The sequence below is a fragment of the Arsenophonus sp. aPb genome (assembly GCF_029873475.1).
Lineage (GTDB): Bacteria > Pseudomonadota > Gammaproteobacteria > Enterobacterales > Enterobacteriaceae > Arsenophonus.
The window spans coordinates 1-57,671 of sequence record NZ_CP123500.1 but is presented as its reverse complement, the minus strand read 5'-3'; the positions used below and the strand labels follow the sequence as shown (position 1 = coordinate 57,671).

The following is a 57,671-nucleotide window of genomic DNA, read 5'->3' as shown; positions in this document are numbered from 1 at the left end:
CAGATATTTTGGTTTTTGATCTGATTTTTATTTTTTTTTCACAACATAATGAATAATCTTGGTTTTCTTTTGTACATGTCACGCTAAATGTTCTATTTCCAATACCCTTTCTTTCATATAAGGTGTTTAATACATTTTTATTTATCATGGATTGCCTTTATTAAAAGATCAAAGCCTATAATAATTTACCGGCTTCGATAGTGGTTATAGTTTGAAATACTTAATTGTCATAATACTTCAAAGGCGTCTAGCAGGGGCGCTAACGTGGTGTCCTGTGCGTTATATTAGTCTTGTTGTTCACTTTGTTCACGTATCGGCGCAATTTGGTTTCATCAATCTCTTGTAATAATTTTTTGCGCCTTCCATGCCCTTAAGGGCATTAAAAATAAAACAGATGTACCTGACTGGCTTTGTTCAGTGTAGCCAGCCTGGTTAAGTTGTATAAGGGTTGTTTATAGCACAGAGACAAACCCAATTAACTTGATGAGTTGTTCGGTTGTCAGACCATTAAATTGAACCCCATATCCCTTGTAGCTTTCTCTTATAGTTCCATCTATACCATTCGATGTGTTAAAACCAGTCATCGTGTTCCAACATGGCGTCAGCTTTACCAAACGCCTTAGCATGCCTTTTACAATTTGCCGATGTTCATCATCCTGTTGTTTTTCTTGATGATAATCATTAGCTTTTTTTATTTCATTGATGGCCGTTATTAATATTTTTCGATTAATATCTTTTGCAATAGCTGTAGCACTACGCATGGGTGATACAGTACATTGTGACGATTTTGCATATCTATAGTAATAGTAGTCAATACTACCAGTGAGTATTATTCTGTTGTTTTCTAATCTGGCAAAGATAGCGTAATGACGATAGTTAGCGCTTGTTAGTTTCAAACGGTGAGCGCAATTTTGTTCTAGCTTATCAATGCGCCAGCCGTTTCCCAAGAAAATACATACACGTTCAAAAAGCGATGAATATTGAGATTTAAATGTTTTATTACTCATGTTTTTTCTTCCAAGTATGGATATTTAAGGGGCTTCCGCCCCGCTTTTGATGGTTATGCCTTGGCTTCTACGCGATACCAGCCTTTTGCTTTTCGGCGGCCATCTGTTCCATACATTTCGCGGATCTCGTCCATTGTATGTTCTTTACGGTTAAAACGACTTTTATGTTCTTCTGGACGATAGAACCATTGTTTCTTTTTTGCTGCCCACTTGCAGCCAATTTCTTTTAATTTTTCTTTATGTTCTAGGGTTTCGCCGCTGATCCATACCCAGTTACCGATGACTTCAAATATCGCTCCAGGCAAACCGGAAAGTATTGTTAGTACATTTTCAAGTTCTTCACCGTAATTGTAACGAGCATTGTTATCTGTACTTTGAAACTGATTAATTTTTTCAATGTTAGCCATCAGAAAATCAAAGGCGGTATTAACCGCTTTCATCAATTCAGTGCCTAAAGGATTACGATCTGGATGATATTTTAATGCGAGTTTTTTATAAGTGGTCTTGATATCTTTTTCAGTTAGTTCACCTGATAGATTAAATACATTTAATGCTTCTTGTATGTTCATTTTTTCTCCTGCCCGTTGGGGCTATGGTGGGTAATGGGGGATCCCTTACCTTCTAGATATTAGACTGACTATGGTCAGTAATAGCAAGTTTTTATTTTTGTTTTTTGCTATAAAAATTATCGCAAGGGTTACCCCTCAAGTTTATACTGTAGCGATGAAAAAAATACTTTCTCATCATGATAGTTTGTTTAAGAAGTTTCTTGGCGATATTACGATTGCAAAGGATTTCCTGGAAATCCATTTGCCTGAAAATATTCGCAAATTGTGTGATTTTAGTACGTTGGCAATGGAGTCCGGTAGTTTTATTGAACCAGACCTGCGTAGTCAGTGCTCTGATATGCTCTATTCTGTACAAACGACAACAGGAAAGGGGTATGTCTATTGCCTTCTCGCATCAGAGCCGCCCTGAAAAGCTGATGCCATTTCGCCTGATGCGTTATGCCGTCGCTGCGATGCATCGGCATCTTGAACAAGGTAATAAAATGTTGCCGGTCGTAATACCGCTACTGTTCTATCAAGGTAAAACTTCCCCCTATCCTTATAGTGCAGATTGGTTTGATTGCTTTGCTGATCCGGAACTGGCAAAATCTGTTTATACTCAGGCGTTCCCGCTAGTTGACGTTACAGCCATTCCTGACGAGGAAATCATAAAGCATCGACGTGTTGCGCTGATGGAGTTAGTGATGAAACATATCCGAGCACGTGATATGCTAGAATTTAGTCAGGAGATAGCAGGCTTATTAAATCAGTATGTAATACAGCCAGAGTTGTTTAAAGGATTAATGTATTATATTGTTGAGCGGGGGAATACTTCGGATGCAAAACAGTTTTTGCATCAGATTGCGGAAAAAGCGGATGATTATCGGGAGGTCGTAATGACTATTGCAGAACAGTTACGCCGTGAGGGTGAACAAAAAGGTATTCAAAAAGGCAAACTTGAAGGCATTCAAGAAGGGATGCAAAAAGGCAAACTTGAAGCACAACTTGAGATAGCAAAGCAGATGCTCGAAAGTGGTATGAACAGGCTGTCAGTGATGAAATTTACTGGGTTGTCAGAGTCTGAATTAAGAAACCTGTTTAAAGATTAAAGTATGATCGAATGCGAGAAATTAAGTCTAACATGCCACGGAACTGTTTCTTAGAAGAAATAGCGTATCCCCTGTTCATCAAAAAGTTATTTTCAATAATCAATTCCTATTCGCATGAAATAAACGCCTATCTGTACTGATTAGCATCGAGCCAATCACTCCAGAGCGTTGTTACCCATCGCTTGATTTTGTTGCAGGTACGACTTCGCCTACCCGTACGCGACGGACATACCCACTTTTTGGGGTGGGTATGTCCTGCTCAACAAAATTGGCAGCCGTGGATAACAACGCGGGTGTTGTCTACATGGATAGTGACTAGCAATTGTAAAACCCAGCTTGCAGCGTCCATACTAGACGCGCCGCATTAACCGCGCTGGCCGCTTTTTTGCCAGCGCTTTAAGGACGTCCCACCCTGTGGTGAGCATGAATACACAAAATGTCAAAACCGCCGCTCAAAAGCTTTCTGAAAGATGGGTTAAAAAAGAATCGACAGTGATTGAGCAACAGGCCGATGGCTGTTAGAACAACTAATGGCAATAACTAAAAATGAGGAGTAGCGGTAATTGCTTTTGTTTGTAAACAGTTTGAAGTATCTTTGTGTTTTGAGGTAACGATGGCGCGTGAAGATGCAAGAGTGTAATGGGTGATTAATTATCTTTGTTGATTTGATTACTTCTAGAATCAGCTAGGTTAATAACTGATGATTTTTTTATTTTTCCACTTTTTATTTTCTTATAGTGATTATAAACTTTTTGCGCGTAGTGATAACGATTTTCAATCGTCGAATTAGCATTACGCATCCCCGCATTATACATTCCAATTGCCAACCAGTGTTTGCCATAGGCCGCAAAGTTTCGATTTAATATCATTGCCCCTAGATGAATATTCAAACAGGGATTAATTAATAAATTATTTTCCGTTAATGTGGGATATTCTTTTTTTATTGATTTAAATGTTTTGGTATTAATCTGCATGATACCTAAATCGAATGAACCATCTTTATTTTTGTTTTTTGCTTTTGGATTGAATTTTGATTCTTGCCAGGCGATAGCCCTTAAATAATCAGGATCGATTTGATAATACTTGCCTGCGCTGTCAAAACAATCAGCGATTGCGGTTTTTGCAATAAGTGTGATGAATAAAAAATGTATTTTTTTCATTTTAGTTCATATTGAGTAGCAAATTAAAAGCGAATTTATCGCCTACAGCGATTTATTTATAATAAACAATTAGGCATATTGTCGCCCATAATTTGAAAATTTTTTTAACAGATATTACCTTAATTTTTTTCTAATTAGCCTCGCTAAATCGCTTTTTTCACTGCTAACTTACACACCACACGCAAAATAAATATTTTGTTTTAACTTAATGATATATAAGTTATTTATTTAAAATAACCTAATTTTTATCTCTGATGAATAGATTCTATATAGAATCTATATGGCTTATTAAAAGCATCATTATGATTTTAAAACAAATTCATTAAAAAGATTCTTATAAGATTCTTTATGAAATCTTTTTAGATTCTTTTTGTTTTTTTAATTAATTGATTTTATTAATAAATAAATTAACCTGTTTCATTTTTATTCCAATAGATGCTATGTAGATTCTATAATCTAATGTATAATAGTGTAAAAGTTGATTCATAATAAAGGGTTGAGGAATTCTGCATGGATAAAACAAAAAATAAATACCGCTTATCATTACCTATTCCCGATTCAGTTTTGCAACAAATTGACCAGTTAGTAGCGGAGAAACGCGCGGATGGTGAACCAAACTCCACTTCTAATCGTACTGTTATTGCCATGGAGATGTTAAAAATTGGTTGTCTTGTAATGCAGAAAAGAAGGGATAATAAGGACAATGCAGAACCGAAAATTACATTAGATGATAAGTTAGCGCTTATCGCTAAATCGGTTTTAAAAATCGAATTTATGGAAAATCTTTTGTTTTATGCAACCAAGAAGGATCAAGAAAAAGCCTCACAATATATGTCAGATGAAAATTATCAAAAGTTCCTGGAAGAGATAGAATATAAACTCAGTTATTTTTTTAAAGAAAAATAAAATTTCAGTTTTCATTCAGCGAGCTCTTTTGTTAATATGTACATGTACATTAGGAGGGGTTATGAAGAAGATAACTTATACACAGTTACGAGCAGGACTATCAGGCTTTCTAGAGGATATACGTAATGGCGAGAGCATTATTGTAACTCAAAAAGGGAAGACTGATATTATCATTCAAAATGGTGGTAATAATGCTAATTCAGTACATAAACAATTAAAAAATGATGAAATAAAGAATTCTGGAACATTTAAAAAAGCATTGATGCTAACTAAAAAGAACTATGCACATATTATCAAGGCACTGGAAGACAAATAGATGTGTATTCGATTTTTGACTACAGAAGAAGTAATTGAAATCCAACGTTCGACACTTCCATCTAGCGGTGGTATTTCTAATATTGATAGACTTGAAGGTGCTCTACATCGAGTGATTGCTTTGGTAGATTATGATGAATGTAATGATATATTTGAGTTAGCTGCAATGTATTTGATAGCTATTGCCAGAGCCCATGCTTTTTATGATGGGAATAAACGGACTGCATTTCAGGCTGTCAGTGTGTTTTTGATGTTGAATGAACATCAACTTAATCCTTCTTTTGAGCTTATAAAACTCACTATTTTCGCGGCAACGGGAGCAGCTGAATTTGAAAAAACCGCTTTTGCTTTGAAAATTCTATCTGATTATGGTGATGATTTACTACCTGAGACTATATCAAGCTATGAGCAATGAAATACAATTTAAAAGGTAGAATTATTTGGGACATCCGAATTAATTTTTATTTAATGATATATTGAAACTAATAGCGCTTTTTAAATTAGAATTGTCAATTTAATACATTTAGTTTGTATCTATTTAATCCCCATACTCCTTCTCTTTGGTTTTTTCAGTGGATTTATGATGTAAAATGTTGACTTCATCATTGCCTAATCGTTTCGTCTCCTTATCGGTTTCAGTCTCATCTTTTGCCAGGTTATATTCATCAGTAAGGGATAAATCTGCTGTTTCTATGGTTTTTTCATGATGGATTTCATCAGGAGAGAGGTTATTTTCATCGTTGCGTGCTAGCTCGTTTATTTCCAGGGATAATGCCTTGCTCTCAGCTACCAGCTCCTCTGTGGTTATTTTGTTGATTGTTTTGTCTTCACGGTTGTTATCTGGATGGCTATTAATTTCAATTACGATGGCTTGCTCAGGCTCTGTCTGCTGTAAAGCACTTTGTAATTGGTCGGTTTGATAGGTTTTTGGTTGGCTGTTTTCATCACCTTTCTGCAGGATGATATATTTGCCGTCATCGGCCCCTTGATAAGTGCCATTGTTAAAATCCAGCTTGCCACTGTAGATGCCAACCGGTAAATGATAGTTGCCGCGCTGAATGCCGTTTTCATTGACAACCGGTAATAAAATTTCAGCTGATTTTGTCATGGTATTCAGCCGGCCAGTCTCGGTTATCACCGGCGCTATTTTTTTTGCTAAGGCCGTTTGTGTGATGAGTTTGCTTTTCTGCCAGAGATTTTTTTTCACTAGCTGCCAGCTGGTCATCCTGGCGTTTAATCAATTCATGGGCGGTTAATCTTTCGCCACTGTGGCTTTCGATGTGGTTTATCCATTTTTCCGCATCATCCAGATATACCTGGACATGGGCCTTACTGCGGGAAAATTCGACATAGGTATTGTCCAGGGCGGCGAGTTTCGCTTTATTATCACTGGCACCATCATAAACAATTACATAAGGTACCGAAGCGCCTTGTGATGCGTAGGCGGTGACCGCATATGTGTAGTCAAGATGGCGGTCAGCCATTTCCTGTATCGGGTTGTATTTCAGTTCTTGTCCATTAAAGTCAATCAACAAGCTATCGCCGCTGATCTTTTTGATGATGCCGGTTTCATTATTGCTGGCCAAGCGTTCTTTATCCGTTAGGGTGAGTCTGATTTTTTCGCCCTGGCTAACGGTGATGTTATCCGGTTGAAAAAGGGTAACGCTATCAGGGTTAAGTTCCATGACCGACAGATAACGCTCCTGACGGTTATCCTGCTGTTCGAGTGCAAGGGTTCCAGACGGTGAAATATCGCCGATGGTATAATAGGTTTGATTAACTTTGGCAATATTACCGCTGTTTGCTTGCCAAAATGCCGTCATTTTCAAATCAGCAGGCTGGTGATTGACGCGTTGTAAGATTGGGATGGTCAGGCTTTGGGAGTCTTGTTGGTAAAGCGTTTGATGGATGGCTTGGTTAATGGCTTTTCTGTCACGGTTTAATGGCGTGACAATCAAGGTATTATCTCGAGCATCTTTGGTCCTGCTGGTGAAATCATTCACGATTGCCGTGATTTTTTCATCCGGCTTTTTTTCTTTCAGGTCGATAACGGAGTGGGTTGGCAGATCACTTTTTCTATTTCGACTAACGGTAGTGGGTGGAATGCTGGCTATCACTGCAAGGGATTGTTTGATATTGCCGGCTATCACCGCTTCAATCGCTGGTTTTAATGCTGGCGTTTGTCTGACAATCTCACGCATCACAATGGCGTCAGCGGCGCTACGTTCCAGGGTTAATTTAAATGGCACGCCACTTTCAAAAGATTTAAGTTGTTGGCGGTCACCAGCAAGGACAATACGGCCGCCTTGGGCGGTAATGTTATTTAATAAGGTGACATAGGTTTTGTTGCCGATCATTGAACTTTCATCAATGATAAATAGACTATTTTCAAAGTTTGTTAAGGGATTATTTTCATTAAGAAAGCTGGCAATAGTTTGTGAATTAATGCCGGCGGCTTTTAGTTCCGCAACGGCTTTATGGGTTGGTGCTAATCCGGTTAGCGTGATATCAGGGCGATTATGTTTAAGTGCATGAGCGACGGTTTTAAATTGGGTTGTTTTTCCCACGCCGGCATATCCCTGAATAGCGATAATTTGATCCGAGGAGCGTAAAATTTTTTCCGCCGCTTTTTGTTGTCCTGGTGTTAATCCTGCTGTTGCAATGGGCTGATTTGGCTTAATCAGCGACAGTTGGTTATTTTTGCCTGTTAAGATATGTTTTAAGATCATCACTTCTCGGTCAAAGCTGGTTTTTGCCAGAAAATTGCCCATCAGGGTATTAAGACTGCCATCAACGGCAATAAACTCACCCTGAGTGACGCGCTTTTCAAATTCAGTGACGATTTGTTCAAATGAACTATTGGGTAAGAGTTGGTAGGTTTTTGTGATGGCGGCAGCACCATTAAAAAAGACTTGTGAGCCCGTTACCTTATCAATCGCGGTATCGATGGCTTTTTTCAGGTCAGTATCGAGGGTAAATTGGGCTGAATTGCTCGGGTTGGCTAAATCTATATTGTCTTTACTGATAGCCTGCATTTTTACATCGTTTAAGGCAATTTTTTTGTCGATACTGGCTTTATCGTGTCCGGTAATGGCAAGTACGGTTTTGCCACTGCGTTTGATTTGATTAATGGTGGTATTATTTAGCTCCCGATCATTAGTGATGGCAATGACAGTTTTGGTGCGTGAAAAGCTGTTGCCTAACGATTCACAATAGTGGTAATCCAGTTTAGTTTCTGTTTTGTTGGTAAAGGAGACTCGGTTGCCGTTGCTATCTTCCATAGTGATGCTATCACGAAACAGAAAATTGCCAGGCTTTAGTTTGGTGATGGTAAAGGTTTTACCTCCTTGAATATTTTTACCGAAGTTGGTTAATGATTTCACTTTATCGCCAATGCGCAGCTCCAGCGCTTCTGTGCGATAGAGCTGGTAGTCTGGCGAGATTTTGTTAATGGCAAGTCGGCTATAGCGTTGATCAGAATTGAGTAGTAATAAGGTATTCGTTTCTTTATCAACCTCTTTAATAATAAAACTTTCTTTTTTTTCACCAGTGGTTTTTTCCAACAGGTTACCTACCCGATAGCTGTTACGGCTATGTCGGTTAGCGGCATCAAGAAAAATGGATTTTTTATTTAATACGGTCAGGGATTGTTGTGATAACAGCCCTCTATCGATTAAGGTTTGGCGGGTTTTGTTGGTGATTTCATTATTAAGTTTTTGGCTACCCGTCTGAATGATGGCCTGTTTGTTACTGGCATATAACCGACAATAATAATTTGCCGCCAGCTGTGGGCGGTAGCGTTTGTCAACTTGCTCAATAAAATAGAGTTGTTTGTGGTTATTCGCCTGCTGACAAGGGATTTCTGCTATATCTAAATTCTTGGCAATCGCTTTCGTGAGACCTATCTGTGCTCCGATTCCACTATCAAAAATAATCGCAGTGGCATTTTGTTGGTTAACCCTTTCAAGTAGTGGCTGTATATTAGCCAGCCTAATTTTTTCTGACTGATAAAGGCTAAATAGTGTTTTTTCAACCTTTGGTGGCGATTGTGCTATGTCCTTTAAAGTCATAATGGGAATGTTGCTTGTTATTTCATCGGCTAAATGTTTTTTGCACGTGATGTTGGGCACGATGATGATATGTTGGCGTCCATTTTCCTTCGCTAGGCTATCAATAGCCATTAACGCATTGAGGTGATGAGTGGTATCACCTTTTAAATTTACCAGATTAATATCCACGCCATTTTTCACTATATTGGTTATCAATGGGCTATTTTGAGCTGATGTTAATCCATTTGGTTTCTCTTTTAAGCTACTGATTAATTGAGCCACCGTGTTTTCTTGTTTTAACTGATTGGCGCTGGTTAAAACGGTGCTGTTTTTGTTTACCGGGATCAAGATGCCTTGTTTAATAAACTGGCTAATTTCGGTTCTTAATTTATTGATCATGCCCGGTTGGAAAGGTATTTGATTGATGATCTGAGTCAGCAGCTTATCGTATGTGAATTTACTATGGTGGATTTCTAGCTGAGTGATGGCTGCCTGAATGGCTTGTTGGAGCGTAATTTTTTGTTGTGGGTCGGGTTTTTCTGCTGTTAGTGATTGAATGAGCGTGTTTTTATCAAAACCACTTTGATGCAATTTGTGTTTCCATTCTTGCCGCACAGCTTCAATATTAGCGAAATCTTTTTTCTGTCGGGTGTCTAAGGTGGCGACGGTTTTTTGCTTGGCTGAAGCCATTTCGCCGACAGCATCAATGATTTCTTTGCGGCGGCTGGAAAAAGGTTCCGTTGGGACGCCTTTGATTTCCCATTGGCCATTTTTGCCGACAGTAATAAATTGATAACCTTGTTGTTGTAAATCTTCTTTTAAGAACTGACGATATAAGGCACCTAATGCCACCTGATTATTCCAGGTGACTTCAACAAATCCCTGTCCCATTTGCCGATCTGATGATAGGGTTTTCCATTCTCCTTGGTGATTTTGTGTGGCATTGGCAATTACGGCATGGGTATGGAGCTGGGGATCAAGGTTGCGGCTGGTGTCATGCAGAAAAAGCGCCGCGATTAGGTTGCCGGTATGTTCAAAACGGCTTATCCCTTGATGCATGGTACGAGTTGAAGTCATTAACTCTATCTCAGTTAACGCTTTTGTGACGGCATTTTTATGTGCTTCCAGCACCTTTTTATCTTCTGCCACTAATGCCAACACGGAAACGCTTTTAGGGGCGGAAAAAGTAAAGTCATAACCGGCTCGGTGGTTGTTTTTGCCTTTTGATAGGTGCGTTAGTGAGCTGCCGTTAGGTAATTTGCCATCAAGTAACGCTATAAAATCTGTCTTACTCACATTTCCCTGTAAGCCTAACGTTGTGGCGCCAGAGCCGAACCATTGCGTGTTATCGGTGCCGTTAAAATAGTAGTTGTCTTTCTCCTCATAATAGTTAGCAGCGCCAGCAGAATGAGTAATTTTCGATACGGTTAGCATATTATTGCGCCTCACATTTCTCTTTCAGGTTCGGTTTTTTTAGCCAGATTGTTGGTCAGGTCTTGATAGTCATTGGTGTGGGTTAACTTATTTTTCTGGTTTGCGTTTATTTGCCTGTTTTGCGTTTCATCCTCTAGTGGGATTTCCCATGGCAATGTGATCGCGGTTGCTGAAGGTAAGCTGTCGTTATTGGTTGTGGTGGTGTTTCTGTTTTGTGGCCGATGAAGGATCTTATTGGCGATGGCATCAGCTTTGTTTTGTTGCAGTTGCTGGCTAATTTTCTGTTCATCCCGATCAGCGAAAATGGCCGTGATATCTCGTTCTATTTTCCCAGCCGCGATGGTTTTATACTGTTGGTGTTTTAAGGTGAGTTTAACAATCGGCACATTGCCCAACAGCGAAACAAAACACTGTAAGTCATCCAGGTTTTGAATATCGGAGAAGCTGACAATTTTTTCGCGGGTCTCTTCTTTAGAGAAGTTGACGCCATCACGGATGGTATCAACGCCATAGCTATACTGGTCACGGAATTTGAGCAACCGGGTTTCACCCAGCTCTTTTTGTACCCATTCAGCGACACTGCCACTGGGGGCACGAAAGTAAAGCGTGGTATTTACCAAATCCCAAATAGCGCGTGCTTCCTGTAGGCCATAATTAGCCTCCAGTTGGGAGAAGTTTTGAATACCAATTAAGGTAACACCGCCAAATTTGCGGGCTTCAGAGAGATAATCGAGAATGACAGGTAATTTGTGCAGACTGGGGAGTTCATCCAATACTGTCCAGATGAGTCTTTGCCGACAGGGGGTTAATGCCAACACCGATTGCATGGTGATATTGAGCCAGGTACTGATTAACGGCCTTAATGCTGCGTGCAAGCGGCCGTCGCTGGAGATAAAAATCCAGCCATCGGCATCAATATTTTGCACCCACTGGCGAATCGAAAATGGCGGGTTATTCTCCTTTTCTAATCCTTGGCAGTATCGCAAGGCTTTTACATAAGCACTTAACACGGTGCGGATCGTCATGGCGGTTTTTTCAATACTGCCATCAACCAGGTTGGCAGCATCGGTATCCTGTAGAAACTCATGCAGATCAGCGAGGGAAATAGATAATAAATTTTGTAGTAATTTTTTGATTGAGCGATTGGGATCTGAGCGTAATTGTTCAGCGGTGGCGACAAATAGACTGCGGGCAGACATGACCCAGAAAGGGTCACCACTTTTTGCATCCGGTAATAACGGCAGGGCAAAGGTTTCAAAATCAGCGCGGCCTTGACATTCCAACCACAGATCCCAATTTGGACAACGGGCATCCATTGGGTTTAAGATAATATCTTTACCTTCTCGATAGAAAAGCGGAATAAAGTTGTTGCCTTTATCAAAGATAATCGCTTTTCTGGCCTGACTTCTAACCTGGGTTAACAGGTCATTAATAACGGTGCTTTTGCCTGTGCCGACAGTGCCATGTAAGCCAAAATTTTGTTGTTCGCTGTCTTTTACCAGATGCAGATCACCAATTTTAAGTGGTGAGAGTTTATTGTTTGCTTTTAATAGCTGGTTAACTTTGTTGACTGAACTGGCAAGGTATCGTCCGCCAATAATGTCATTTTTTCGTTGTTTGGCGCCTTTATTACCTAAAAACCAATAGACGGTAATAATGCCGACCACAAAGGTGATGGTGGCAATTCCCCAGCCCCAAAATGCGGTTTCTTTAAGTAGTTGTCCGGTTGCAATGAAATATTTATCTTGCATGACTTCGCTGGCAGTTCTTTTTAATTCGATGATTTCCCCGGTTCTGGGATGGGTCCAATGAAAGGTATAGGGATTATTCTGCGGTAGAAATTTAAAAGGGGTGATGAAATGTTTGATTAACCAATATGCGCTGCCATGGATAAGGTGTTCAAATGACATTTGAATACATAACCAAGTAATGAAAATGAGGACAGATAGCAGCAGGATCCAATAAACAATGAGGTTGTTGATTTGTAAAAACATACCGACCATGTATTTAAAAACCTGACCACCTTGAGTGACATTTCGTGTGTTTAATCTCATAAATTATCCTATTAAAAAACTTTTTATAGTGTTATTAATGGTGCTATAATTGGTGTGTTAAAAAATATTGAGGTAGGTGAAATGGTTTATCGAATATTGACTAATACTGTGGCTAGTATTACTGAACTTAAAAAAAATCCGATGGGTACGATGGCAAATGCTGAAGGTGAAGCTGTCGCAATTTTGAATCACAATGAACCTGCATTTTATTGTGTTCCTCCTGAATTATTTGCTTATTTTCAAGAACTTTTAGAAGACGCTGAGTTGAATGATATTGTTGATAAACGAAAACATAATGCAAAGTTTGTTAAGGTAGATATCAATGAATTATGAGTTGCAATTTGAAAAACGGGCCTTAAAAGAGTGGAAAAAATTACCACAACCGATCAAAGAGCAATTCAAGAAAAAACTAAATGAGCGATTACAAAATCCACATATTATTTCTGCGAAATTAAGTGGAAGTATTAACCGTTATAAAATTAAATTGAGATCTTCTGGTTATCGGCTTGTATATGAAGTTGATGATGAAAAGATAACTGTTTATGTTATTGCCGTTGGTAAAAGAGAGCGTTCAGAAGTTTATATTTTGGCAAAGGATAGAAATATTTTTAATTAATTTATTCTTTTTAGTTTTTCAATTATTGATAATGATTGAAAAATAATTTTATATCGTTATTAATATACTCTTAATAAAATAAATTTACCTTTGAATGATCTATATTGTTTTAGATGGTTCATTATGCCATATTATTTCTATTAGTGATTAATCATCATGTAACCTAGTTCCATAGGGATTTCCAGCTATATCAACACCGCCTTTCATAGGAAAACCTGTTGCTGGGTTATATTTTCTGTCTGATGTTTTATAGAATTTTTCATTGTTGATTTTGTATTGAGTATTTTTAATTAAATGTGAAATTTTGCTATAAAATTTTGTGATATTAGCTATAGAGGGTTTGAATTTAATGTTTTTGATTAGGGGTAATTTTTTGATATAGAAAACAGCCATTATTAATAAGATAAAACAAAGGGTAATCAGAGTAATAAAAAACTTATCTATGGTTAATTCATTATTTACTGGTGTTATATGGAAATAGTCTTGTAATAGTATTAATCCACTACCTGTACAAAAAATTCCAATTACAGTTCTTTTGATAGTTTTATGACAGATTTTCCAGTTATTAGCGGTAAAACAGAGAAAAGCACAGATAGTCATTATTGACATGAAGAGCATGGAGATGGTCTGTTTAAAAACAAATAAACATAATGAGTCCAGTGTCACAATCATGATGGTAAAGGTTAAAAATTTCATCAATTAATCCCGCTGATAAAAAAGCGCATCACAGGCGTTGGTAGTAACCAGTAAGAGAGAGATAACAGATAACGAGAGCCCTTTCCCCTTTTCAGCCGGCGTACACCAATGATGGCACCCGCTAAGGCGGGCGCGAATATCCAGCTGTTGATGAAAATGGCGCAGATAGCCAATGGGACATATAGGACCAGTTCATCTAGCGGAAGACCACAGACACGCCGTTGATTGGAGAGTGTGAGCGGAAACTGATAACGTTCAGGGTGGTTCATTTAAATAAGTCCGAAAACGACGTTAACAAAAACCGAAACCGCTGCAATACCGCCAAAGACGGCCAGATTTTTAGTTTTGATATAAGCGAATACTGCTGCCAGAATTTCTAATACGTATAAAATCCAGACAACGGTGGAGCCTTTACCAAAAGTGTCTTTAACGGTTTCCTGACCCGTTTTAAATAAGTCTTCAGCAAAAACATAGCTTGCGGGCAACAGTATTAAGCTACATAAAAAAGGCAGTGAAAATAAAGGATTATGTTTTTTAAAGGCTTTCACCACAGCTACCGCACCCATATTGAACGGGGTTTTTAGGGACGAAAGAAACTTGGACTTCATGCAGAATTCCTCTTATATTTTCTGATTAGGTATTAATTAGGTAATAATTGATATTTTATTTATTAAAGTGTTGCTGACCTCCTTATTTTATAAGGTGTTGTAGGTTTCCCTGATGTGTTCAGCATCCATTTAAGGTAAAATTGTATGAAAATCGCAAACAAAGATTATAAAAAATCAAAGTCAGACAATATATTATCAGAGATTGTAAAATATGTCTAATTCGAACATTAAAATGTCAGAAAATAATAGTTTAATTATTCAAATAGTCGCTGATAACATAACGAGGCTCATGAATGAGCGAAAAATTGATACCCATGAACTAAGTCAGTTAACAGGGTTGGGTACTGCTACTATCAATTCTTTGAAACGAGGGGTAGGAAATCCAACCCTCACGACATTAGAACTTTTAGCTAAAGTCTTTAATGTTACTGTTGGCGAGATGACAGAAAAAAGAGAAAAAGGTGCATTAGCCAGAGTATCTGTTGCACCCATGCCTTTGATTAAATTATCTGATGTTGATGAGTTCATAGAAAATGGTTTGTTTGCAGAAACTTTTATTGCGGAAGTGGATAGCCCTATTCATTCATCACTTTTTGCCATTAAAATTGATAATGATACTTTGTATCCACATATTCCATCTGGAACAGTATGTATAATTTCAAAGGATGAAAAGTTTAAGGATGGTGATATTGTTCTTGTTAAAATTAATAACCATAGTCCCTTTTTTCGAAAAATTTATATTGAAGAACAGTATCTAGCTTTCTCTCCAGTTACGTTAGAATCAACGCCGTCTGTTTATGAAAACTATGAATTATTGGGTGTGGTCATCAAAAAAATTAGAAGCTTTTAGTTATGGATAAGGATAGGTTATTTAAAAGGATTATTGCTTTTTTGAAAAAATCTTATAATCCTCGTTATCAATTAATCTTAATTGATAAGAAGAGTGTAGATAATGACTGTGTGTATATATTTAACTTATATGGTAGCCATGAATTATTTGAATTAACTTATAATGATATTGTAAATAATGAGTGCTTTTTAACATTAATACATCCCAAAAACTTACTTTTAATAGAAAAAGAGAATAGTAAATTAAAGATTGAAAATAAAAAATTATCTATTTATTCTGAAAAAGGAAGAAATGAATATGAAATAAAAAATAAATATAACAAATTTACTTATTCAGGAGATTACATTATCAAGAATATTGATAATTTTTTTGATCTAGATATTAAAGATGCTGTTTTAATAGCCTATAATACGGGTCTTAATAATGGTAGGAATCTTTCAAAAAAACTATATTCTGAAATTAATCTTTTAAAGACCAGAAACAGAGAGGAAAATAAAAATAATGTTATTAATTTAAAAAATTAAATTAACACTGTTTCTGATAAATACTGATTTTCTAAAAAAGTGTATTTTTTGTAGCCACAATAATTTTCAGTAATAGGTGTTTTAGTGCCCTTTTTCCATTGAAAGCAGACTGCTGGTGCAACTTCGAGTATGAAATTTTTATGGATTAATTTATAATCATTATGTGCATGACCACAAATTATCAGTTTTATTTTTTTCTCCTTATCGATAATTTCTAGCAATTTATTGCTATTTAACAGCATACAGTCATCAATAAGCGGTGTACCCAGTTTTAAACAATGATGATGCATAATTAATGCAATGTTATTTTTTTCATTTATACTGATTTTATTTTTTAGTTTATTAAGTTCATCATTGGATATGAATCCACTATCTTTACCATAATCAACCGTATCGACAGAAATAAAGCTCCAATGAGATGAATATAATTCTTCTATTGGTTTTTGTTCGCTAAATACTAAGTCCAAATTTTCCTTTTTATCGTGATTTCCTTGCAGATAGTGAATAGGTTTATTTAATTTCTTTAATAGTTTTATCGCTAATTCATATGATGCTATTGTTTCATCTTGAGAAATATCCCCTGTGACAATAATTGCATCATAGTCTTTTTCATAGGTATGAATATGATTAATAATTTTTTCAGCAGAATGATAAGTTACAATATTTAGTAATTTTTTTGTTTTATCAGCAAAAATATGTAAATCAGTAAGTTGTATTATTTTCATTTGTCATTTTCCGGCTAAAAACTTTCATTGGATTGTAAGAAATATTGTGATCAAAAATATCTATATTTTCTATTTTTTTGACTTGTTTTGCTAATAAAATGCCTACAGGTAACAAGATAGTGGACATTATTACTTTATAAGTCCATGTGCTCAAAATGATGTTTATTAGCTCAATAATTGAATATTTAGAAGATAAACTAATCGGATAAGCAGTTATCAGAAGTACTGCTTGTGCAATCATTGCTGAAATCATATATCTTATTAAAAATAATCTGCCGCGAAAATAAATTTTTAATTTGCTAATTATATAACTGTTAACAAAGTATGAGGCAGGAACAGAAATCCATGTTCCAATCATGACTCGCCAAAAATCACCGAAAAGTAATTTATAGGTTTCTGCAATTTGGTTATTATTAAATTGAATTACTGAACATATATTAACTAATATTACAAAAAACGATTGGCAAACAACAACAATCCAAATAATTCTAACCGCCTTTTTGTAACCATATACTTCTGTGGTAATCGCTGATAATAAATAACAAAGCGAGAAAATAATACCACTTGCAGTAATTTTTACAGAATAAAAATCGAATGTTTTATATACCAATGTATCGCAGGTGATCATTATTGTAACAGTAAGACCAATAAAAAATTCATATAATTTAAAATTATTATTTAATTTATTCATCTAAAATATAGCTCTGATTATTTATATTTCTTGTTATTATGTTTTTGGTTAAATATATTTATATCATATTTTATTTTTAAAAATATTGTTAAATTTTAATTGTGATTAAAGTCACAAAATTGTTTATTAGAAATTTTTCAGGCTATTGTATAAAAAATGTGTTTTTTCATCTCGTAGTTAAGATTAATCACTTAAATATTTCTGATATAGAGGTGATCTCTGTGACACTGAGGGCATTCCAATCTTGCATGCACTAGCCCTACCCATTTCCACTGACAATTCAGACATTGATAATTTTTGTCTTTTTCTTGTCTGGGAGAAGAGTCTTGCACGTTTTGCTTACATTTTTCTTGTGTGTGTGATTGAGGAGGAATATGGTTTTTGATTCTTTCATCCAATCGCTTTTGGGCTTTCATGGCTTCACTGTTTTTTCGTGGATGAAATATCCACTGTTTAGAGTCACTATCATGCTGCAAAAAGTCTTTGAGTTCATCTATGAATTTAACATTTGCTGTATTTTCCTTTGAATATAATCGGCGTGTATTGTCGAGTTTTATTTCCAGAATACCGCACTGTTCCAACTCCGGAGTTAACAGATTTTCAGGTAAGCTTCGTCCAGGATGGGTGAAATAAATTAAAAAGGGGTATTTATCTATATTTCCGTATATATCCACTAGGGTGTTTTCAAAAGAGTATTCTTTTCGAATATTATCAAGACAGATATCATGGGAATTAGTAATCCAGTAATCCTCAGAGAAAACAGTATTATGTAGGCGTTCGATTAACCTACCATGCCATTGCGGTAAGGTGATTAAAAGTTTTGTATCGATGAGTTGCTTTGCCATTGCACGAACTGAAACAAAGAACGAAAATTCGCATTCTTGATCCACAATATCCACTTTGCGTGAGGAGTGGGCAAAATGCCACCGGTTTACATTTCCTTTCCTTGCTACTAGTGGAATATGGCAGGATGGACAAATGCAGCCACATTGCTTTCCTTTTGCTACATCGGTAACATCAATGAATGTATGATCTTCGAGCCTTAATCCAAAGGGTATATGGTTTTCCAACGTCATAACAACATCCCTGTATGTACCACCAATAGTGGGTAGTGTTCGAATAGTTTTGATAATCGATAACCTAATGTTTGAAATAATATTCTTAAAATGGACATATTTTCAATGCGTTTGGATAATAGATTTACTTTAAAATGTGAATCTTAAGAGCCTTCATTTTTCCAAAATTAAATTGTCAATTGCACAAGTATGTTGCCTAAATAATTAGTTACAACATACATAAAGTATAAAAAAACAACTCATAAAACTTAACCTTCCCAATAGACAATAGGAACAACTTAAAGATAGCCAAATAGGTTGGGTATAATTTAATTGAAAAAACGCCCAGAAACGTTTTTAGGGTGTTTTAACGTTAGAAAAATTCATTATCTTTGAAACCTTCACCGCTCACCGCAGCTAAGTGACCGAAGCGTGAGAGAGTGAACGAGCGAGGAAGCGGAATGTCATCAGAGCTCAAAAATAGATTAGGTTACTCAATTGGTTAAAATTTGCTCTATTAAGATTAAGTCTAGTTTATTAGAATTTTAAGTAAAGTTTTAACATTGTCTTGATAAAGTTATCCACAGCAAAAGTGAACAAAAAAAGCGGTTAAATATAGTTATGTATAGTTAAAATAAGTTAAGAATTAAAAAATGCTTATAATTATTTGAAATATATAATAAAAAAACGCATGTCTGTGTGTAAATCACAGTACTTTGTGTGTAAATCACAGTACTTTGTGTGTAAATCACAGTACTTTGTGTGTAAATCACAGTATATCTATCGAGTTATTCACATAAAATTATGGATAAAAAAACTTGCTTTATGTGTAAATCACACTATTCTTGTGTGTAAATCACAGTATTTTTGTTTTTTTTGTTTAATTTTAACTTGTTGAGTGCCTTATTTGCTCTTTTTTTTGTTAATTGAGGTGTGTGTAAATCACAGATTTTGACGAGACTAATCGATGCCGCTAACACCAATTAGTCTCTAACCAGCAACCCTACTGTTCTTAGGATTGAGGCTATGACTGATCTTACAACTAAAACGAGAAAATACAATTTGAAGACATTAAAACCGCGTAAACATGAGATAGATTTTTTTATTGCTGATGAGGTTGAACTTTCTGGTTTTCGTGATGAAATGGCAAGTATGGAGCATCCATTTTTTGCATTAAAAGGTGGAGATAGAGATACTAGAAGGTATAAAAGTGGTAGCAAAACAGTAGTTATAGCACCTAACGCAGAATATGGGATGGCAACTGTCTTTGATAAAGATGTTTGGATTTATGCAATATCGAAGTTACAAGAAGCGATAAATAATCATCAGCCGATTAGTAGAACAATTGCTTTTACCCCTTACGATTTTTTTGTAACAACGAACAGAACTATTAGTGGTAGAACTTATAAAGAGCTTGAAAAATCTTTAGAAAGATTGGCTGGTACAAGAATAACAACGAATATTGTTTACTCTTCAGATAAACAAGAATCAGTGGGATTTGGATTAATTGATAGCTGGCGCATTCTCGATGAAAAAAAAGGGAATCTCGATATTGGGATGGTTGAAGTCATGATTCCTGATTGGTTGTATCAAGCATTAAGTAAAAACAAAATGTTAAAAATTAGTCCAGATTATTTTCGAATTCGTAAAGCTATCGATCGTCGATTGTATGAAATTGCCCGAAAACACTGCGGTGGGCAACATGAATTTATAATTTCATTGGAAAAACTTCATTTAAAAACAGGTAGCTCATCAAACAAAAGAGAATTTAAACGACTTGTTAAAAATCTTTGTACGATAAACGATCTCCCTGATTATGAAGTTTTTTTCGATCCTAATACCGATAAAGTAACCTTTAAAAACCGCAATCAAAACACATCGAAAGCAGAAGCTTCGCGTAAAAAAGAGCAAGGAAAACGTGAAGTTTATAAGATTAAAAAAACACTCCAAAAAAATAAAGATATCAATTAGTACTTAAAGATATCTTTTTATGTCTTGTGTGATATCTTTAGATATCTTTTAGTAAGATTATGATATCTTTTAATATTATTATGATAACTTTTTATACTTTAAGATATCTTTAATATTATTATGGTATTTTTAGATACTTTTGGCTATCTTTTGATATTAATATGATACTTTTAGCTATTTTAAGATATCTTTTAATATTGTTATGATATCTTTAGATACTTTAAGATATCTTTTTAATATTTTTGGATATCTTTAGATACTTGGAGTTATCTTATGCCTACATATACATTTATAAGTCCCAAAGGTGGTGTTGGAAAAACTACATCTTCACTTCTATTTGCAACACAACTTGCTAAGAGAGGGGTAGGTGTTTCTATTATTGATGCAGATCCCAATTATCCAATTCAAAAGTGGGCTAACGGGGGCGCTTGTCCAGAAAATATGCATGTTATTTCTGATGTTACAGAAAATAATATAGCTACCAAAATACGTGAAGCAGCCGCTGTAGACCCTATTGTAATCGTTGATCTTGAAGGTACTGCCGCTAAAATCGTGATTCACGCACTTCAAGAAGCTGATTTTGTTGTTATTCCAATGCAAGGATCATTATTAGATGCTGAACAAGCAGGTAGAGCGATAGCGCTAGTAAAGGATCAAGAACAGGCTGTTAGAAGACATGTTAAAGATTATACACTGCCATTTTCAATACTTTTAACACGTACACCTCCAGCATATCAAACACGAAATATGGCGAGCTTAAGAAAAAGTCTGCATGAAAAAGGGATCCCTGTTTTTGACACCGTATTAACTGAAAGAGAAGCTTTCCGTTCAATGTTTTTTTTCCAAAAGCCTTTGGATACATTAAATTCGTCTGAAGCTCCAGGAATTGATAAAGCTATCAATAATGCTGATGCATTTGCAGCAGAATTAATTTCAAAATTATCACCGGAGGGGTAGCGATGACAGATTCAATAAAGCGAGTAGATGCATTTGCAAATTTAGATAAATTTAAACCTAAAACAGAGCCAAATCCAACAGCAAATAAGGATGATATAGAAAGAATATCTCGAGAAAATGGCTTTCCTTCACGTGAAGCTCAAGATCAAAAGCAACAAAAACGTGCAAGATTTAATTCAGGTGAAAGAAAAAGGCAGTTGAATATAAAAGTTAGAGAAAGCAGCTTTCAGAGATTCTATGATTTGGCAGAAAAAAGAGGGATTCGTGTTCTTGGCGATCTCTTCGATCAGGCTTTAGATGCTCTTGAAAAAGAAAATCACCCTTAATATTGTCCTTCTCGAAAGGTAGTGGGAATTAGCATTTAAATTTCCACTTATTGCTATATATTCCCATTGAGCAAAAGTAGTATTTTTCTAAATACGTGTTAGTCGGTTCTTTATTATTCAATATTTTTTAGTTAAATGAAATGACATCATGTTCGTATATCCACTTTTTTGGGCACTGTTGCAAATATCGGCCCTGATTGTTGATAATCATGCTTGACGATTTAACTAAAGGTGCCCCACATGAATGTTTTTAAAGGTCGACACTTTACCCGCGACATTATCTTGTGGGCAGTACGCTGGTACTGTAAATACGGCATTAGTTATCTGAGCTGCAAGAGATACTGGCCGAACGCGGTGTGCATGTTGACCACACCATCCTCTATCGCTGGGTTCAGCGTTATGCAGCTGAAATGGAAAAACGGCTGCGGTGGTACTGGCGTAATCCTTCCGCTCTTTGCCCGTGGCACATTGACGAAACGTATATAAAGGTGAATGGCCGCTGGGCTTATCTGTATCGCGCTGTAAGAGCGTACTCTGGATTTTTACCTTGCCCCCACGGCGTAACAGCAAAGTGGCTACGGGTTTCTGGGTAAAATTTTAAATAACGTGAAACAAGGATAGCTCTCACGCGTTATCAATACGGATAAGTCTCCGACATACGCTCGTGTGCTTGCTCAGCTCAAACGTGAAGGTCAATGTCCGTCTGACGTTGGAACACCGATAGATTAAGTACCGAAATAACGTTATCGAATGCGACCATGGCAAACTGAATCGGATAATCAGTGCCCTGCTGGGGTTTAAATCGATGAAGACAGCTTATGCCACGATAAAAGGGATTGAAGTGATACGGGCACTGCGTAAAGGTCAGGCTAAGTCATTTTACTTCGACCATCCCCTGGGTGAGATGCGTCTGGTGAGTCGAGTCTTTGAAATGTAAGACCTTCACCAACAAATTAAGGCTACCGCATCACGATCTTTGGAACAGTGCCTAAATTTAAGCTTTTTCCATTAATGCGACGGAACCACTACAGCTATCCAGCAACAGAGCTGTTTTCACCGCGACTGATTTCAAAAGTAAAATAACTATTTGTTTTTTCATCTTTTTTTAGCCATATTGAAATACCTCTTTTCTTTTCATTAAATTTTAGCGGGGTAACTGTAAGCTCATCCAAAATATCATCGTATTTAATAGTAACTTTTCCTTTTGCTATCTGTTCTGCGTTATCTGTTCTTAGTATAATAATATCTAATATTATGGTTCCAGCTGAATCAGGAATTTCTAATTTTTTATATTCAGTTTTATCTGGATAAATTGATTTAAATTTTGTTAATTTACCAGTAGAGTCAGTTACATTAGCTTCGAATACATCACTCTTTTTAAAAATATCGTCAATAAATTTAAAGTAAATAGAGAATTTTTCGCCGTACTGTGTATTTTCGTTCATATTATTGCCTCTCATAAGTTTAAAAGAACAAGCATTATTTATTTAAAAAATAGAAGAAATTCTATTTTTTCATTTATTGTTTAATTACTCTTGGCCTAAACTGAATTCTTTAATAAAGTTCTGATGTATCAACAGAAAAAAATCAACAAAGTCTTGAAATTATTTTTTTATAGCTAACAAATAAAATAGAACTGCCAGTAATAAATCATCCATTTTCGGACGTTACAGTTATCTATTCTTTAACATACATACCCAATATCCACAAGAAATATTTGCACACGAATAGTTTCATATTTTTGTTCATCTCTGAGTTGAGAGCAGTTAGTACCGTGGTATTAGCCGATGGTTACTACCTCGGTTCGTATCAATAAAAAACCGATAGCTTAGCCTGAGATGAGTTAAAAGCTAAATATGAATATTTTTTACTGGCTTTTGATTTTTATATAAGTCTCATCCATGTATCATTGTGGCTCATCGGATGATTATACTGGTAAAGCGTCTTATTTATATTAATATCAGTCTGATAGCTCTGCGGCACAGGATTTAATGGTCAACAATAATACTTTTCTCAAATATTATTTCTTCGAAATTACGTAGATTCAAGGAATAAGCCAGATATTGACGAATTTGTTAAGCAAGAATATAGAGTAATCCAACCAGATTTTTTAGGATGAACACTAATTAATAACTTTAAGATTTGGAAAATATAAAGTCTTTAATATATTATTATATAATTATTTTATTACTTACATTTACCTTAACCAATTACACTCTGCTTACTTTGTTTAAGTTTTTTATACCAAAAGTTTTGTGTTTTTTAATAAAATTACCAATAAATGTTACGCCAAATAATATAAATAACTTATTTATAATAAAGGTAATATTAATCATGGAAATATTTTATAAGATAACACAAAATATATTACAGAATGTATTTAATATATTAAATTTTATTATCGTTATTAGTACATTAATTTCTCCTATTTCAATCGCATCTACTATTACTCCAGATATTTGCAATAATAGCGAAATTATGGATATTGGTTATCGTAATATAACTCCTGCTAATATACCCGCTAAAGACGGCAGTGGTGTCTGGTCAACTATTGTTGGTTGTGCGGCATCAGGTGAAGGTAAAGGTGGAGTAACAACTTTAGGAACAAGCTCTAGAGGGTTAGACAACCATGGTGTATCAGTAGGATTTAATTCTTTGTCGGGTGCACAATCAACCTCTGTAGGGACAGGTGCAGACGCGCAAAATAAATCAGCGATAGCAATTGGTACAGCATCGATAGTAACCGGTAACCATGGTGTTGCTATTGGGAGTAATGTAAAGCGTGAGATCATTAATGTTAAATCACTAAGTAGTGACAACTTACATGCTGTTGATAAAAGACTTGAATCAGCTGCTACTGGAGGGGTAGCTATTGGCTCAAATACCGATGGGGGTGCTCGGGTTGAAAGAGGGGCTGACAATTCCGTTGCTTTGGGTGCGAACAGCAAAGCGAGCGCAGCTAAAGCAGTCGCACTAGGCGCTAATTCACTGGCAGATAAAGAAAACACCATTTCTGTTGGTAGTATCGGTGCGGAAAGAAACATTACAAACGTTAAAGCAGCGACCCTTTCCGCTAGTTCAACAGAAGCGGTCAATGGCAGTCAATTATATGGAACCAATAAAAGTGTTGTTGATAGCTTAGGGGGAGGCTCAAGCTTAAATAGTGATAGCACCATATCTAGCCCTAAATATAATACCAGGGGAATGCCGTTAATAACGTGGGTGATGCATTAACCGCCTTAGATGGTGCGACAAATCAAAGCACACAAAATATCGCTGATAATAAAGCCGCAATTATAAATATTACTGAGGGTATTAATAATGGTACTGTTGGTTTAGTACAACAAAACCCATCATCTCGTAATATCGGGTAGTTTGCGGGAAAGTGCAGGGAACTACGTTAAGGCATTTTATGCTCTTTCATGTAGCTAAATAACGTTCTTCTTGAGAAACCAAATAGCTCACAGACCTCACGAGCCGACTTTTCAGAATTTTGATAAAGTATGCGAGCCTGCTCCAGCTTATCTGGATCAGTTTTAGGTCGACCACCTGATTTCCCTCTGGCTTTTGCTGCTACTCTTCCTGCTTCCGCGCGTTCAGCCTTTATCTCTAGCTCCATTTGAGAAATAGCACCCATAATGGAAAGGAATGCCCGTCCTGTTGCTGTTGAGGTATCTATATTTTCGCGGAGCGATTTTAGTTCAACTTGCCTGTCTTTTAATTCATCGACGATTTCAAGCAAATGTGAGAGTGACCGCGACATCCGGCTTAACTCTGTGATAACCAGTATGTCACCAGTACGGATGTAATGGATCATATCTTGCCAACCAGGCCGGTCTTTCTTTGTGCCATTTATTTTGTCGGTAAAAACCTTTTCACATCCGGCTTGCTCTAATTGGTCAATTTGTGCATCTAGATTTTGTGAAGTTGAACTTACGCGAGCATATCCAATTAATTGTGTCATAGGTAATAAGTGCAAAAAGAATAAATCATTTAGGTTTACGCACGTTGTTTATTGCTAAAGTTTTTGCGCTGTTTTTTTGGATTGTACCACTCATTTTCATTATATTGGGGCATCCGTGCAAGAAGTATACTTTTTGCACTCACTTTATCTGGAGATTTCCCTTTGTCACATCGTACTATCCTGACTGAAAGGCAGCGTCAAGACTTACTAGGGGTAGCCTCAGAATTCGGAAAATATAGCACGCTAAGCCTATTTAGAGGCGGGGATCCATCTATACAGTGTCGGAATAGATACTCCTAAGTTATTTGCGACATCTTTTGGGGGGACTCCATTAGCCAGCAATTGCTTTGCTGAGGATATTTTGCTCTCGGTCATTTTGGGTTTACGACCACCTTTCCGGCCTCGTAAACGTGCAGCTTCTAGTCCAGCTTTGGTTCGCTCTGCTATTAGATCTCGCTCCATCTCAGCAAGACTAGCCATCACATGGAAAAAGAATCTACCGGAAGATGTCCCAGTATCTATTGAGTCTGTGAGGCTTTTAAACTGAACTCCCCGTTGCTGTAATTTATCGATTAGCTCTACTAGCTGTTTTACAGAACGCCCAAGCCTATCTAGTTTCCATACAACTAAAGTGTCTCCATCTCTCAACATTTCCAATGTTTTGTCTAAACCTGGCCTGTTTGCTCGGGTACCACTTATTTGATCTTCAAAGATTTTCTGACAGCCATGTTTTACTAATGAATCTTTTTGCAACTCTAAATTTTGTTCTTCTGTAGATACCCTTGCATATCCAATTAACACTGTAATTCTTCTCCGTAATTCCATTGCATGACAGGATTTTTATGAACAATTGACTCTCGAAACTCATTGAAATGGTAGTAAATTGAGAATAATGTTTCAAGAATGGTTTTTGAGAACAGTAACGTATTGATATTGCGTACAGTCGAAGGACAACAAAAGACATTCTCGCAAACCTTCGTTTTCAAGAAAAAGGAAACTGTATGCCTCGCCGTTCAATCCTTTCTACCGCCGAGCGCGAAAGCTTGCTGGCGTTGCCTGATAACAAGGATGAGTTGATCCGTCACTACACGTTTAGCGAAACTGACCTATCCATCATCCGACAGCGTCGAGGAGCAGCCAATCGCCTGGGGTTCGCGGTGCAACTCTGCTATCTGCGCTTTCCCGGCATCGTCCTTGGTATCGATGAGCGGCCATTTCCGCCCTTATTAAAATTGGTTGCCGACCAGCTTGAGGTTAGTATCGAAAGTTGGGACGAGTATGGGCAGCGGGAGCAGACACGGCGCGAACATCTGGTTGAATTGCAAACAATGTTCGGTTTTCAGCTATTCAACATGAACTACTACCGGCAGGCCGTCCATGCCATGACTGAGCTGGCTATGCAAACCGACAAGGGCATTGTGATGGTGAACGCATTAATTGATTATCTGCGGCAGCGATCAATTATTTTGCCAGCCATCAATGCTGTTGAGAGGGCTTGTGCTGAAGGACTTACCCATGCCAATCGACGTATCTACGATACCTTAGCCAAATCGTTGTCAGACTCGCACCGTCTTCGTCTCGACGATCTGCTCAAACTGCGGGATAACAGTAAAACTACTACTCTGGCTTGGCTCCGTTTATCACCAGTAAAACCTAATTCACGGCACATGCTGGAACATATCGAACGACTCAAGGTATGGCAGGCACTCGATCTGCCTATTGGTGTCGAACGGCTGATCCATCAAAACCGATTACTGAAGATTGCCCGTGAGGGAGGACAGATGACCCCCGCAGACTTGGCCAAGTTCAAGCCCCAACGTCGCTATGCGACATTGGTTGCGCTAGCCATTGAGGGGATGGCCACCGTCATCGATGAAATTATTGACCTTCATGATCGTATCCTGGGTAAGCTGTTCAATGATGCCAAGAAGCGACATCAGAAACAGTTCCAAGCATCAGGAAAGGCAATTAATGCCAAGGTGCGATTATTCGGCCGTATAGGCCAAGCATTGCTCGAAGCCAAGCAGGCCGGCAATGATCCGTTTACTGCTATTGAGACAGTCATATCCTGGGAAGCCTTTGCAAAAAGCGTGACAGAGGCACAATCGCTCGCGCAGCCAGAAGAATTCGATTTCCTGCATCGTCTCGGGAGGGATACACCACACTGAGCCGTTACGCTCCAGCCTTCCTCACTGTGCTCAAGTTGAGGGCCGCGCCCACTGCCAAAGATGTATTGGAGGCTATCGATGTGCTGCGTAGTATGAACAAGAATAATGCCCGCAAAGTCCCTTGCAATGCGCCAACGGGGTTCATCAAGCCTCGCTGGCAGAAGTTGGTGATAACCGACGTCGGCATCGATCGACGTTACTACGAGCTATGCGTGCTATCGGAGATGAAGAACGCATTGCGTTCCGGTGACATCTGGGTGCAGGGATCTCGCCAGTTCAAGGATTTTGAGGACTACCTTGTTCCCCCCGATAAATTTGCTGGCCTCAAAGAGGCAGGAGAATTGCCGCTGGGCATAACTACCGACTGTGATCAGTATCTGAATGAGCGGCTGATGCGTTTGGAAACGCAGCTTGCTGCTGTCAATCGCCTGGCGAAAGCAAATGAACTGCCGGATGCCATCATCACAGCCTCTGGCCTAAAGATCACTCCGGATGCAGCGGTACCCACTCACGCGCAGCTCTTTATCGATCAAGCCGCTAGAACCCTACCACATGTCAAGATCACTGAGTTGCTGCTTGAAGTCGATGAATGGACTGGTTTTACACGGCATTTCACACACTTGAAATCGGGTGTTCTGGCTAAGGACAAGAATTTGTTGCTGACGACAATCCTTGCCGACGCGATCAATCTGGGGCTGAGTAAGATGGCTGAATCGTGTCTGGGCACCACCTATGCCAAACTTGCTTGGCTGCAAGCCTGGCATATCCGAGACGAAACGTATGGCGCAGCCTTGTCCGAGTTAGTCAATGCACAATACCAACATCCGTTTGCCGAGCATTGGGGTGATGGTTCCACGTCTTCATCTGACGGTCAAAATTTCCGCACTGGCAACAAGGCGGAGAGCACGGGACACATCAATCCCAAATATGGCAGTAGTCCAGGACGGACCTTCTACACTCACATTTCTGATCAGTACACGCCATTTCATACAAAAGTGGTCAATGTCGGTGTACGTGACTCAACCTACGTACTTGACGGTTTGCTTTATCATGAATCAGATCTTCGAATCGAAGAGCACTACACCGACACGGCAGGATTTACCGATCACGTTTTCGCGTTGATGCACCTATTGGGATTTCTTTGCCCCCGCGCATACGTGACCTTGGAGAGACCAAGCTCTACATTACAAAGCGAGATGTCACCTATGAGGGATTGAAATCAATGATTGGCGGAACACTCAACATCAAGCTCATCCGCTCCTATTGGGATGAAATTTTGCGGTTGGCGACCTCTATAAAGCAAGGCACGGTCACGGCCTCCCTGATGTTAAGGAAGCTTAGCAGCTACCCACGCCAAAATGGTCTGGCACTCGCCCTACGCGAGCTGGGACGTATCGAGCGCACGCTGTTCATTTTGGATTGGTTACAAAAGTGTTGATCTCCGTCGCCGCGTACACGCAGGATTGAATAAAGGGGAGGCTCGTAATGCCTTAACTCGAGCTGTGTTTTTCAATCGTCTGGGGAAATCCGAGACCGCAGTTTTGAGCAACAGCGTTATCGAGCAAGTGGTCTTAACCTGGTGACTGCCGCCATCGTACTATGGAACACAGTTTATCTGGAAAGTGTGGTGAATGGATTACGTGCCAAAGGACATATCGTTGATGATGCGTTATTACAATACCTATCGCCGCTGGGTTGGGAGCACATCAACCTGACAGGGGATTACCTGTGGCGTAGCAATACCAAGATCGGCTTAGGTAAGTTTAGGCCGCTACGACCACTGCAATCTGCTTAGCGTGCTATATTTTCCGAATTCTGTGGCTACCCCTACTAGAATTACCAAAGGATGAACCTACATTGCTGCAATACTATATTCTAAGCGATGAAGATATTTTGCGTGTTAACAAAAAACGTAAAGCAGCCAATAAACTCGGCTATGCTCTACAGCTTTGTGCCTTTCGTTATCCCGGAAGGTTACTGCAAAAGAAAGAGTTTATTCCGCAAGAAACATTAAGATTTATAGCTCAGCAGTTAGGCCTAGATCAGAATGAGCTCATAGAATATGGTTTGCGTACTGAGACCAGATATGAACACTCATCTTCTTTACAGCGGTCTTATGGATTTCGTACTTTTCAGGATTCTGACGAAAAATCATTTATAAACTGGCTTACAGAGACTGCGATAGAAACAAGGAGTAATGCCGAGCTAGTAGAGTTGTTCGTTAAGCAATGCCGCAAATATAAGATCATTCTTCCCGGCGTTACGGTGATTGAGCGATTGTGTGCTGATGCACGAGTCGCTGGAGAACGCACTATCGTCGCTAAAGTCATGGAGCGTCTTGATGATAAGATGAAGGAAAGTCTGCATGGCTTACTCAAGGACACTGTCGATGGTCGACTTACCATCTATGGTTGGTTGAAACGATTTGAAGCTGGTCACAATTCAGCTGATGTGAACCGCTTGCTTAATAAGCTGGAATACTTGAAAGAATTGAACATTCCTAAGTCTATTTTGCGAGGAATCCCGTCACATCGCGTTGTTTGGCTGAGGCAGCAAGGTGAGTCCTATTATGCAGATGGATTACGCGAAATTAATGAATCTAGAAGGTTAGCTATATTAGCTATCTGTGCAATAGAGTGGCAGGCAATGATAACAGATGCTGCACTGGTAACCCACGACCGAATTGTTGGCAAAACTTACAACGAATGTAAGCGTCATCTGGACGATCAACTCGCTGAACAGAAGTCTGTTGCCCACAAAACCCTTAAATCTTTTGTTACTTTAGGAAAACAGCTTTTGAAGGGCCATGCAAAAAATCTCGCTGTACCTGAAGTGATAACTGATGCACACGAACTGTACTCCCTCATACTAACAGCAACAGAGCTATCGCAAAGATTAGGTAATGACCCTCTAGAATATGTGCTGCGGGGGCATGGTAGATTTAGGCGCTATACGCAACGTCTGCTTGAAGATATTACTTTTGAAGGTAATGAGGCGACGCAGCCATTATTAGATGCCATATCTTTATTGAAGAAGCTGAATCAAGCGAATGCTAGAGGGCAATCAAATGTCATTTTGCCGACTGAATTCGCTAATGCAAAATGGCGTAAACGCTTAAGTCAATCACCAGAGAGAAAGCTTTAGGAAACGGCAGTTCTCTTTGCTATTCGTGATAACCTTCGCTCTCGTGATCTTTGGGTATCAGATTCTGGTACTTACCAAGATACTCGTCAGCAACTACTTTCTCTTGAAACAGCCAAACAGACCTTATCGCTACCCATTCCTCTAGAGCCGCAAACATGGATTAAAAGCCGCCAAGAGTTACTGGCACAACAAATCAAACAGGTAAACCAAATGATACGCCATAACAGTTTACCCAATAGCGGAATTGAGAACGGAAAAATACGAGTCAATCGCCTTGACCGCCAGATACCAGAAGGCATGGATCAGTTCTCATACAAACAAATGCCAGACGTTTCGATTACAGAGATTTTACGTGAGGTCAATGAAGATATTGGACTGACAGACAGTTTCACTCACATTCATAGTGGTTCACCGTGTGCAGATGAAATTGGTTTGCTTAATGTCTTGCTAGCAGGCGGCATCAATATGGGGTTAAAGAAAATGGCCTCATGCAACTCATCCAACATATCACCTTGGTCACTGATGCGCATCTCTAACTGGCATGTGACAAGTGAGACTATGACTGATGCTCTAGCTGTTGTCATCGAGAAGCATAAAGACCTTCCTTTGGCGAGCGCATGGGGTGATGGCACAAGCTCATCTTCAGACGGCCAGTTTATGATAAGCGGCGGCTCTGGAGAAGCGATGAACGTTGTCAATGCCAAGTATGGCCTTGTCCCTGGCATTAAAGCCTATACACATGTCTCTGATCAATATGGACCATTTGCGCTGAAAACTATTCCAGCAACAGCCCATGAAGCGCCTTATATTCTTGATGGGCTTACGATGAATGATGCAGGGAAACGTATAAAAGAGCATTATGCAGATACCGGAGGATTTACAGATCATGTCTTTGCTATGTGTGCTTTGCTTGGATACCAGTTTTCACCTAAGTTGCGTAATATCTCGTCTCTAAAACTCTCTGGTATGGATGGAGTTTCTGTACCCAAAGTAATGAAAGAACTTATCTCTGCTAGAGCCAATATCACACGAATTGAAAAGCAATGGCCTGATATTATTCGTCTTATTGCCAGTGTTATGACGCATAAAGTTGTTCCGAGTGATATCTTACGGCAGCTCGCTTCTTTCCCACGCCAAAACGAATTAGCTATTGCCTTGAGAGAAATCGGACGGATTGAACGCACAATATTTATCCTAAAGTGGGTTAGTTCTATGGCTATGCAACGTCGAACCCAAATGGGTCTAAACAAAGGAGAGGCTCATCATGCGTTAAAACGAGCGCTTAGCTTCAATCGGCGGGGAGAAATTACAGATCGCTTCTCTGAAAATCAGCATCTACGCATGATGCATCTTAATTTGCTCGCTGCCATAATAATCTACTGGAACACCAAGCATTTAGGACGAATCATTCAAGCTATGCAAAGGCAAGGTATCGAGATAGCACCGGAGAAACTGGCGCATCTATCCCCTCTTGGCTGGGAGCATATTATCTTGACGGGTTTCTATGAGTGGTAAGCAAAACTCTTAACGTAGTTCCTTGCACTTTCCCGCAAACTACCCGAATATCACTGTGGCTAAAGATACTGACGGCACTTTAATTGACTTTAGGGGGACGAAGGGTGAACGTCTATTGATTAATGTGAAGAAGGGTAAAATCAGTGCTGATAGCAAAGATGCCATTAATGGTTCCCAGCTGTATCAAGCTAACCAACGAGTCAATAAAAATATTAATGAAATTCAAAACATCTTATCGGAGGTTAATAACATTATAAACAGCGGCGGGACAGGTATGATATCACAAGATAAAGGTACGAAAGATATTCATATTGGTCAGAATAAGGATGGCATGAAAATTAATATTGTAGGGAAAAGAGGTAATCGGAGGATTAGTGGTGTTAAAGCGGGTGTTAGTGATAACGACGCGGTGAATATCCGTCAATTAAGAGAAATCCAAAATGCGAATAATGACGCTTACAGACACTTAGATAAGCGTATTGACTATTTAGATGATAAATTAACGGCAGGAGTAGCTTCTACTATGGCTATGTCAGGTATTCCACAAGCCTATCAACCTAACTCAAACCTGGCTGGTATAGCTCTCGGGGGTTATGGTAATAAATCAGCCATTGCAGTTGGTGTTTCTCATATTTCTGAGAATGGTCATTGGGTAACTAAGTTACAAGGTAGTGCTAATACTGAAAGTGATTTTGGAGCAACTGTTGGTGTGGGCTATCAATGGTAACTTTATTATTCAGATAGTATCAATTAGTAATTAACCGTTTTAGTTAATAAGCATAAAAACGAGCGAGATTTAGCCCTCGCTTTTTGTTCGTATTATCTTCAGTATAATTTTTAAGAGTTTTTTACTTTTTGTTAGAAAATTGTGCTTTAAATAAATATAAAGTTAATTAACCGAGTCTGCATTTAGCTTTTGAAATGATTTTACTAAAAAATGGCACTGTTGCAAAGATCGTGATACGGTCGCCTTATTTGTTGGTGAAGGTCTTACGTTTCAAAGACGTTGCTCACCAGACGCATCTTACCCAGGGGATGGTCGAAGTAAAATGACTTAGCCTGACCTTTACGCAGTGCCCGTATCACTTCAATCCCTTTTATCGTAGCATAAGCTGTCTTCATCGATTTAAACCCCAACTTGGCGCTGATTATCCGTTTCAGTTTGCCATGATCGCATTCGATAACGTTATTCTGGTACTTAATCTGTCGGTGTTCAACGTCAGGCGGACATTGACCTTCTCGTTTAAGCCGAGTGAGTGCCGGAGCGTATGGCGGAGACTTATCCGTATTGATAACGCCTGGGATCTGCCCCTGTTTTACATTGTTTAAAATTTTACCCAAAAAGCGGTATGCCGCTTTGCTATTACGCCGTGGTGCAAGGTAAAAATCCAGGGTACGCTCTTACAGCGCGATACAGATAAGCCCAGCGGCCATTCACCTTTATATACGTTTCGTCAATGTGCCACGGGCAAAGAGCGGAAGGATTACGCCAGTACCACCGCAGCCGTTTTTCCATTTCAGCTGCATAACGCTGAACCCAGCGATAGAGGATGGTGTGGTCAACATGCACACCGCGTTCGGCCAGTATCTCTTGCAGCTCAGATAACTAATGCCGTATTTACAGTACCAGCGTACTGCCCACAAGATAATGTCGCGGGTAAAGTGTCGACCTTTAAAAACATTCATGTGGGGCACCTTTAGTTAAATCGTCAAGCATGATTATCAACAATCAGGGCCGATATTTGCAACAGGACCATCTTTTTTATTTCCCCAATAAGTGCTGGAACGCCCAGCGCTCAAAACGATTAGTACAGTGACAGCGTCTCATTTAGCTCATCACTTGAGCCCTAATGTGTTTAATCAATTTGTAAGTAGATAATTTACTCATATCAAATTCAAACACTCGATATTATTTTTTAAAAGATTATTTACCTGTCTAAAATATTATAAATTTTTAGACAGTTGAAAATATTGGCTCTAAAATGTCTATTAAGTCGTTTTGTAACAATAATAGACATTCATTGTCTTTAAATCGATTAAGGAGACATTTTATGCGGCTTTTTGGTTATGCCAGAGTTTCAACCAGTCAACAATCACTCGATATTCAAGTTAAAGCACTTAAAGAAGCCGGTGTAAAGGCAAATCGAATTTTTACTGATAAGGTCTCAGGTAGCCATACCAAACGGAATGGTCTCAATCTATTGCGTTTGAAAGTCGAAGAGGGCGATATTATTTTGATTAAAAAACTAGATCGTCTTGGTCGTGATACTGCAGATATGATTCAGTTAATAAAAGAGTTCGACCAAGAAGGGGTGGCGATACGATTTTTAGATGATGGTATCAGCACTGAAGGTACAATGGGAAAAATGATAGTCACCATCTTATCAGCAGTTGCTCAGGCAGAACGCCAACGTATTTTAGAACGAACAAACGAAGGTCGATTGGAAGCAAAATTGAAGGGTATTAAATTTGGACGTAAACGCAGTGTTGATCGAGAAAAAATTAAACAACTGCGTTCTCAGGGAATAGGAGCAACAGCAATTGCCCGTCAATTAAATATTGCGCGCTCAACGGTTTATAAAGTGTTTGATAATGAGTATGTCAAGTTAAAATAACCTGTACCATAACGCTTAGTTACTATTGTAACAGCGCTCTAAGGATTGTTATTTAATATCGCAGAGCAATCAAAATTTAATTTATTATCCTTAAATGTAGCTTAATTTAAGTGATTTACCTGATGCAGGCCGGTAATCCCCTAACATATTATCATTCAATAAAAGCGATATCTTATTTTCGTTTTTTCTTTAACACAAGCCATTGTTCGATTTATTTATACAAAAATGTTTCTAGCGCATAAACATTATTTTATTTTTAGGTATTAAAATGAAAATTCATAAAGATATATCGTTTCTTGGAAGGGCAATATTAGGCGGAGGGCCTGATAAAGAAGCATTAGTTTTAAAAAAATGGGTTAGAAGTGGTCCGCAACATGAGCGAGCTGGACGGGAAATCATTGAAAAAAAAATAATGGAAGTTAAAGAAAACAACAGTACTGTTTTAGAATTAAATGATGGAGAGTTATCATCCGTTAGCAGTTTACCTCATATTCCCGATTGTGTTCGTAGGTTATATATTGAAATGCCGGCCTTAATGGAGTTACCTAAGTTACCAGATAACTTGGAAAAGCTTGAAGTAGCAAATGCTCCCCTACATGGCATATCATCCTTACCGCAAAAACTTTCAATTATAAAACTAGAGTATCTATCAAATCTTAATCAGTTAAATAATCTTCCAAGTGAATTAAAAGTTTTAACACTAAATCAGTGTAACTCACTTAATTTACCAATGGATTTACCACACTCCATTGAAGAACTAAGTGTTGTTTCAGATATTGAAATAAAATGGGGTATTGAATCACTCCCTCAATCATTAAATAAATTAAACCTTGGGAATGTCTATATTGAACTGCATGTTTTAAAAGGGCATGATAATTTAAAAAGAAATGGTTTTGATGTTAAAGCAACTTTAGATTTTAATATAGGGGATGTAGTTTATGGTTTAGCTCACAGTCGAAAAATGATAACAAGAGAATTAGCAACACTTTATGATAAGAAAGAGATTGTAATACAAAATACATTAACCAACTCCGTATGGGATCGTAGATCACCAGAGGAATTTAGCAATGATGAAACTATTGCTCAAAGGTTAAGAGATGTTGAAAGAGGCATAGCATTTAGGGATTTTCTTGCTAGACATCCAAAATATAATGTAACAACTCAATCTTCAGAACACCGGGCTTATAGTACAGATACAAAACGTTGGATTAAGACAAGTAAGGCTGGATTAGAATTTCAAACCATGGTAAGAAAAAATAAAGTTATCTTTTGTGTTGATGAAATTATTGATTCTATATCAGATATAGCAAAGAAAACTTATCCTAATGGGCGTTCAATTACAGCATCTGAATTGCGTTGGTTATATAGACATAGAGAGGAACCTGATATAAAAAGCAATGTCTCATTTTACCTACGTGGACAGCCGGTTTCTCAGGAATATGTATTCTCTCTTAATGAATGGAAAGAATATTTACCAAAATCTGATAGTAACACTAATTAGTAGAATATGTATTTATCGGTCGAGTATTCAAGACGTTGATAATGGTATACCACTCTTTTTCTAACGTGGAGATAAAAGGTTAAAATTGATGTCAGTTACTTGTTATTTCTGCTATATGGAGACTGATAACAGCATACAAATGGAATAACGTAGTGGTTTACAGTAATACTAATGCATATTTTTTCAGCCATAATATGAATAATTTCTTTGTCTGTTGATGGCATGACGTTAACCACCAGACGACAGAGATTATTGATACTCTGCTCTACACCTGTGTCGACAATACCGTCATTGCCACTAACTTGGATGTTCTCTTTTGCCATTAATACGGCTTTAAACTCACTTGTGGTTACGGTTGATACCTTCATGGCACAGCTATTGGAAGCGCCATCACAAATTATTCCGCTAACATCACTGATCATATTGATAATAGAGGTGTGTATAACATTTAGGTTATGAGTGAACAACCAAGCTATACCCGCACCAGCTCCCATCGTAGCTGGGCACTGTTGCAAATATCGTGATGCGGCAGCAGCCTTATTTGTTGGTGAAGGTCTTACATTTCAAAGACTCGACTCACTAGACGCATCTCACCCTGGGGATGGCCGAAGTAAAATGACTTAGCCTGACCTTTACGTCGTATACTTCAATCTCTTTTATCGTGGCATAAATCATCTTTATCGATTTAAACCCCGGCATGACGCTGATTATCCGCTTCAGTTTTCCATGATCGCATTCGATAACGTTATTTCGGTACTTAATCTGTCGGTGTTCAACGTCAGACGGACATTGGCCTTCACGTTTTAGCTGATGAATCGCACGAGCGTATGTCGGAGACTTATTCGTATTGATAATGCCTGGAATCTGTCCCTGTTTTACATTATTTAAAATTTTATCCAGAAACCGGTATGCCGCTTTGTTGTTACGCCGTGGTGGAAGGTAAAAATCCAGGGTACGCCGTCTGTTGTCTACAGCGCGATACAGATAAGCCCAGCGGCCATTCAGCTTTATATACGTTTCGTCAATGTGCCACGGGCAAAGAGAGGAAGGATTACGCGAGTACCAACGCAGCCGTTTTTCCATTTCTGGCACATAACGCTGAACCTAGCGATAGAGGGTGGTGTGGTCTACATGTACCCCGCGTTCAGCCAACATTTCTTGCAGCTCACGATAACCAATGCCGTATTTACAGTACCAGCGTACTGCCCACAGGATGATGTCGCGGGTAAAGTGTCGACCTTTAAAAACATTCATGTCCGGCACCTTTAATTAAATCGTCAGTAAAGATTATCAGTAATCCAACCCGATCTTTGCAATAGGGCCTTTTAGAACGGACAAACGAAGGCTGGCTGGAAGTAAAGTTAAAGGGGGGTCAATTTGGACGTAAGCGTAGTGTTGATCGAGAGAAAATTAAACAACTGCGTTCTCAAGGAATGGGAGCAACAGCAATTTCCAGGCAATTAAAATTGCCAGATCAACGGTTTATAAAGTGTTTTATGATTAATGTTTATTTAAAATTAAATTAACATTTTATCGAATGCGATCATGGAAAACTGAAACGGATAATCAGCGTCATGCTGGGGTTTAAATCGATAAAGATGATTTATGCCACGATAAAAGAGATTGAAGTATACGACGTAAAGGTCAGGCGGTTTGGCCATCCTCTGGGTGAGATGCGTCTAGTGAGTCGAGTCTTTGAAATGTAAGACCTTTATCAACAAATAAGGCTGCCGCATCACGATCTTTGCAACAGTGCCTAATATAAGACATGAAAATTACATTAGATTGTTAATAAAAAAATTCAACGCTTAACCTAGTTGCTAATGATGATATTTTTTCCCAAACAGGCATATTGATATTTCCTTACTAGTCAGAAAAATAAAGGAATCAATTAATTTGAAATAATAAATTTATATATATTCCTAACCTAAAAGGAGGAACAATAAAAATATTATTTAATTTAAGTTAAATAATATTTTTTAAAGTTGTAATCGCCTTTTAATGTACTAGCTGTAATTCTTTTTTTTTATATTTATCATCCCTAAAATAACCATAAAATTTTATGACTGAATTATTAATTAATCAACATATTGAATTAGCTTATAAACATTCTTTTTTAATAACTGCAAAAAAGTATCAGGTAATTATTGGGTTAAGAGAACCAAACTCGCTTGGTCAGACTTTATTAAAAGAAGGATATCCTTGCAAGAGTTTTCATATGAAGGCTAAATCTAGCCCAACAGGACCAACAGCCGGATTTATTACTGAAAAAGCTTGTTATTCTAAAGTTCCACCTAATGATTATCCTAAACATGATATCAATATCCTATCAGCCAAAGCTAAAGGAGCAAAAGCAATAGACTTAGTTATTAGTGAATCTAGATTAAGAGAATTGTTAATAGAAAACTTAATTCATTTAGGAAATGAAAAATATTCAGCCTACTACCCTGGAGGAGAAGAAAAATTTTTTATTAATAAAAAAGGAGCAGTATTTGATGATAATAGAAATCCTGTAAAAGTTATGACCAATCCACCGCAATATGGTGAGCAAACGACAGATTCACGGCCCATTACTGCAGATTATGATTTATTTGCTATCATTCCAAGAGAAAATCAATCATATAATCAACTACCATTAAACATCCCTCCACGACCTATTAAAGAAAATTATGATATTTTTAAGAAACATAACCTTGATTTTTTAAAACTAAAATCAGTTTTTGGGGAAGGCGATAAAAATATGGGTAACATCCACTTTTTTGCTAAAACTATCATTAAATCGTTGAATAATTGTGTTAGAGATGAAGGTTATAAAGGAGGTAACTTGGTTTGGCACGGTGATGAAACAAGTAACCCGTTTAGCCCTGGATTTGATATAAATGATCACCCAATATTCTTTCATCCCAATGGAATGATTTTAAGGGTCAAAGAAAAATCCGACTTGAATAAATATTATTCAATCTTTAAATCTCAAGGATTTGCTCCAGAATATAGTTCTAGATTTTGATTTTAATTTGCTCTGTTGCAAAAATCGGATCGAATTGCTGATAATCATTCCTGACGATTTAATCAATGGTGCCTGACATGAATGTTTTTAAAGGTCGACACTTTACCATATTCTTTCATCTAAATGGTGTTATTTTAAAGGTTAAAAAAGAATCTGACTTGAGAGAATATTATTCAATATTTAAGTCTCAAGGATTTGCTCCTAAATATAGTCACAGATTTTGATTTTAATTGGCTTTGTTGCATTAAAAATAAGAAATTATTTCACTCTGATTAAGCTAAATTTATTCCGATTCATACAATAAAAAATATTTTCTGCTAAAAATTACACCATAGTTTTACCTATTAGAGCAATTAAACAAGCCACAGAATAGTTATGTTATAAACAAATAGTATGGTGAATAAAGGGTAGTACGAAATTTTGTTATTTCACATTATTTTTTATAACTTCAATATTGTTATATGAAACAAAAGATTGGTTATGAATATGTTAAAAAAATTAAACTGAGTTTTTCTATTGTTTGTGCTAGGTATTTACGGTTTCCATATACAAGTTAATCAGCGCTGCTTCCTGGCAATATAGGATGGCGAAATGGTAGTGGGTCTGGCGGCAATTGCTGCACATACTAATAAGCATAACTGCACATGAGGAAATGGTTATTTTTATGATGGCAGCACTGTCATATGTAGACAATGCTAGATGAGTAGTGGTGTGCTTATTATTTTCGGGGATATCAAGATAAGAGGATGTGCTTATATAAAGATTATGGTTCCAATTGAAGCGATATAAACGATGTTGTAAAGCATAAAGCGATCTTATCAATTTTTTGGAGATATTAACGGTGATATTGAACGACGATTTGACGTGGTACGAAGTTGGTAATATTTCTACAGGACCAGGAACAATGGTACAAGATGCATTTCAACAGAAGTTTGGTACACCAACCAAGGAGTACTTACATGCTGGAATGTCATTGTATAAATTCAATGGATTTCCTACTCTAGCGAGAGGGGTTGTCAATGACTCAACGCCTCTGTCACCGTGGTGGAGTCCAACCAAACCATTCAAACATGATGGTGGGCTGGAACAGCGTTGTTCGATTGCTAAGTTAAATGGTATATCGTTGCGCGAATGGGGGCGTTTGACTTCAGTGATCAAAGAGAATTGGAGTTCACTTGATTGGTTACTTAAGATAACGCTAAAAGTTCCGGTCTATGCTTGGTTTGGTGGTTTTAAAGGTATGCCGCGTATTGACGCAGGAGCACGTTCTTTACGGAAGTTTGAGCTTGAGGCAAGAGGGCGCAGCTCAGGTTTGCCAGGCGGTGGTACGCAATTTTATATTCCTAACCTCATGGTTGGGCATATAGAAACGCATATATTTTCGCCACTATAATATAGCAATTCTGTCACATTAAGATAAATTTTATCCGATGAAATACAAAACATATTGTGTCTATAAGGGGTAAATCTTAATATAGTATTTTTACATATATGTAAAAATACTGAATGTGACAGAATTAGTTCAAGTGATTGTGATAATAACCAATTTTTAAGCTGATAGCTTAGTCATATTCAATTCAAGTTCCCCATATTATTTTTTTATATTATTTACTTTTCTGAAATATTATAGCTTAATGTAGATAGTAAGTTATATGATACTGTCATTGCTGAAAATTTAGAACAAGTAATGCATTTTTCATAACACAGTGTTGTATGTGAATTTATGGTGATAAATTTGTTATTTTATTTAGATTTTAAAAATAAATGGCATTAACCTATTATGTCAATAAATTTAAACGCTGTTAATGTTAATTATGAATATAACTTTTATTGCCATGATGTAAATAATGTTAAAAATATTAATTTTTTTGAGAAATCCTCCGCGAAAGAAAAGCATTTAAATGCCGTTGAAAACCATGAACAAAAAAATTTCCAAGATATTTAACACATATTTCATCTAATATAGAGTTTACCTCTATGGAAAAGAGGTTGATGGAAGATCTTTATGATGAAAAAGAATTATTTTTAAAGACAAATTACGCGCATAGTCAAAAAACATTAATTACAGCAATTAAAGTAATCGATAAGCTAATTGACAATCCAGAAAAAAATATAAAAAATCTTAGTTTGTTATCAAAATATATTGAAAGTTTATATCATAGAATTAGTACATCAAATCCATGTTGGAATTCAGCAAATGATATTGCCTCAAAGTCATTATAAAAAATAGGAAATTATCTATCTGAAACGTATAGGACTTTGTCAAAAACATCAACAGAACCAAATAAGGATTTGTTAACATTAACAGAATGTTGGGTTGCAGCAACAACGGAGATGAGTCGAAAGAATGTAACAGGAAATAATTTAATTATAAATTATTCTAATATTGATACGATATTAAGGTATTATGTATAAAATCAAGAAAGCTTATTAAAAAATTATGATTTTTCAGTAAATTTAGGCAAGATCCTAAATTTACTTTGTTACATAAGACCAGGAATACTAGATGGCCAACTATTATCTAAAAATAAAAAAATAATAGAAGTTAATTTATTTAAAACTATTAAACAATCTTTAGAACTTGTTAATGAAAAAAAGATACATCCCCCTTTTATCATTTACGTTGTAGTATGAATACATTAGCTCATATTATCAATGTTGAAAAAATTAATAATCCTAATGCTTGGACTCTAACACGCGATAAGATTGATTATAATCTGCAATCTATATTAAAAAACTATAAAGAACTGCCTGCTAAAAATGATTTATGTGAAGAGATTAGTGTAGTTCTTGCTAAATATTTAGAAGATACTGAAAGAAGTATTGAAAAAAATAACGGAGCGAACTTTTATAATTTTATTAAACCAATTAGAGAAGAAGAGATTATTCCTTATAGCTTTAAACTTAATAGCAGGCATAAAGTAACATCTTCTTATAATTTTAATAATGAAGAAAAAAATAAACTTAATATTATAGCTGATAAATTTTTAAATGATTTTTATAATATTTAGGGAAGAGATAAAATAAAAGATGATTATTCTAAGCTATTAGAAATTATAATCATGAAGAACAAAGAGCTTTATAACCGCTATGGTAATTATCCTTTTCGTATAGATACTAACAATGGAGGTATTTATATTGAAGGAAATCCTAAAGATCCTAATAATCAGCCTCGCATCTTTATTTATATGAAAGGAAATGATGTCCATAACTTTGGGCACGAAATTGTCCATTATCTTGATGGTAAATATAATAAGTATGGTGATGCAGCAGAATTTTCCTCTGAAGAAATTTCATGGTGGAGTGAAGGACTTGCTGAATATATATCTCACGGTGAAAAAAATAAATATGCAACCCAAACTTTAATGTATTGTTCGGTTAATAGGCGACCTACTTTAGATCAAATTATAGATATTGATAGTTTTTCTGCTAATGGTCACAGTGAAAGATTAGGCACTGTTGCAAATTTCGTGATGCGGCACCTTATTTGTTGGTGAAGGTCTTACATTTCAAAGACTCGACTCACCAGACACATTTCTCCCAGAGGATGGCCAAAGTAAAACGACTTAGCCTGACCTTTACGCAGCGTCCGCATCACTTCAATCTCTTTTATCGTGGCATAAATCATCTTTATCGATTTAAACTCCAGCTTGGCGCTGATTATCCGTTTCAGTTTGCCATGATAGCATTCGATAACATTATTTCGGTACTTAATCTGCCGGTGTTCAACGTCAGACGGACATTGGTCTTCACGTTTAAGCTAAGCAAGCACACGAGCGGGCACTGTTGCAACAGTGCCAAAAAATGCAAGAGATTGCCATTGGTGTTTAAAAATTAAATAACAATTTTTTGCTTAACGCCTTGACGTTCAATAATCAAATTGAGTTTTCCTTTAGGTGTTAGTGATATAATTTTACGGAGTTTGTCAATTTCTTGTGGTGCATAATTTATGCCGTTGATGCTTTTAATGATATCGCCATTATTAAGATTATATTTCTCAAGTTCTTTATCTTCATTATAGAAAATCTCTATGCGTTCATTATAATACCTGACGCCAATGTTTCTGACGGGATATTGATTATCTTTATATAATGAGTTGGCGTCATAACAAAAAAGCATTTTACTTGGCATAAACGCATAGCGACTAAAGCGGGATAAAAAATTCATACCTAGAAGATATTGATTGTTATTATTTCCAGTTATTCTTATTTCGCCAAGTGGATGATTATTAAAACTTAAGCCTTTAAGTATATAATCCTGGTTTTTAATAAGACCGGTTGCCTCCATTGCTGTAATATTATGTTTGATAGGTGTGATTTCACCTTTTTGATTTTTAAAGTATTCAAGAAAATCGTACCCAAGATCACTTCCATCGTTTCCGGTATCAACTCTCACCTTTATGTAATCATTATTTCCATAATCTAAATAAAAGTAGGGTGATTCTCCATAAGCATCTTGATATGCTATGCAGTATGAATAAGTTGATATTGGAGGTGATTTTCTCAGTATGGTTAATTGTCCTTTTTTATTGTCAACATGCCAATTAAATTTTCTAAAGGTGTCAATTCCTAGAATACCATCTATTTTTGTACCGGAGGCTTGAGTAAAAAGAGTTAAATCTTTTGCAATCCAGATTTCATTATCATTAATTTCTTCTTTACCAATAAACACACTCACTGGCTTAATAAATTTAAGATTTTTTATGTCGATTTTATCGTGAATCGTTTTAAAGTTAGAAAAAATTTTTTTATGGAATGGATGCAAGGATGAGTATGGAACTTCCTGTGTTATTTCTTTAGCTGTTTTTTCGTCGATAATGGTAATACTAGCGCCCGTATCAATTAAAAAATGATATAACTTATTATTGATGGTGACAGGAATAATTAAACTGCTATAAAATTTTTCATTTAAAATATCATTAGCAGCCTCATTTGATTTCTCTGGTTTTTTAACTATGCATCCAGACAAAGATGAAGTTAAAAGTGTTATAGAAATGACGGCTAATGTTGTCTTTGCATATATATTCATTATTTACGCACTCATACAATGATAAATCAATCATAATATAGGTAAATGATTATCTGTGTAAATTATTGAGGCAGCAACGTAGGCACTGTTGCAAAGATCGAGTCGGATTGCTGATAATCATTCCTGACGATTTAATTAAAGGTGCCCCACATGAATGTTTTTAAAGGTCATCTCTTTACCCGCGATATCATCCGGTGGGCAGTACGTTGGTACTGCAAGTATGGCATTAGTTATCTGAGCTGCAGGAGATGTTGGCTGAGCGCGGCGTGCATGTCGACCACACACCATCTATCGCTGGGTTCAGCGTTATGCGCCAGAAATGGAAAAACGGCTGCGATGGTACTGGCGTAATCCTTCCGCTCTTTGCCCGTGGCACATTGACGAAACGTATGTAAAGGTGAATGGTCAGTGGGTTTACCTGTATCGCGCTGTAGACAACAGACGGCGTACTCTGGATTTTTACCTTTCACCACGGCGTAACAGCAAAGCGACATATCGATTTCTGAGTAAAATTTTAAACAACGTAAAACAGGGGCAAATCCCAGGCGTTATCAATACGGATAAGTCTCCGACATACGCTCGTGCGCTTGTTCAGCTTAAACGTGAAGACCGATGTCCGTCTGAGGTTGAGCATCGACAGATTAAGTACCAAAATTACGTTATCGCAGGCACTGCTGTAAAGATCGAGTCGAATTGTAAATTGTAATTCCTCCAAAATAAAACTTTTTTCATTAGCAAATCAAATTATTTTAATGTAATTAATTTGTTAATTTTAAGTTAATTTTGGAGTTCGTTATGCCAAATATAAATTCCCGTTTTTTATCATTAAACTGGGTGTCGTCTGTATTAAATCGCAATAAATGTGAAGTTGAAAATAGGTTAACGGAAGAACAGCGATCAAGCGATAGAGTAGTTTCAAACAATCCGCTACAACTAAATGCATTACAGCATGAAGAATTAACTAATTCAGTAGGAAATAGCACTACAGCAACTAGTAAGCCATTTGTTAATAATTTAGAGGCTCTTCTACAAACTTCAAGCCATCCAATAAATATCACTTTACCGGCTTCAGAAGCCCCATTTTTTTATTCCATTGCACGTAAAGAACAAAATCGACTCTTATGTTCCATGTTAACTCATGAGGGTTATACAATAAATCAGCAGAATGATGAGGCGCTATCTTATCATTTAGTCAATCATATCACCGATTATCTTTCGAACAATAAAAATGAGGAAGATAAGATGGAGACCCTCGCAAAATTATTATTAAAACCATTAGGTGAATATGGTGCATATGAGGGGGAAAAAATCCCATTTGCTCGTCAGCAGGCTATTATTGCTGATTGGTTGCAATATGCTGTATTAGCTTTACCATCCGATAAATGGATTTTAGCGCAACTCAATATTGAGACAACACTCAATTCTGATATAACAAAAAATAATTTGCGATTTAATCATGAATATTTGAGACACTGTTTTTTTGAGCAATTTAATAATACCGGTGAACTTGCCATATTGTCTTCACAGGCTTGCACGTATTATCAAGAAAATGTATTGAGTAGAATCATGCCTACATTCTGTCTGCAACCTAAGGATATTAATGATCAGAAAAGACTGAAAGAGATGATGATAGACCAACCGGAGTGGGGTTATTTGCATGCGGGTGCTACGCTACTCAAGGAAAGCAGTGCTGATCTTAATGATATGAGCTTGGATGATATTATTAATACAGGCATTTTAATGGAAGCTCTTATTATTAAGGAGAAAGTACCGGCTGAATATTCTCATTATTTCAAATTACCGACCCTCATCTATCAGCAATTAGATATTGAGAATAAGAAAGATATTACAAAAATAAATGAACAAGATAAGCAAATTATTTATCATGACTATTTTAATTACTTACATCAATCAACTCACAATAATCCTTTTATCCAACTTAGCCACTTATTACAAAATTGGCAAACTCGACCCGAGCTTGCTCGCCAACAATTAAAAGACCATGGTGTGGATGAGGATTGGTTAAATAATTATTTGTATAAAAATAGAGAGAGGGACTATCCAGATCAACAAGGTAAAATGTCCTCATTACCCAATATCGATAAAATTTTTGAACAACAAAACCAGCATATTGTGGATGTTTTTAGGCAAACAGAATACGTTCTTTTACCTCAAGCATTTAATGCACTCAGCGAAGAAGAGCAAATATTTTTGCAGCAAGCAGAAATAAATCAGGTAAAAGTTGAATACAATGCCAGGGATAGTAACATTCATTCTCTACCACCTGGCGTAGCTGGATTAGTTGCTAACAATGGGCTTATTATTCATATTCCTGATGCCACTGATATGTTTATGTGTTCATTTAATGGAGAAGAAAGGATTTATGCCTTAGAAAAAGAGCAAAAAATGGGCAACTATAAATTATCGCGCGTTGACCGAAACAGAGATTTAATCTTTGACTTAATAAATGATCACAAAAATAGTCGTCATAATAGCAATTTTGCATTAAAAATCCACTCTCCTTCTTTACTGAAAAAAGCGAATGAGCAGCCAAAAGTGGCGTTAGAAAAGTTGGCAGAAATACATAGTAACAAGCTGTTAAGCAAACTTCATGATAGTGGTTATCAGAAAACCAATCGGCAAAAAGTAGACGATTTTTTCTTAAGCTTTATTCCTTTTTACACCTGCATTAATGAAGCGCAAAAAAGTAATGTTAAGGAATCTAACATCGCCGATGTATTTGATATTTTAAGTTTTTTATCATTTTTGGATGAAGGACTGCAAATTGGTGGGCAATTTAGTATTGCCATGGGGGAAGTGACGACTCAAGGACTTAAAATCGCAGCAAAACAGGCAACAATTGCGCAGTTCTTAAAACAAGGCGATAAACAATTTGTCAGCGTTGGTATTCCCCATATAACAAAAAGTGTGCCACCTGAAGCCTACATTGGATTAGGTATGGATTTTTTTCGCAGCGCAGATCCAGGGTTTGAATTACTCACATATGGCGGTATAAAAGGTATCAATAGTTTAAAAAATACGGCATCAAAACTAAAACCGAAAATTAATGGCTTAACAAACCTAGCAGAAACTCTGGAAAAGCAGGTAAAAAATTTTCCGGTAACACCGGCTAAATCATTTAAAATTGAGACCGCTTACCGCCCTGAGTTAAAAAAGGAGGTTTTTGTCGTTAATATTGGTAAAAAACAGGGTAAAGATATCTTTGTTCAGATTAGTCCATAAACCGGTGCTTTGTATGGTCGAAGATATCTCAAAGACGATGTAGGTAACCTAACATTAGCACCTGTATTAATACGAGAACGACTTTATCATCTAAAAACGCAAGGTCTAGGTGGAATGGGCTCTAAAATGGCGGATAAATTTTGGAGTGGGTCATCTAATGTTTTTTTAACAGGCTCGACGACGGAAAAACTCAATGCATTAACAGAATTATTAGCTAATCGAAAGAGTAATTATGTTATTAATTTATCGGGAGTAAATTTAAGCGATATGGATCTTTCAGCTCTTTTTAATGGTGAAACTAACCTCTCATTAGCGAACTTATCCGGCGCTAATCTAGCAAAAGCAACGCTACAAAAGGTTAATCTAAAAGACGCTAAATTGCTACAAACTAATCTGATTGGTGCAAAAATGAATGGTAGTAATCTAGCCAACGCTAAGCTGAAGGGCGTTAAAATGCAGGAAGCTGATTTAACGGAAGTTATTCTGACAAGCGCTAAAATGATGGAAGCTGACTTGACGAAAGCTATACTGACGGGCGCTAAAATGACGGGAGCTGACTTAACGAAAGCTAAATTAATGAACGCCAATCTAGCTCAAGCTCATCTGGCAGATGTTAGACTGGTAGAAGCTAATCTAAAAGGGGCTAATCTAAACGGGGCTAATCTAAACGGGGCTAATCTAAAAGAAGTTAATTTGTCTCATGCTGATTTGGTCGGTGCAAAAATGGATGATAGTGAGCTTGACAACGCTATTCTGATAGAAGCTAACCTGACAAGCGTTAATCTAATTAGAACTAAGCTGAGACTAACCAACTTTACTAGCGCTAATTTAACTAATGCTGAATTAGTGGATGCTAAATTAGTTCAAACTAATTTGACCAACGCTAATCTGACAAGAGCTAATCTGACAAATGCTTACTTAGGAGAAGTTACTTTAGCTAAAGCTAACCTGACAGAGGCTAATCTAGAGGGAGCTAGCCTGGAACAAGTTGACCTTACAGATGTTAATTTGACAGGCGCTAACTTGACAAACGCAGACCTGATAGGTATTGATTTTAGGCGGGCTAATTTAACCAATACTAACCTGACAGGAGCCAACCTGACAGGCGCTAGCTTAATTAATGTTGATTTAAGTAGTGCCATTTTAAAAGAACTAACTATTAATTCTGCTAATTTTTCAGGTGCTAGCCTAAATGATACTTTAAGTATATCTCTTCCAGAAATATGGAATGATGAGAACCTGGATATTATACTTAATCACTTTAACAATCAAAATAGTCTATTAACGAGTATCAATAGTATTGATGAGAAATATAATAAATTAAAAATAAAGTTAGCCTGCCAGTTAATTACTTCGTTAGAAAAATCTAATGCAAATCTTGTTGATGTCACATTACCGCTACTGGATATTTTCGGCAAAACGCCATTTATGACTAATGAGTATATTAGTCGTTTTGTTAATACACTAACGAGTAATTATCTAAAAAATCTTTCACCAGCTTTACTTAGCTTGCTGGAAAATCGTTCTACAATAACTAACCTATTTCTTAATTATTTTGACCAACACCCACATCTAATGGTCTCTTCTGAAATTAATAGTAACTTTATTCAAGTCTTATTGGCAGCCAGAACTCAGGGTATTGATGCAGCCCACAGTCTGTATCAAGAGTATCTCAATATGTTTGAAATTCAGCAACAACTAAAGCATGAAGAAATTAAAGAAATTTTTGGTGATTACAAAGGCAATGCAGAATGGTCAGATAACAATGCGCAAAATTTTCTATTATTATCAACGACACCTAACAGAGTACTAGTTGCTTCTGAAAATATTCTATCACAAATGCTGCATCCTGATCTGGATACTAAGTGGGATCACGTTTACCTTTTTCAAGATGGAAAGTGTTTAAGCCCATCAGAATACAGTTTGAAGCAATGTTATAATGAAAGTTTTCCCCTTTTTGCGCCGCACTTTTCTTATAGCTTGAATCAATCAAAATTTTATAAGCTGATTGAGTCTTTAGATTTAGGTGACAAGCTTAAACCTTTATTCATGGATGCCACAAAATCTAAAGCCTATGCGACAAAACTTGTGGATGACACTTCTCAACAGGAATTAAGTGAAATATTCTCTCGCGTACTTGATTTAAAACAAGGTTATATATTGAAAGAAGAAAATTATAACCGGATTATGGAATTATATGATTTAACATCAAGTACAGATAGGGAAAAAGCGGAATATCTTTTTTCGTTATCTGCGGTTTTCACCCGTTATTCTTCCAGTGCTATTTTTGGAACTGAGGAGCACTCTCCTCTGATGCTCAGATATTATGCTTATGCTCTAATGGAAAAAGCTCACACAATTTATCCAACACTGCTTGGTCAGGATAAATTCATTGATTGGAAAAATCGATTACTCGGGACCGATAAAGCCTTCACTTGTACAGCGGTTTTATCTAACATAATGACTGATTATGCCATAAAACACTATAATGATGTTTTAAAAACAATCCAACCACCAACCTGGGGATAATTATCAATGCTCACTGGTTGATCGCAGTGCTTACACGGGGGCAGTGGCTAACAGGTATGGCCAAAGTTAAAAAAGATGGCATTGTTGCAAAGATCGTGATGCGGCAGCCTTATTTATTGGTAAAGGTCTTACATTTCAAAGACTCGACTCACTAGACGCATCTCACCCAGGGGATAGCCGAAGTAAAATGACTTGGTCTGACCTTTACGCAGCGTCCGCATCACTTCAATCTCTTTTATCGTGGCATAAATCATCTTTATCGATTTAAACTCCAGCTTGGCGCTGATTATCCGTTTCAGTTTGCCATGATCGCATTCGATAACATTATTTCGGTACTTAATCTGTCGGTGTTCAACGTCAGACGGACATTGGTCTTCACGTTTAAGCTGAGCAAGCGCACGAGCGTATGTCGGAGACTTATCCGTATTGATAACGCCTGGGATTTACCCCTGTTTTATGTTGTTTAAAATTTTACTAAGAAATCGATATGCAGCTTTGCTGTTACGCCGTGGTGAAAGGTAAAAATCCAGAGTACGTCCTCTGTTGTCTACAGCGCGATACAGGTAAACCCACTGATCATTCACCTTTATATACGTTTCGTCAATGTGCCACGGGCAAAGAGCGGAAGGATTACGCCAGTACCACCGCAGCCGTTTTTCCATTTCTGGCGCATAACGCTGAACCTAGCGATAGAGGGTGGTGTGGTCTACATGCACCCCGCGTTCAGCCAACATTTCTTGCAGCTCACGATAACTAATGCCGTATTTACATACCAGAGTACTACCCATAGGATGATGTCGTGGGTATAGTGTCAGCCTTTAAAAACATTCATGTTACAGTATATTATTTTTTACAAATACACTGGTGAATTTTACTGTTGAAGATAAAAATGATGATGAATTTACTATTAAATTTTGACTAAAGTGATGGCAAGGGTTACCCCTCAAGTTTATACTGTAGCAATGAAAAAAATACTTTCTCATCATGATAGTTTGTTTAAGAAGTTTCTTGGCGATATTACGATTGCAAAGGACTTTCTGGAAATTCATTTACCTGAAAATATTCGTAAATTATGTGATTTTAGTACGTTGACGATGGAATCAGGTAGTTTTATTGAATCCGACCTGTGTAGTCAATGCTCTGATATGCTCTATTCTGTGCAAACAACAGCGGGAAAAGGGTATATTTACACGCTCATAGAACATCAGAGCAGGCCAGAAAAATTAATGGCATTCAGGTTGTTGCGCTATAGTGTGGCGGCAATGCATCAGCATCTAGAGCAGGGAAATGATACTTTGCCCGTGGTGATACCGCTACTGTTTTATCAAGGTAAAACTTCGCCGTACCCTTACAGCACCCAATGGTTGGATTGCTTTGCCGATCCAGAACTGGAAAAATCTGTTTATACGCAGGCATTCCCATTGGTTGACGTTACAGTCATTCCTGACCAAGAAATCATAAAGCATCGACGTGTCGCGCTGATGGAGTTAGTGATGAAGCATATCCGAGCACGAGATATGCTAGAATTTAGTCAGGAGATAGCTGGTTTATTAAATCAGTATGTAATACAGCCAGAGTTGTTTAAAGGATTAATGTATTATATTGTTGAGCGTGGGAATACTTCGGATGCAAAACAATTTTTGCATCAAATTGCGGAAAAAGCAGATGATTATCGGGAGGTCTTAATGACTATTGCAGAACAGTTACGTCGAGAAGGCGAAAAGCAAGCTTCGATGAATATTGCTCGTCAGATGCTTGAAAGCGGAATGGATAGACAATCTATAATGAAATTCACAGGATTAACAAAGATTGAATTGAGTCGTTTATTTAAAGATTAAAGATGATCGAGCGCAAGAATAGATTGCGGAAAAAGCGGATGATTATCGGGAGATCTTAATGACTATTGCAGAACAGTTACGTCTAGAAGGTGAATAAAAAGGTATTCTGAAAGGAATTCAAAAAGGCAAACTTGAAGCACAACTTGAGATAGCAAAGCAAATGCTCGAAAGTGGTTTGGACAGGCTATCGGTGATGAAATTTACTGGGTTTACAGAAACTGAATTAAGAAACCTGTTTAAAGATTAAATATCACAAAGGGATTATGTTTATATTTTTATCTAATATTCGACAACACAAGATCTTATACATGTCATGGTCAAATTTATCTGTTGCCTGATTAAATGTTAATGTCTGACTGAGGTTTTCTACCGAACCCAAATAAACCCAGTTATTAACAATGTGAATTTGCGTTTGTTGAACCCCTTTTTCGGCGATGCCAATTGCGCCTTTGTAAGGCCAGACAGCTAATTTATGTTGTTTAAACGCATGTAATAACCGGTTATGATGACATTCATGACTTTCTTTATTAACACAAACTCCACGACAGTAACCTAGCTGAAGCCGAAAACAGCCTGATTTTTTCTTCTCTTCCATTCCAAGTTTGGCGTAACAGAGATTATTTTCATCCGCAATGGATTTAAGTTTTTTTAAAGCGGAAAAGCGATTTTTATACAAACCATATAGGTTTTCTGATTTAGAAAAATCAATTTCTTTCGCATAAACAATATCAATTTTATTGTTCGATATCTGAAAAGCACAAAGCTCGTGGTATTTTCTTAGCTGTTTATTGAAAACAGGTTGATATAATTTAATTAATTTCGCTTCGAGCAATAGCGCGCCTATTTCACCTGCTGTGGTTTGCCAGTAAATATATCTAATTTGCTTTATTAATTTCATATTCTTTTGATAAAAGTGAGATAGCACTCTTTTTTTAAGGTTTATGCTTTTCCCGATATAGATTGGCAATAATTCATTTTCACCGAAAAATAGATAGACACCTGGCAGATTGGGAATACTGGCGTTTATTGTTTTAAGCTTTTTCTCCTCATTACCTTCCAATTTAATGGATTTATTTTTACAGATTTCTAACACTTTTTTCCTTAATTTTTAGAGATTTAATTTTTAACATTCAGTTTTAAAGTCTTTATCTTTTCCTTCAAAAGATATTTATTTGAAATAAAAGATGGCTAAGACTTTCTTTATGATTATATTATACTGTTTTTATATCCAGTGAAAGAGGGCGTTATTAGAGTAGCTATTTACACTGCATATGCTGTTTATTGTTAATAAGCGTAAGAGATTTTATGTTTGCATTAATCGATACTAATAATTTCTATGCCTCATGTGAGCATGTATTTAGGCCTGATTTGAAAGGTAAACCGGTAGTTGTTTTATCAAATAACGATGGCTGTGTTATAGCTCGCTCCGGAGATGCTAGAAAACATATCAGAATGGGGGCGCCGTAGTTTTAAATTGAATCTTTTGTGAAAGAAAATTGTTATTTAATAGTAAATTTCATTAATTTTTAATATAAATCGGATTCTATAAAGAGATTATTTATTATCTGTAATATTAATTATCAGAAATATTTTATTTACCAATTGCACTATTTTTAGATTCAACTTGTATTATTAATGAACAAGGATATATGTGTTGCGATGCAATGTGCATTCCTATACAAAAAAATAAAAATGCGGACAAAGAATACATTACCAAGATTATAGAAAACTTGACTCGACTCGCAGGATTAAGACAACTGTCAGATCCTCAGTCCAGTATTTTTAGTTGATTGAGATATTTTATGAGATCAAAGAAATTTTTACTTATATTAATATTATTAATTGTGTCATCTAATTCTCCTGCAAATGAAAAATATATTGGAATTAAAAAAAATTTTTTATTAAGTTGGAAAACAGAAGAGTTTAATAATCAGTGGGGCCTTGATGCTATTAATGCAAATTATGCATATTATTATGGATACACAGGGAAAGATGTACCAATTGGTATGCTCGATGTTGCTATCTATAAAAATCACCCAGAGTTCACTAATATAAAAAACATTATTAACCTTGTTACTAAAGGGAAAAGAGCAGAAAAAAGCAATTCCGATATAAATATAAAAGTTGGTGATAATTTTTATTTTGACGGAACGTTACACTTAAAAAATTATGAAGGACAATACGAATCACATGGAACGAGTGTAGCATCTATAATGGCTGGAAATCGTGATGGAAAAGGAATGCACGGTGTTGCCTATAATACAAAAATTTTTAATGCTGATATAGATAATGGATACAATTCGATTTATAGTAAAATTCCTTTAGATAGAAATATCTATTATTCGGCCTGGCAAGAATTCAAGAAAAATAAAGTCCGTATTATAAATAACAGTTGGAGTATTGGTATTCCAGATGCACCTAATTATGAAATTTATGATTCTGTATCTTTTTCCGATTCAGATGCTGAAAAACAGTTTAATCATGACATTAAAAGCATTATAGGTACGAAATTAGGTGGTATTTATAATGGTGCTATAGATTTAGCCAACAATGGCATTATTATGGTTTACGGTGTTGGCAATGATGGCAACACAAATAGCCCTAACGCATTAGCTGGATTACCCTATTTTTTACCAAACATTCTATCGCATTGGGTGACAGTTATGGGTATTGCCAAAAAAGAAGATGTCATTCCATTGCTGCGTAGTGATTTTATCTACGATAAATTGTTTATTCTTTATAAAAATAAATTCCCAGGAAGAAAACAAGATGAAGAATTCTATACATTTGTAGATTCAATTTACGAAAAATCTCCAAATCTAATTAAAGAAATATCATCAAAATTTGACGATTCAAATATACCTGATTGGCCAATTTATCAAAGATCAAATCGATGCGGCTATACCGCTAGTTTCTGTGTTGCTGCTCCAGCATATAATATCTACTCAGCAAATATTGAAGGAAATAATTACAATAATATTTCAAGCGGTTACAAGAAAGGAGAAGGCACATCGATAGCAGCTCCTCACGTTAGTGGTGCAATCGCTATATTAATGGAAAGATTTCCTTACTTATCAGCAGAAAATATAACAACAATAGTTAAAACAACAGCAACTGATCTTGGAAAAAAGGGCATTGATGAAATTTATGGTTGGGGGCTTGTAAACTTAAGAGAAGCTATTAATGGCCCTAAAATGTTTATTTCTCCAAAAGATATTCCAGCTGAGTTTTATGTTCCGGGTTCATACGCAAACACCCAATTTGTGGTTAATATTCCAGGTATCGGCTCCATTATTGATGAGGGAACGCTTTTAAAGCGAACATGCTTATATCCAACATGCGCCTGGGATATTTGGCGTAACGATATCACTGGTCATGGAGGACTAACTAAAGAAGGAAATGGAACATTAGTATTAACTGGTAACAGCACCTATCGTGGTCCAACACGAATAAATAATGGAATTTTAGCTGTTAATGGCACACTAACTTCGGATGTATTAATTCAGAAAGATGGTGTGCTCAGTGGTAATGGAACAATAGGCTCACTGAGCGCCCATGGTACTGTAGCGCCGGGCAATTCGATCGGTACCCTAAACGTAAACCATAATGTCAGCTTTGAACCGAGCTCGCGTTACGTAGTCGAGGTTGGTCAAAACGTGCAGAGCGATCGAATCCAAAGTAGTGGAGCAGTAACGATCGATGGCGGTGAAGTGGTGGTTTCACTGGAAAACAAAGCTAACTTATTATCGCAACAGGAAGGTGATAGCCGATTAGGTCAGCAGTATATCATCCTGAGTGCGCAACAGGGAGTGAGCGGGCAGTTTGATAGGGTGGCGTCAAAGCACCTGTTTCTTGATACAGAACTGAGTTATCACCCAAACCAGGTAACGCTAAGCATCGGCCGCAATAATAAACGCTTTTCCAGCGTAGCACAGACACAGAATGAGCGCGAAGTGGCAAATGCAGCAGATGAGTTGTCGATGGGTAATCCTGTGTATGAGAGCATCCTAAACAGTGGCACGGTGGATAAAGCACGACAAGCATTCCGTCAGTTGTCTGGGCAAATCAATGCCGATATCGTTTCGGCATTGGTAAACAATAGCCGCTATTTACGTGAGGTGCTAAATGGGCGTCTGCGTCAGGCGAAGGGTTTGTTGAGTTCGTCGGCTATTAAGGCCAACGAAAGCGGTGTGTGGGCGCAATCGCTCATGGCGTGGGAGCACGCATCGGGCAATGCCAATGCAACAGGTTATCAGGGCTCGACCTATGGGATACTGTTCGGATTTGATTCAGCACTAGCAACTGACTGGCGGCTGGGGGTAGCGACAGGCTATACCCGTACCTCGTTGCACGGTGGTTATGGTTCGAATGCGGGCAGCAATAACTATCACCTGGCTGCATACGGAGATAAACAGTTTGGGATGCTGGCACTGCGTGGAGGTGCAATCTACACCTGGCATCGCATCGATACTTTGCGTTTGGTGAACTATGGTGTGCAGTCAGGCCGTGAAATGGCAAAGTACAGTGGACGTACACAGCAGCTATTCGCGGAAATGAGTTATAGGATGGAGAGAGAGGGGGTGAACCTGGAACCGTTCGTTAACCTGGCATACATAAACTTGGAGAACAATCAGATCTCAGAGCATGGTAACGCGGCAGCATTACGTGGTTACAAACAGCACTTCGACGCGACGGTTTCGATGTTGGGGTGGCGTGTGGAGACTGAACGGCTGGTGAATAAAAACACCAAGATAGGGCTGTTTAGCGAACTGGGATGGCAACATCAGTATGGACAGCTGAAACCAGGCGCTGGGCTGCGGTTTAAAGGCGGAAATGCTCCGTTTGTGGTGAACAGTGTGCCAATATCGCGCGACAGACTGGCTCTGAAGGTAGGGCTAGAAGTAGTGGTGAACAAGAATGCTATATTGTCGTTGAGCTACGATGGTCTACTATCGCAGCAGCATCAGGACAATAGCGTCAACGCTGTTTTCACTTGGCATTTTTGATAACGGTGTAGGGTGCCGATTAAGGTTAGTGACAAAGTAGTGCGTTGACATCCTCTACGTCATAGGGGGCGCACCGATATCTATTATCCGACAGTACATTGAGCAACAGCAAACACCTGGTTAGTTTGAAAACTGCGCCTTATATCCCCGTCCTTCAGGACGGGGATATAAGGCGCATCAGATAAAAAAGAGTATCATTGCACCAACGAAGCGCTGACCATAAGGATTGTTAATATAAACTCTGTCCCACTCCGCCCCGTTGCGTCAGTGCCTAAAGCGTTTAAAGAAGCCCTGACTCCCAGGAAGTATCCAGTTCAGTCCAGACGGTAAACACGCTTTTCTGTCCCGCTTTCACTTCAACACGTTGTTCCCCTGATAGTTCAGCCCCCGCTTCGGCTAAAATAACACTGCCATCAGTAGAATAAAGGGTACTGTTGTAGGAGTGCCGAAAAAATGGCTTTACGTTAAAGTAAATTTATTTCTTTAGCAATATGTCTGAATTTATTAAAGCA

At 37.3% G+C, this 57,671-nt stretch carries 44 protein-coding genes and 12 pseudogenes (1 of these 56 running past the window's edge); 33 read left to right on the top strand and 23 right to left on the bottom strand.

From position 1 onward, the window contains the following. The 3 genes from QE177_RS14700 to QE177_RS14690 form a co-directional block, all read right to left on the bottom strand. Window positions 1–148: the beginning of a hypothetical protein gene (locus tag QE177_RS14700; protein ID WP_280552314.1), read on the bottom strand. Its footprint begins 167 nt before the window's first position; 148 of the gene's 315 nt are visible here — the first part of the coding sequence; its start codon is at window positions 146–148; the stop codon falls past the left edge of the window. Between the two features lie 304 nt (window positions 149–452). Further along, a complete protein-coding gene (locus QE177_RS14695; RefSeq protein ID WP_280552313.1) occupies window positions 453–1,007 on the bottom strand; it encodes a hypothetical protein in 555 nt (184 codons plus the stop codon). A 53-nt stretch (window positions 1,008–1,060) separates the two neighbouring features. Next, the gene (locus tag QE177_RS14690) at window positions 1,061–1,576 is read right to left on the bottom strand and encodes a J domain-containing protein (RefSeq protein WP_280552312.1); all 516 of its coding nucleotides are present in this window, start codon (window positions 1,574–1,576) and stop codon (window positions 1,061–1,063) included. A gap of 154 nt (window positions 1,577–1,730) precedes the next feature. Here QE177_RS14690 and QE177_RS14685 point away from each other — a divergent pair. Then, window positions 1,731–2,664: pseudogene (locus tag QE177_RS14685) on the top strand (Rpn family recombination-promoting nuclease/putative transposase). Between the two features lie 647 nt (window positions 2,665–3,311). Here QE177_RS14685 and QE177_RS14680 read toward each other — a convergent pair. Continuing rightward, window positions 3,312–3,824: a lytic transglycosylase domain-containing protein gene (locus QE177_RS14680; RefSeq protein WP_280552311.1), complete on the bottom strand. Its 513-nt coding sequence runs from the start codon at window positions 3,822–3,824 to the stop codon at window positions 3,312–3,314. A 510-nt stretch (window positions 3,825–4,334) separates the two neighbouring features. On the opposite strand from QE177_RS14680, the gene QE177_RS14675 reads away from it, so the two are divergent. The 3 genes from QE177_RS14675 to QE177_RS14665 all read left to right on the top strand — a co-directional run bounded on the left by QE177_RS14675 (window position 4,335) and on the right by QE177_RS14665 (window position 5,460). Further along, complete coding sequence (locus QE177_RS14675) at window positions 4,335–4,730, top strand: hypothetical protein (RefSeq protein WP_280552310.1); 396 nt, start codon at window positions 4,335–4,337, stop codon at window positions 4,728–4,730. Between the two features lie 61 nt (window positions 4,731–4,791). After that, window positions 4,792–5,046 carry a hypothetical protein gene (locus QE177_RS14670; protein WP_280552309.1) on the top strand — a complete coding sequence of 85 codons (255 nt, stop codon included), beginning with the start codon at window positions 4,792–4,794 and terminating at the stop codon, window positions 5,044–5,046. Further along, window positions 5,047–5,460, top strand: coding sequence for a type II toxin-antitoxin system death-on-curing family toxin (locus tag QE177_RS14665; protein WP_280552308.1), 414 nt, complete (start codon window positions 5,047–5,049; stop codon window positions 5,458–5,460). It abuts the gene before it with no gap. 123 nt (window positions 5,461–5,583) lie between these two features. On the opposite strand, the gene QE177_RS14660 is transcribed toward QE177_RS14665, so the two are convergent. The 3 genes from QE177_RS14660 to traD are packed head-to-tail and all read right to left on the bottom strand — an operon-like array spanning window position 5,584 to window position 12,582. Next, window positions 5,584–6,252 carry a conjugative transfer relaxase/helicase TraI domain-containing protein gene (locus QE177_RS14660; RefSeq protein ID WP_348519932.1) on the bottom strand — a complete coding sequence of 223 codons (669 nt, stop codon included), beginning with the start codon at window positions 6,250–6,252 and terminating at the stop codon, window positions 5,584–5,586. Further along, on the bottom strand, window positions 6,137–10,528 hold the full coding sequence (gene mobF, locus QE177_RS14655) for a MobF family relaxase (protein ID WP_280552306.1): 4,392 nt from the start codon (window positions 10,526–10,528) through the stop codon (window positions 6,137–6,139). The genes QE177_RS14660 and mobF overlap by 116 nt, the downstream gene beginning before the upstream one ends. Before the next feature lie 11 nt (window positions 10,529–10,539). After that, window positions 10,540–12,582 carry a type IV conjugative transfer system coupling protein TraD gene (gene traD, locus QE177_RS14650; RefSeq protein ID WP_280552305.1) on the bottom strand — a complete coding sequence of 681 codons (2,043 nt, stop codon included), beginning with the start codon at window positions 12,580–12,582 and terminating at the stop codon, window positions 10,540–10,542. A gap of 81 nt (window positions 12,583–12,663) precedes the next feature. Here traD and QE177_RS14645 point away from each other — a divergent pair, with 81 nt between their 5' ends. Together QE177_RS14645 and QE177_RS14640 are read left to right on the top strand one after the other, a co-directional pair. Beyond that, entirely contained in the window at window positions 12,664–12,915 is a 252-nt protein-coding gene (locus QE177_RS14645; protein WP_280552409.1) for a plasmid stabilization protein, read from the top strand. Beyond that, on the top strand, window positions 12,905–13,198 hold the full coding sequence (locus QE177_RS14640; RefSeq protein ID WP_280552407.1) for a type II toxin-antitoxin system RelE/ParE family toxin: 294 nt from the start codon (window positions 12,905–12,907) through the stop codon (window positions 13,196–13,198). Before QE177_RS14645 ends, QE177_RS14640 begins: the two co-directional genes overlap by 11 nt. 147 nt (window positions 13,199–13,345) lie before the next feature. On the opposite strand, the gene QE177_RS14635 is transcribed toward QE177_RS14640, so the two are convergent. Next, the gene (locus QE177_RS14635; protein ID WP_280552405.1) at window positions 13,346–13,894 is read right to left on the bottom strand and encodes a hypothetical protein; all 549 of its coding nucleotides are present in this window, start codon (window positions 13,892–13,894) and stop codon (window positions 13,346–13,348) included. A 269-nt stretch (window positions 13,895–14,163) separates the two neighbouring features. After that, window positions 14,164–14,502, bottom strand: coding sequence for a type IV conjugative transfer system pilin TraA (locus tag QE177_RS14630; protein ID WP_280552403.1), 339 nt, complete (start codon window positions 14,500–14,502; stop codon window positions 14,164–14,166). 211 nt (window positions 14,503–14,713) lie between these two features. Between QE177_RS14630 and QE177_RS14625 the strand changes: the two genes are divergently transcribed. Both QE177_RS14625 and QE177_RS14620 read left to right on the top strand, forming a co-directional pair. Then, a complete protein-coding gene (locus QE177_RS14625; RefSeq protein ID WP_280552400.1) occupies window positions 14,714–15,352 on the top strand; it encodes a helix-turn-helix domain-containing protein in 639 nt (212 codons plus the stop codon). A gap of 2 nt (window positions 15,353–15,354) precedes the next feature. After that, window positions 15,355–15,876 carry a hypothetical protein gene (locus QE177_RS14620; protein ID WP_280552398.1) on the top strand — a complete coding sequence of 174 codons (522 nt, stop codon included), beginning with the start codon at window positions 15,355–15,357 and terminating at the stop codon, window positions 15,874–15,876. On the opposite strand, the gene QE177_RS14615 is transcribed toward QE177_RS14620, so the two are convergent. The 3 genes from QE177_RS14615 to QE177_RS14605 all read right to left on the bottom strand — a co-directional run bounded on the left by QE177_RS14615 (window position 15,873) and on the right by QE177_RS14605 (window position 18,368). Next, window positions 15,873–16,601 (bottom strand): metallophosphoesterase, encoded by a 729-nt coding sequence (locus QE177_RS14615; protein WP_280552397.1) that lies wholly within the window; start codon window positions 16,599–16,601, stop codon window positions 15,873–15,875. The genes QE177_RS14620 and QE177_RS14615 overlap by 4 nt on opposite strands. Then, the gene (locus QE177_RS14610; RefSeq protein ID WP_280552395.1) at window positions 16,579–17,292 is read right to left on the bottom strand and encodes a VUT family protein; all 714 of its coding nucleotides are present in this window, start codon (window positions 17,290–17,292) and stop codon (window positions 16,579–16,581) included. The genes QE177_RS14615 and QE177_RS14610 overlap by 23 nt, the downstream gene beginning before the upstream one ends. 191 nt (window positions 17,293–17,483) lie before the next feature. Beyond that, on the bottom strand, window positions 17,484–18,368 hold the full coding sequence (locus QE177_RS14605) for a competence protein CoiA family protein (RefSeq protein ID WP_280552393.1): 885 nt from the start codon (window positions 18,366–18,368) through the stop codon (window positions 17,484–17,486). Between the two features lie 1,005 nt (window positions 18,369–19,373). Here QE177_RS14605 and QE177_RS14600 point away from each other — a divergent pair. The 4 genes and pseudogenes from QE177_RS14600 to QE177_RS14585 all read left to right on the top strand — a co-directional run bounded on the left by QE177_RS14600 (window position 19,374) and on the right by QE177_RS14585 (window position 22,538). After that, window positions 19,374–20,318 (top strand): replication initiator protein A, encoded by a 945-nt coding sequence (locus QE177_RS14600; protein WP_280552389.1) that lies wholly within the window; start codon window positions 19,374–19,376, stop codon window positions 20,316–20,318. Between the two features lie 273 nt (window positions 20,319–20,591). After that, on the top strand, window positions 20,592–21,275 hold the full coding sequence (locus tag QE177_RS14595) for a ParA family protein (protein WP_280552387.1): 684 nt from the start codon (window positions 20,592–20,594) through the stop codon (window positions 21,273–21,275). Window positions 21,276–21,277: 2 nt separating this feature from the next. After that, window positions 21,278–21,601, top strand: coding sequence for a hypothetical protein (locus QE177_RS14590; protein WP_280552385.1), 324 nt, complete (start codon window positions 21,278–21,280; stop codon window positions 21,599–21,601). Window positions 21,602–21,841: 240 nt separating this feature from the next. After that, window positions 21,842–22,538: pseudogene (locus QE177_RS14585) on the top strand (IS6 family transposase). A gap of 94 nt (window positions 22,539–22,632) precedes the next feature. On the opposite strand, the gene QE177_RS14580 reads toward QE177_RS14585, so the two are convergent. Continuing rightward, entirely contained in the window at window positions 22,633–23,046 is a 414-nt protein-coding gene (locus QE177_RS14580) for a hypothetical protein (RefSeq protein WP_280552383.1), read from the bottom strand. A gap of 889 nt (window positions 23,047–23,935) precedes the next feature. On the opposite strand from QE177_RS14580, the gene QE177_RS14575 reads away from it, so the two are divergent. Then, window positions 23,936–24,835, top strand: coding sequence for a hypothetical protein (locus QE177_RS14575; RefSeq protein ID WP_280552381.1), 900 nt, complete (start codon window positions 23,936–23,938; stop codon window positions 24,833–24,835). Then, complete coding sequence (locus QE177_RS14570; protein WP_280552379.1) at window positions 24,820–24,975, top strand: hypothetical protein; 156 nt, start codon at window positions 24,820–24,822, stop codon at window positions 24,973–24,975. Before QE177_RS14575 ends, QE177_RS14570 begins: the two co-directional genes overlap by 16 nt. A gap of 26 nt (window positions 24,976–25,001) precedes the next feature. Here QE177_RS14570 and QE177_RS14565 read toward each other — a convergent pair whose 3' ends face one another. After that, on the bottom strand, window positions 25,002–25,565 hold the full coding sequence (locus QE177_RS14565) for a recombinase family protein (RefSeq protein WP_280552377.1): 564 nt from the start codon (window positions 25,563–25,565) through the stop codon (window positions 25,002–25,004). A 249-nt stretch (window positions 25,566–25,814) separates the two neighbouring features. Beyond that, window positions 25,815–26,366, bottom strand: a complete 552-nt coding sequence (locus QE177_RS14560; RefSeq protein WP_280552375.1) for a recombinase family protein — start codon at window positions 26,364–26,366, stop codon at window positions 25,815–25,817. Window positions 26,367–26,566: 200 nt separating this feature from the next. On the opposite strand from QE177_RS14560, the pseudogene QE177_RS14555 reads away from it, so the two are divergent. From QE177_RS14555 to QE177_RS14540, 4 genes and pseudogenes are all read left to right on the top strand, one after another. Then, window positions 26,567–29,528 (top strand): annotated as a pseudogene (locus QE177_RS14555) (Tn3 family transposase). Continuing rightward, the gene (locus QE177_RS14550; protein WP_348519933.1) at window positions 29,519–30,877 is read left to right on the top strand and encodes a DUF4158 domain-containing protein; all 1,359 of its coding nucleotides are present in this window, start codon (window positions 29,519–29,521) and stop codon (window positions 30,875–30,877) included. Before QE177_RS14555 ends, QE177_RS14550 begins: the two are co-directional and overlap by 10 nt. A 21-nt stretch (window positions 30,878–30,898) precedes the next feature. Further along, window positions 30,899–32,392: a Tn3 family transposase gene (locus QE177_RS14545; protein ID WP_280552415.1), complete on the top strand. Its 1,494-nt coding sequence runs from the start codon at window positions 30,899–30,901 to the stop codon at window positions 32,390–32,392. A 55-nt stretch (window positions 32,393–32,447) separates the two neighbouring features. After that, on the top strand, window positions 32,448–33,119 hold the full coding sequence (locus tag QE177_RS14540; RefSeq protein ID WP_280552373.1) for a YadA family autotransporter adhesin: 672 nt from the start codon (window positions 32,448–32,450) through the stop codon (window positions 33,117–33,119). A gap of 263 nt (window positions 33,120–33,382) precedes the next feature. Here the strand turns inward: QE177_RS14540 and QE177_RS14535 are convergent. Further along, window positions 33,383–34,078, bottom strand: a pseudogene (locus QE177_RS14535) (IS6 family transposase). Between the two features lie 365 nt (window positions 34,079–34,443). Between QE177_RS14535 and QE177_RS14530 the strand changes: the two are divergent. After that, window positions 34,444–35,007, top strand: coding sequence for a recombinase family protein (locus QE177_RS14530; protein WP_280552371.1), 564 nt, complete (start codon window positions 34,444–34,446; stop codon window positions 35,005–35,007). 268 nt (window positions 35,008–35,275) lie between these two features. Then, the gene (locus tag QE177_RS14525; protein ID WP_280552369.1) at window positions 35,276–36,508 is read left to right on the top strand and encodes a hypothetical protein; all 1,233 of its coding nucleotides are present in this window, start codon (window positions 35,276–35,278) and stop codon (window positions 36,506–36,508) included. 179 nt (window positions 36,509–36,687) lie between these two features. Here the strand turns inward: QE177_RS14525 and QE177_RS14520 are convergent. After that, window positions 36,688–37,002, bottom strand: a pseudogene (locus tag QE177_RS14520) (L-serine ammonia-lyase, iron-sulfur-dependent, subunit alpha); the annotation flags it as partial. A gap of 62 nt (window positions 37,003–37,064) precedes the next feature. Beyond that, window positions 37,065–37,762, bottom strand: a pseudogene (locus QE177_RS14515) (IS6 family transposase). A 272-nt stretch (window positions 37,763–38,034) separates the two neighbouring features. On the opposite strand from QE177_RS14515, the pseudogene QE177_RS14505 reads away from it, so the two are divergent. Beyond that, window positions 38,035–38,214 (top strand): annotated as a pseudogene (locus QE177_RS14505) (IS6 family transposase); the annotation flags it as partial. On the opposite strand, the gene QE177_RS14500 reads toward QE177_RS14505, so the two are convergent. Beyond that, a complete protein-coding gene (locus tag QE177_RS14500) occupies window positions 38,153–38,278 on the bottom strand; it encodes a hypothetical protein (protein WP_280552367.1) in 126 nt (41 codons plus the stop codon). The pseudogene QE177_RS14505 and the gene QE177_RS14500 sit on opposite strands and share 62 nt — an antisense overlap. 292 nt (window positions 38,279–38,570) lie before the next feature. Here QE177_RS14500 and QE177_RS14495 point away from each other — a divergent pair, with 292 nt between their 5' ends. The 5 genes from QE177_RS14495 (at window position 38,571) to QE177_RS14475 (ending at window position 43,012) form a co-directional block, all read left to right on the top strand. Then, complete coding sequence (locus QE177_RS14495) at window positions 38,571–39,515, top strand: anthrax toxin-like adenylyl cyclase domain-containing protein (protein WP_280552366.1); 945 nt, start codon at window positions 38,571–38,573, stop codon at window positions 39,513–39,515. A gap of 841 nt (window positions 39,516–40,356) precedes the next feature. Beyond that, window positions 40,357–40,908, top strand: a complete 552-nt coding sequence (locus tag QE177_RS14490; RefSeq protein WP_280552363.1) for a hypothetical protein — start codon at window positions 40,357–40,359, stop codon at window positions 40,906–40,908. Between the two features lie 599 nt (window positions 40,909–41,507). Beyond that, on the top strand, window positions 41,508–41,738 hold the full coding sequence (locus tag QE177_RS14485; protein ID WP_280552361.1) for a hypothetical protein: 231 nt from the start codon (window positions 41,508–41,510) through the stop codon (window positions 41,736–41,738). 407 nt (window positions 41,739–42,145) lie between these two features. After that, window positions 42,146–42,526 (top strand): hypothetical protein, encoded by a 381-nt coding sequence (locus QE177_RS14480; protein ID WP_280552359.1) that lies wholly within the window; start codon window positions 42,146–42,148, stop codon window positions 42,524–42,526. Between the two features lie 12 nt (window positions 42,527–42,538). Continuing rightward, on the top strand, window positions 42,539–43,012 hold the full coding sequence (locus QE177_RS14475) for a collagenase (RefSeq protein WP_280552413.1): 474 nt from the start codon (window positions 42,539–42,541) through the stop codon (window positions 43,010–43,012). Between the two features lie 5 nt (window positions 43,013–43,017). On the opposite strand, the pseudogene QE177_RS14470 reads toward QE177_RS14475, so the two are convergent. Both QE177_RS14470 and QE177_RS14465 read right to left on the bottom strand, forming a co-directional pair. Then, window positions 43,018–43,290: pseudogene (locus QE177_RS14470) on the bottom strand (DDE-type integrase/transposase/recombinase); the annotation flags it as partial. Between the two features lie 59 nt (window positions 43,291–43,349). After that, window positions 43,350–44,543: a retropepsin-like aspartic protease gene (locus QE177_RS14465; protein WP_280552357.1), complete on the bottom strand. Its 1,194-nt coding sequence runs from the start codon at window positions 44,541–44,543 to the stop codon at window positions 43,350–43,352. A 150-nt stretch (window positions 44,544–44,693) separates the two neighbouring features. Between QE177_RS14465 and QE177_RS14460 the strand changes: the two are divergent. The 3 genes and pseudogenes from QE177_RS14460 to QE177_RS14450 form a co-directional block, all read left to right on the top strand. After that, window positions 44,694–45,207: pseudogene (locus QE177_RS14460) on the top strand (IS6 family transposase); the annotation flags it as partial. Window positions 45,208–45,338: 131 nt separating this feature from the next. Beyond that, entirely contained in the window at window positions 45,339–47,786 is a 2,448-nt protein-coding gene (locus QE177_RS14455) for a hypothetical protein (protein WP_280552354.1), read from the top strand. A 9-nt stretch (window positions 47,787–47,795) separates the two neighbouring features. Beyond that, complete coding sequence (locus QE177_RS14450; protein ID WP_280552351.1) at window positions 47,796–50,315, top strand: pentapeptide repeat-containing protein; 2,520 nt, start codon at window positions 47,796–47,798, stop codon at window positions 50,313–50,315. A gap of 128 nt (window positions 50,316–50,443) precedes the next feature. Here the strand turns inward: QE177_RS14450 and QE177_RS14445 are convergent. Beyond that, a pseudogene (locus tag QE177_RS14445) lies at window positions 50,444–51,111 on the bottom strand (IS6 family transposase). Between the two features lie 166 nt (window positions 51,112–51,277). On the opposite strand from QE177_RS14445, the gene QE177_RS14440 reads away from it, so the two are divergent. Next, window positions 51,278–52,153 (top strand): Rpn family recombination-promoting nuclease/putative transposase, encoded by an 876-nt coding sequence (locus QE177_RS14440; protein WP_280552411.1) that lies wholly within the window; start codon window positions 51,278–51,280, stop codon window positions 52,151–52,153. 250 nt (window positions 52,154–52,403) lie between these two features. Here the strand turns inward: QE177_RS14440 and QE177_RS14435 are convergent, their stop codons facing one another. Then, on the bottom strand, window positions 52,404–53,246 hold the full coding sequence (locus QE177_RS14435; RefSeq protein ID WP_280552349.1) for a GIY-YIG nuclease family protein: 843 nt from the start codon (window positions 53,244–53,246) through the stop codon (window positions 52,404–52,406). Window positions 53,247–53,458: 212 nt separating this feature from the next. Here QE177_RS14435 and QE177_RS14430 point away from each other — a divergent pair. The 3 genes and pseudogenes from QE177_RS14430 to QE177_RS14420 form a co-directional block, all read left to right on the top strand. Beyond that, a pseudogene (locus QE177_RS14430) lies at window positions 53,459–53,617 on the top strand (DNA polymerase V subunit UmuC); the annotation flags it as partial. A gap of 338 nt (window positions 53,618–53,955) precedes the next feature. Next, on the top strand, window positions 53,956–57,159 hold the full coding sequence (locus QE177_RS14425; RefSeq protein WP_280552347.1) for an autotransporter outer membrane beta-barrel domain-containing protein: 3,204 nt from the start codon (window positions 53,956–53,958) through the stop codon (window positions 57,157–57,159). Between the two features lie 64 nt (window positions 57,160–57,223). Beyond that, window positions 57,224–57,376, top strand: a pseudogene (locus tag QE177_RS14420) (transposase); the annotation flags it as partial. Between the last annotated feature and the right edge of the window lie 295 nt (window positions 57,377–57,671).

What these genes read in the sequence shown, in the direction of transcription:
- QE177_RS14695 (WP_280552313.1), bottom strand. Translation starts at nt 1,007, where the DNA reads ATGAGTAATAAAACATTTAAATCTCAATATTCATCGCTTTTTGAACGT.
- QE177_RS14690 (WP_280552312.1), bottom strand. Translation starts at nt 1,576, where the DNA reads ATGAACATACAAGAAGCATTAAATGTATTTAATCTATCAGGTGAACTA.
- QE177_RS14680 (WP_280552311.1), bottom strand. Translation starts at nt 3,824, where the DNA reads ATGAAAAAAATACATTTTTTATTCATCACACTTATTGCAAAAACCGCA.
- QE177_RS14675 (WP_280552310.1), top strand. Translation starts at nt 4,335, where the DNA reads ATGGATAAAACAAAAAATAAATACCGCTTATCATTACCTATTCCCGAT.
- QE177_RS14670 (WP_280552309.1), top strand. Translation starts at nt 4,792, where the DNA reads ATGAAGAAGATAACTTATACACAGTTACGAGCAGGACTATCAGGCTTT.
- QE177_RS14665 (WP_280552308.1), top strand. Translation starts at nt 5,047, where the DNA reads ATGTGTATTCGATTTTTGACTACAGAAGAAGTAATTGAAATCCAACGT.
- mobF (WP_280552306.1), bottom strand. Translation starts at nt 10,528, where the DNA reads ATGCTAACCGTATCGAAAATTACTCATTCTGCTGGCGCTGCTAACTAT.
- traD (WP_280552305.1), bottom strand. Translation starts at nt 12,582, where the DNA reads ATGAGATTAAACACACGAAATGTCACTCAAGGTGGTCAGGTTTTTAAA.
- QE177_RS14645 (WP_280552409.1), top strand. Translation starts at nt 12,664, where the DNA reads ATGGTTTATCGAATATTGACTAATACTGTGGCTAGTATTACTGAACTT.
- QE177_RS14640 (WP_280552407.1), top strand. Translation starts at nt 12,905, where the DNA reads ATGAATTATGAGTTGCAATTTGAAAAACGGGCCTTAAAAGAGTGGAAA.
- QE177_RS14635 (WP_280552405.1), bottom strand. Translation starts at nt 13,894, where the DNA reads ATGAAATTTTTAACCTTTACCATCATGATTGTGACACTGGACTCATTA.
- QE177_RS14630 (WP_280552403.1), bottom strand. Translation starts at nt 14,502, where the DNA reads ATGAAGTCCAAGTTTCTTTCGTCCCTAAAAACCCCGTTCAATATGGGT.
- QE177_RS14625 (WP_280552400.1), top strand. Translation starts at nt 14,714, where the DNA reads ATGTCTAATTCGAACATTAAAATGTCAGAAAATAATAGTTTAATTATT.
- QE177_RS14620 (WP_280552398.1), top strand. Translation starts at nt 15,355, where the DNA reads ATGGATAAGGATAGGTTATTTAAAAGGATTATTGCTTTTTTGAAAAAA.
- QE177_RS14615 (WP_280552397.1), bottom strand. Translation starts at nt 16,601, where the DNA reads ATGAAAATAATACAACTTACTGATTTACATATTTTTGCTGATAAAACA.
- QE177_RS14610 (WP_280552395.1), bottom strand. Translation starts at nt 17,292, where the DNA reads ATGAATAAATTAAATAATAATTTTAAATTATATGAATTTTTTATTGGT.
- QE177_RS14605 (WP_280552393.1), bottom strand. Translation starts at nt 18,368, where the DNA reads ATGACGTTGGAAAACCATATACCCTTTGGATTAAGGCTCGAAGATCAT.
- QE177_RS14600 (WP_280552389.1), top strand. Translation starts at nt 19,374, where the DNA reads ATGACTGATCTTACAACTAAAACGAGAAAATACAATTTGAAGACATTA.
- QE177_RS14595 (WP_280552387.1), top strand. Translation starts at nt 20,592, where the DNA reads ATGCCTACATATACATTTATAAGTCCCAAAGGTGGTGTTGGAAAAACT.
- QE177_RS14590 (WP_280552385.1), top strand. Translation starts at nt 21,278, where the DNA reads ATGACAGATTCAATAAAGCGAGTAGATGCATTTGCAAATTTAGATAAA.
- QE177_RS14580 (WP_280552383.1), bottom strand. Translation starts at nt 23,046, where the DNA reads ATGAACGAAAATACACAGTACGGCGAAAAATTCTCTATTTACTTTAAA.
- QE177_RS14575 (WP_280552381.1), top strand. Translation starts at nt 23,936, where the DNA reads ATGGAAATATTTTATAAGATAACACAAAATATATTACAGAATGTATTT.
- QE177_RS14565 (WP_280552377.1), bottom strand. Translation starts at nt 25,565, where the DNA reads ATGACACAATTAATTGGATATGCTCGCGTAAGTTCAACTTCACAAAAT.
- QE177_RS14530 (WP_280552371.1), top strand. Translation starts at nt 34,444, where the DNA reads ATGCGGCTTTTTGGTTATGCCAGAGTTTCAACCAGTCAACAATCACTC.
- QE177_RS14525 (WP_280552369.1), top strand. Translation starts at nt 35,276, where the DNA reads ATGAAAATTCATAAAGATATATCGTTTCTTGGAAGGGCAATATTAGGC.
- QE177_RS14500 (WP_280552367.1), bottom strand. Translation starts at nt 38,278, where the DNA reads ATGTCTTATATTAGGCACTGTTGCAAAGATCGTGATGCGGCAGCCTTA.
- QE177_RS14495 (WP_280552366.1), top strand. Translation starts at nt 38,571, where the DNA reads ATGACTGAATTATTAATTAATCAACATATTGAATTAGCTTATAAACAT.
- QE177_RS14485 (WP_280552361.1), top strand. Translation starts at nt 41,508, where the DNA reads ATGGAAGATCTTTATGATGAAAAAGAATTATTTTTAAAGACAAATTAC.
- QE177_RS14480 (WP_280552359.1), top strand. Translation starts at nt 42,146, where the DNA reads ATGAATACATTAGCTCATATTATCAATGTTGAAAAAATTAATAATCCT.
- QE177_RS14465 (WP_280552357.1), bottom strand. Translation starts at nt 44,543, where the DNA reads ATGAATATATATGCAAAGACAACATTAGCCGTCATTTCTATAACACTT.
- QE177_RS14455 (WP_280552354.1), top strand. Translation starts at nt 45,339, where the DNA reads ATGCCAAATATAAATTCCCGTTTTTTATCATTAAACTGGGTGTCGTCT.
- QE177_RS14440 (WP_280552411.1), top strand. Translation starts at nt 51,278, where the DNA reads ATGAAAAAAATACTTTCTCATCATGATAGTTTGTTTAAGAAGTTTCTT.
- QE177_RS14425 (WP_280552347.1), top strand. Translation starts at nt 53,956, where the DNA reads ATGAGATCAAAGAAATTTTTACTTATATTAATATTATTAATTGTGTCA.